Genomic DNA, 57671 nt, shown 5'->3' on the forward strand with positions numbered 1-57671 from the left:
TGTCTGCCTGGAAAATGGTACGGAACATCGCCTGACCCAGCCAAATCACCCCTGGACCAATGGTCAAGTCGAACGCATGAACCGCACCCTCAAGGAAGCAACCGTCAAACGCTATCATTATGAAAATCATCAACAGTTGCGAGAGCATCTTTACAGCTTCCTGAATGCCTACAACTTCGCCAGGCGACTCAAAACCTTACGAGGACTCACACCTTACGAATACATCATCAAATGCTGGCAAAACGAACCTGAACGTTTTATCATCAATCCATACCATCACAAAGTGGGACTAAACAGTTACTCAGTCTTTCGATGTCTCGATACCGTGAGGTTATCTGCAGCCCATGTCGGATTTTTTACAGAGATGAGGGAAATATCGTGCTGATACTTCATGTCATGAGGGAGGAAATGCAGTTACGGAAATATCTCCTGAGTCAAAATAATGACGGCTAACCAAGTATTCGAGGAACCTCAGGTAGATAAAATTTCCCTGCATATCAGATAAACAAGAAGAATCCCGGACGGGTGGACAATCCGCCCGGGATTTGGAGGGGTTGAGATTGCTCCGAGAGAGAGAAGGAGAGATAATGAGAAGCAATCTCATTTGTGATATTAATGATATGGGTGATAGAAGTCAAGCGTTTTTATATAAATTTAATCAGCCAGGTTTCCGGAAGAACCTGCCGGTGCCTTGTCATGACGCAGGCATACGGGATGACTTCATTCGGTGGTGGTACGCCGGATAGGCGTGAATGCTTACTTTTTGCCGAAAATCGGTGGTGCCTGTTTTCGTTCTAGCGCAATTCCCGGTAGATTTTTTCTGCCAGTGACCGGCTGATGCCTTCTGTCTGCTGTAATTCTTCGATGCTGGCGTTTTTTACTCCTTTGAGACCACCAAAGCGGGTGAGCAGGCTCTGACGGCGCTTCGTACCGATACCGGAGATTTGTTCGAGTGTGGAGATTTTGCGGGTTTTGGCGCGCTTTGCGCGATGCCCCTGGATGGCAAAGCGGTGTGCTTCATCGCGAATCTGCTGGATGAGGTGCAGAGCAGGGTGGTCATCCGGCAGGTGCAGTGCTTCTTCCTGCCAGGGGAGAATCAGTTGTTCCAGACCGGGTTTGCGTGTTTCTCCCTTGGCAACGCCTACCAGTGGAATGTCATTGAGCCCCAGTTCTATCATCACTTCACTGGCAACCCTGATTTGTCCCTTACCGCCATCGATCAGAATCAAATCAGGCAGTTTTCCTTCCTCCATAGCAAGTTTTGCATAGCGCCGCTGCAGCACGTCGCGCATTGCTGCATAGTCATCTCCCGGCACAATGCCGGTAATGTTGTAGCGGCGGTATTCACCATTGCGCATGGCGAAACGGTCGTACACCACGCAGGAGGCAATCGTTGCTTCTCCCATGGTGTGGCTGATATCGAAGCATTCGATGCGCGCCAGGCCAGGCAGATTCAATGCTTCCTGCAAGGCTTGCAGTCTGTCTTCCTGGCTGGCCTGCTGGATCAGCATCTGCTGCAGCGCCAGTTGCGCATTTTCGGCTGCCATATCGAGCCACTTGCGCCGTTCTCCGATCGGGTTGGTCGTCAGAGTGATTTTATGCCCGGCCTGGTCGGATAACAGCTTCTGCAGCAGTGTTACCCGGATTTTCTGACCGAGGATGATCAGCGGGGGAACACTGCGGTTCAGATAATGTTGAGTGACAAATGCTTCCAGCACCGTACTGATATCTGCTTCATACACGTTTTGCGGAAAGAAGGTTTTATCGCCCAGGTGACGCCCGCTGCGGATCATGACCAGGTTGACGGCAACCGCGTGGCTGTCCGGTTCAATTGCACACGCGATCACATCCGCATCCAGTGCCTTGCCGCTATCGACAAACTGTTTTTCCTGGATTTTGCGCAATGCCTGCATCTGGTCGCGCAATTGTGCAGCCTGTTCATAATCCTGCTGATCGGATGCTGTGAACATTTTCTGTTCGATCGTTTTCAGCACTTCATCCTGTTTGCCCTGCAGGAACATGGCCGCACTTTTTACATCCTGCTGATACGCTTCCGGTGTGATCAGCCCGACACAAGGCCCGCTGCAGCGCTTGATCTGATAAAGCAGGCAAGGTCGTGTGCGGTGATCGAATACCGAGTTCTCACAGGTACGCAGGCGAAACACTTTCTGTAGTAACTGGATACTGGATTTGACGACACCCGCATTCGGAAACGGGCCGAAATACTGATGGCGGTCATCCAGTGCACCCCGATAAAACGCAAGCCTGGGAAAAATATGCCGGGTCAGCAGCAGATAAGGATAGGATTTATCGTCCCGAAACAGGATGTTGTAGCGAGGCGCAAGGCTTTTGATCAGATTGTTTTCGAGCAGCAGTGCTTCTGCTTCGGAACGGGTGACGGTTGTTTCGATCCCCGCAATCTGCGACACCATGAGCTGAATACGCGGCGACAGGCCGGATTTCTGAAAGTAGGACGATACTCTTTTCCTGAGATCGATGGCTTTACCTACATAAATCACATCACCTGCCGCATTCAGCATGCGATATACGCCCGGCTGGGCGGGCAGTGTCAGAACGAATGCTTTACCGTCGAAATGTGCATCCGGCAAGGGCAGAGTACTCCATTATTTATCGTCACCGAGTAATTTGCCGCCAATCGCCCAGCTTTCATGCGGCAGCTCGTCAAACGCGATATAAGTGTAGGACTTGGGTTTATGCGCGATACGTTCGAGCGTATCGGTGATTTCAGTGGCGATCTGCTGTTTCTGTTCGCGGGTCAATGTACCGGCCAGCCGGATGTTGACATAAGGCATTTTATTCTCCTGTTGTTTATTGAGTTGCAGCCATATCCTGACAAATCCTGTCGAAAATCTGCTCAAACATGGTTTCGGTCAGGCGTCTGGTCTGAGTATTGTAGCGACTGCAATGGTAGCTGTCATAGAGCTTCAGTTCCTCTGTGACACGATGAATTGCACCGTGGCTGAAGGGAAAATCGGCATTGCGACATCCCAGTGCCATCAGCACGGCCTGATGAGCGATAGTTCCCAGTGCCAGCAGCGCCTGCCCGCCATTTCTCGCAAAATTATCCAGTTCGACTGCCAGAAAAGCATTACATTGCCGTATTTCTGCCGGTTGAGGCTTGTTTGCCGGTGGCAGACATTTGACGGCATTGGTGATTCGGCAGTCAGTCAAATGAAGCGGATCGTCCGCGCTGACTGATTCATCGTGGCTGGCAAAGCCGAATTTGTGTAATGTCCGGTATAAAAGTATCCCGGCATAATCACCGGTGAACGGGCGGCCAGTCCGGTTGGCACCATGCAATCCCGGTGCAAGACCCACGATCAGTAATTTTGCTGAAGAATCACCGAAAGGGGCAACCGGCCGGGCATGGTAATCAGGGTAATCGGTTTTGACTTGATCCAGATGCTGCGCGAGTCGCGGGCAATCGCGACAATCCGGCTGAAACGGGCTTGATACGGTCATGGAATCCTTTTGTTGTAAAATGGGTATCTCTTACCGGCAGGCAGTTATTTATGAATTTTGCTTCCGCAACTGAAGTCTGCACCGGTACTTCAACCAAATGGAGCCTGCATTTGCGGCATACGTTCAAATGTTATCACGACCATGTGAAATGGTCGGGCAGGGTACTCGGACGAACCTGGCACAGGTGGCCGGCTGTGCTGCTGTCATGCTGTATGCTATATCTGTTGTGGTGCGGCACTGTTCTGGCCGCTGCCGCTGATGAAAAGGAAAAAAAGCCGGATCCGGTCGACGTGACGATCACTGCGCCTGCCTCCCTCAAAAAGCTGCTGGAGAAACACATGACCTTACCGGCAAAACCGTTCAGAGATGAAATCGATCAGGCAGCGTATGCACGCAAAATCAGGCAGGAATCCATCGAGCTGCTGGCAACGGAAGGCTATTTCACCCCTGAAATCGAATTCGACGAAAAAAAAGGAAACGGCAAAGCCAAAGCCAAGGCGTACGAATTGCGCATTACACCAGGCCCGCGCACGCGCGTAGCTGCTGTAACGATCGAATTCCAGGGAGCACTGGCCGCGGATGAACCCGCATACCGTGCCCGGGCAGAGCAGCTGCGCGCTGAGTGGCCACTGACGCCAGGTAAGGTGTTCCGCAGTGCACGCTGGGAAGATGCCAAATCTGCTTTGCTTTCCAGCATCGCGAACAGGGATTTTGCCACTGCCCGCATCGTCGAGAGCCAGGCAAAAGTGGATCCGGATACCGCCCAGGCAACGTTGTCGATCACCATCGATTCCGGCCCGGCTTTCCGTTATGGTGAGCTGCAGATTACCGGACTGGAGCGTTACAAGCCGGATGTGGTTCAGAACAGTGTGCCTTTCCGCCCTGGTGACCCGTATCGTCGGGAACAGTTACTTGCTTTTCAGGCCGCACTGCAAAACAGCCAGCTGTTCAATGCGGCAGCGGTCACCGTCAAACCGGATCCCATGCAACATGAAGCTGTACCGGTCATCGTCACACTGACTGAGGCACAATCCAAACACATTGGCGCGGGTCTTGGCTACAGCTCCAATAATGGTGCGCGCGGTGAAGTCAATTATCGTGACTACAATTTTCTCGGGCGTGCCTGGAATCTGAGCAGCTTGTTGCGTCTGGAACAAAAACGCCAGACTTTCTCGACAAGAGTGGATACCCTGCCCGATGCCAATCATTTCCAGTATTCATCGGGCGTGCGCGTCGAAAGGACCGATATCAAGAATCTGCAAACATTCAATCAGCGGGTAGATTTTTCCAGAATACGGACAACCGCCAATTCCATCCTGCAGGTGGGTGTCAACTGGCAGCGCGAACAGCGGGAACCCTCTGGCGCACCGAAAACCACAAATGAAACCCTGGCGCTGGATTTATGGTATCGCTATCACGACATCGATGATCCAGTGAATGTTCGTCGCGGTTTTGTTTCGGAAGTGCGGCTGGGAGGGGGTTCCAGCTATGTCCTGTCGGATCAGGATTTCATTCGCAGCTATCTGCGACATCAGCACTGGCTGCCGATCGGCCGGCGGGATACGCTCTACTTTCGTGCCGAAGCCGGTTACACCCTGGCTTCATCGCGTCAGGGAATCCCGCAGGAATACCTGTTCCGCGCCGGGGGAATTCAATCCATCCGCGGGTACGATTTTCTGAGTCTCGGCGTGCGTGAAGGCGATGCAATCGTTGGCGGACGCGTTCTTGCGACCGGCACGGCAGAGTACGTCCATTGGCTTACGAATGACTGGGGAGCGGCAGTATTTACCGATGTGGGTGATGCAGCGGACAGCCTGAAGCAATTCGATCTGGCAATAGGGTATGGTATCGGCGCACGCTGGCGCAGTCCTGCCGGCCCTTTTGCGCTGGATCTGGCAAGACGACATGATACCGGAACATTACGACTGCATTTCTCCATTGCAGTGGCATTCTGATATGGACAATCACACAGAGAACGAGAACCCCACACCACAGCCTCCAGCAGAGCCTCCACGACGACTCAGGAAATGGCTGGCGGGGATAGCGACAGTAGTGGTGCTGGCCGTGACCAGCGGTTTCTACTGGCTGATCTTTACATCTGCCGGTTTGCACTGGTTGCTGATGATTGCTTCTCAAGCCACGGGAGGGGCACTGACATTTTCGGGGGTGAACGGCAGTCTGCATCATACCGTTCACGCCGGGATGATTGCCTATCAAAGTGATGAACTAACCGCCAGAGTCGAAGATATGACTTTCCGCTGGCAGCCCCGGCAGTTACTGACCGGAAAACTGCATATCGAAACACTGATGATCCGGTCAGTCGAGGTACATAGTGCTGCTTCTGAGCAGGAGGAGGAACCCGTTACTCTGCCGGAGAATTTGTCACTCCCTGTCGATGCGGTGATCGAGAAATTGGGTATCCGGTCATTGAAGCGCTATACACTGGGTAACGACCAGCCGGATATCGTCATGACCGATCTCGCTTTGCGGCTGGATAGTGATGGCAAGCGCCATCATCTACAAACGCTGGCACTCGGTCTGGAATGGGGAAAAATAGCAGGCAACCTGGAAATCGGGATACATCCACCCTTTGATCTGGCCTCACAACTGGTTTTTTATAATTGGGCCAACGTTGCCAATACCAGCAGTGAGCCCGCTGGTTATGCGGCTGTTCGCCTGGGCGGCAATCTGCAGCAGATACAAGCAGCGCTGACCATAGCAGACAGGAAACTGGCAGGGAAAGGTAATTTCACCATACACCCTTTTGATGCACTACCGTTGCTGGAAGCCAATCTGGTGGTGAGCGGATTGGATCTCAATGTGTTTTCTTCTGATTTGCCCAAAGCCGATCTGAGTTTCAGCAGCCAGCTGGCACAAAAGCAGGCAGAGCAACTCACCGGCCATATCACCATCAGTAATGCGATGGCACGCCCGCTGGATCAGGACGGCATACCGCTGAAAAATGCCCATATGCTGCTCGATCTGACCCACGACAAAATACAGCTCAGTGATATTGCATTGCGCTTGTCTGAACGGGAGGAAGTGCCAGGCAGCCTGACAGGGGAGGCCAACTGGCAGATCAGTACGAAAACCGGGCAGGCGGATATTCATGTCCGACGACTGAACCCGACTGATCTGCAAAGCAGCCTGCGCCCGGCAAAGCTGTCCGGCAACCTGCATTTCGATGGCAATCAGGAATCTCAGCAAGGATCGATCAAGCTCCGCGATGAGGCTTTGCGGCTGAATATGGATATGGCCCTGGTGCGCACGGCCTCGGCCATTACTATCGAGAAACTCGATCTGGTGCGAGGGGATTCGAGTATGTCCGGCCATGGCACATTGCAACTGGATGAGTCGCAACCGTTCACTTTTGAGGGGCTGCTCAGGCAATTCGATGTTTCTGCCTTTGCCGATGTACCACCCTCCAATCTGAATGCGACATTCAATCTGGCCGGCCAGCTGGCTCTACAACCTGCTGCCAATATCGATTTTATGTTTGAACCCAGTCGTTTCGCCAATCAACTTGTTTCCGGCCAGGGTAGCCTCGTACTGCAGCAGCCTGCTCACATACGCAGTGATACCCATCTGCGCCTGGGTGACAATCAGCTCGAAATAAAAGGAGCGCTGGGTAATCCCGGGGATCGTCTGGCAGTGGTGTTATCTGCTCCCAAACTGGCGCAGATCGGGTTTGGACTGCAGGGCGATATTCACTCCCGTGTTGAACTGGGGGGTGCCATCGATCATCCGGATATCACATTCGAGATCGATTCGAATCATGTCGGCTTTCGTGAGGAACATCGGCTCGCACACCTCAAGGCCAGCGGAAACCTGCGCGGAACTGCACTCCAGCTCGATCTCCAAACGGGAGAATACCAGCAGGGGTCACAAACCCATCTGCAGAAGCTGTCACTCGGGTTGAGCGGTACACAGGCTCAGCATCAGTTGTCACTGACGAGCCAGATCGATCAGGCGACAGAAGTGCAGTTTCTGGCAAGGGGATCCGGTGATACTTCGCGTAAACAGTGGGAAGGTGTGATCGAGAAGCTATCTCTGACAGGATCAGTACCACTCGATCTGGTGACGCAACCGAGTATCAAGATCAGTCCTGAGACAGTGGCACTGGGACATACCCGGATAATGGCGGCAGCAGGTGAAATCGACATCCAGGATGCACGCTGGACACCTAAACAATGGTCCACACAAGGTAATTTCACCGGGATTGCACTAAAATCGGGCGATCTCTCATCCGAACATACTGAACCATTGAAGCTGAGGGGAAACTGGCAGCTTGCAGCTGACCGGCAACTGGCCGGGCATTTGCGTATACAGCGGGAGAAAGGAGATTTCATTCTGCCGACAGAAACACCATTTGCACTGGGTCTGCAAACGCTCCTGCTCGATCTTCAGGCGGAGAACAATGGTTTGAATGGGCAATTGACCATTCGCGGAAAGCATGTGGGTGAAACGACTGCCCGGGTCAGCGTGCCACTGCAATCAACCGGTTCCACCTGGGAAATCAGAAAGAATGCACCGTTAAAGGGAGATCTGCAGTTGAATCTGCCTGATCTGGCCTGGATTGGTCCGGCACTGAACAATAATCTGCGCAGTGAAGGCCGGGTGACTGCGCAGGCGAGCCTGGCAGGGACACTCGACCAGCCGGAATTGCAGGGCAGGATGACGGGGGATGAATTGACGATTGCATTGCTGGATCAGGGATTGCAATTGAAGGAAGGCAGGCTGGCCGTGGATTTCAACCAGGATAGGTTACGGCTTGAAACGCTCAATTTTACTGCGCCTCTCGAAAAACCGTCGAAAGATCGCTTGCTCAAAAATATCAAACTATCCCGGAAATCCGGCCAATTGAATGCCCATGGCAGCCTGGATATTCATAATCAGCAAAGTCATCTGACGGTTGAACTCGATCATTTGCCCATCGCGCAGCAGGCGGATCGCTGGATCGTCGTTTCCGGCAACAGTGTCATTGGTTTCAAGGAACAGGCGCTCGATATCACCGGAAAAATCATGACCGATGTTGGATTCATCAAGCAGCCCGCAGCCGGCAGGCCGGAACTGGCCGATGATGTCGTCATCAGTGGAAAGACCGAAGCCGAGCCGGAATCACCCGCCATGCAAGTGAATCTGGATGCAATCCTTGATCTGGGAGAACGATTCTTTTTGCGTGCCTCCGGACTGGAAGGACGGCTGGCCGGACAATTGCATCTGCTCAGCAAGCCTGATCAACTGCTCAGCGCTATCGGCACCATTTCCACGCGTGATACCCGTTTTGAAGCTTACGGCCAGCGGTTGCAGGTTCGGCGCGGAATCGTCAACTTCGATGGGCCGCTCGATAATCCAGGGCTTAATATTCTCGCTGTCCGCACCAGTCAGGAATCTGATTTCGATACGGGTTCATCCGACGTGATCGATCAGCCTTCCCAGGACAGCAGCGTCAATGCGCTGGCCGTGCGGGGTGGGATGCGAGTGGAGGCCGGTGTGGAAATTACCGGTACAGTAAGGCATCCCAAAATCAAACTGGTATCGCAACCGGAAGTACCCGATTCCGAGAAATTATCCTGGATCGTGCTGGGACGCCCGGCCGATAAAAGCGGTCTGGATAATGCGTTACTGCTGAATGCAGCTGGAAGTATCTTTGGAGGTACCGATGAAAGCGTTCTGGAAAATATTACGCAAGGAATGGGGATCGATGATTTCTCGATCCGGCAGCAGGCGGGTGGATCTTTGACTAACCAGGTCGGTACCATCGGCAAGCGGTTGTCATCACGTGCCTATCTGAGTTATGAACGTGGCCTGACCTCCGCTTCTGCCGGTATTGCCAAGCTGACCTACAGTTTATTCCCCCGTGTTTCAGTCGTCACCCGGGCAGGTGATGACAGTTCGGTCGATCTGTTCTACAACTTTCAGTTCGATTAATCAGACAGGCTGTCAGATATCTGCATGACGTGCAGCTTTCTGCTCAGCTGACGTCTGGGCGCTATCAGATCAGCCAGCGTATAGTCGTCCAGCACGGCCATGAACGCGGAGAGTGCTTCCGAAATGGCTGTGCGCAGCACACAACTGCAACCGATGATGCATGAATTCTGATTACTGAAACATTCGACGATATCCATCGAAGTTTCTGTATGACGTATTACTTCACCGATATTGATTTTCTCAGGGGCGTGAGCCAGGCGGATGCCCCCATTCTTTCCTCTCAGTGTATCCACATAACCCAGTTGGCCAAGGTGATGCACGATCTTGACGACATGGTTGCGCGAAATACCGTAACAATCCGCAATTTCCGTAATGGTGGACAATTCCTCTCTTTTCAAACCGAGATAAGTGAGGATGCGTAACGCGTAATCGCTGTAATTCGTCAGTCTCATGAAGTATTACCCATTTATTGAGTGGGGGTTAACAAGTATATCCCCACTTTTTTATTTCTGCCCGACTGGTTGACAATCTGAATCGAACGGGTAAAATCCATCAAAAGATATATTAATAATATATCTTTAAGAGGAGGTGGTTAATGATCACCGAAGAAGTTAAATATGACTGTATTTAAAGGTCTTTCGTGCAGAAAAAGATGTATCTAATATACACCAAAAGGACTGTTTTTATGAAAAATTCAATCTCGTTATTTTCGTCTTACCGCTTTACCCACATCATTCTGATGCTGATCGTGCTGGCGCTGATTCCTCTGACCAGCCAGGCGGAAAAACGTGAATTCGATTTATCCATTGAAGATACACGCATCGTTCTGGTCGGCAAAAGAGATTTCCACACCTTTGCCTTCAATGGCCAGGTTCCTGCACCGCTCATCCATGTCATGGAAGGAGATGATGTCACCGTGAATGTGACCAACATGACCACGCTGCCACACACGATTCACTGGCATGGCATGCTCCAGCGCGGCACCTGGCAGAGCGATGGCGTTCCTCATGCCACTCAGCATGCGATAGAGCCCGGTGATACGTTCACCTATAAATTCAAGGCGGAACCCGCCGGTACCATGTGGTACCACTGCCATGTCAATGTCAACGAGCATGTCACCATGCGCGGCATGTGGGGCCCTCTCATCGTGGAACCCAAGAATCCTCTCCCGATCGAGAAAACGGTGACCAAGGATTACATCCTGATGCTGTCCGACTGGGTGTCATCCTGGGCGAACAAACCGGGTGAAGGCGGTATTCCGGGAGATGTTTTCGATTACTACACGATCAACGCCAAATCCTTTCCCGAAACACAGCCGATACGAGTCAAGAAAGGGGATGTCATCAGATTGCGACTCATTGGTGCAGGCGATCATGTTCACGCCATTCACACCCATGGCCACATTTCACAAATAGCGTTCAAGGATGGATTCCCGCTGGATAAACCCATCAAAGGCGATACCGTCCTCATCGGGCCTGGTGAACGTTACGACGTCATCCTCAATATGGATAACCCGGGTCTGTGGATGATTCACGACCATGTCGATACGCACACCACCAACGGAGATAAGCCCGATGGAGGAATCATGACGACGATTGAATACGAGGAAGTCGGAATCGATCATCCCTTCTATGTATGGAAAGACAAAAAGTTTGTACCGGATTTTTATTACGAAGAATCTCTGAAAAAAGATCTTGGAATGCATAACTCCAAAGTCTTCAAAGGAGAACCCATCGAGGAATGATGTGTAACACAACAAACCAAAGGAGAAAATGATGAAACCTTACTTGTTTGCAGCAATCGGTGCGAGTTTCTTCGCAACGTCACTTGCCGTTCATGCGGCAGATGTGCCAGCCGTACTTCAATCAAAGTGCGCTTCCTGCCATGCATTGACCAAGCCGGAAAGTAATTCTCTGGATCGGCTGTGGGAGCGCAAAGGGCCTGATCTCCACTACGCCGGAAATAAATTCAACAAGGAGTGGCTGGTGGAGTGGCTGCAGGACCCGGCGAAGATTCGCCCGGCCGGTGAATTCTATCGCAAGCATGTCAAACCCGGCACCAAGGAGGACGTGGTGGATGAGTCATCCCTTGCCCCTCACCCCAAACTGGCCAGGAAGGATGCCGAAGCAGCTGCCAATGCACTGATGACGTTAACCGATCCTGATGGCCTGATCGAGAAAGGCGCCTTCAAGGATCAGAAAGTTGCCATGTCGATGGGCGCCATGTACTTCAATAAACTGCGCGGTTGCGCCGCCTGCCATTCGGCCGTTCCCGGAAAAGGAGGGTTATCCGGCCCGGAAATGGCGACTGCGGGCAAGCGTCTGCAACCCGACTTCATTTACAGCTATATCAAGGATCCACAGAAAATAGACAAAGGTGTCTGGATGCCGAAACTCGATATTTCTGATGCAGATCTGCAAAAACTTACCAGCTATATCGTACAACTGAGCGCAAAGGAGGATAAAAAATGAATAGCCGTAATTCAATTTCTTTTTCATGGCTGACCAGCATTGGTCTGATTTCACTGCTTGCCTTCATGGAACCGGCCGCTGCCGCCAGTGATGATTCATTCGAGCATGCCGAGCGTCTGTATGACACTTACTGCACCCAGTGCCATGGTGTGAACCGGGATGGCAACGGTGTCAACAGCGTCTTTATGTCCGTTCAGCCGCGTGATCACAGTGATGCCAAGGGCATGGGCGACATACCCAACAGTGAAATCATCGATGTGATCAAAAAGGGAGGGCTGGCTGCAAACAAATCGGTGCTGATGCCTGCCTGGGGGGGCGTTTTCAGTGATGAAGAAGTCAATCAGCTGGCGGCTTATTTACGTCATGTCTGCAAATGTGGTTCAGATCAATAAAAAAAGAGGAATAAGAGAATGAAGTACAAGCAATTACTGAGGGGCATGTTGGCAAGCGGTTTTCTCCTGATGGGGATTCAGGCTGAAGCCAAAACAGTGCAGGTAACGTTACATGCAGTTGAAACCGATGTGGCCTACGACAATAAGGGAAGTACTTATCGTGCCTGGACGTTCGACGGTAAGGTTCCCGGTCCGGTCGTACGGGTCACTGAAGGGGATACGGTGGAATTTACCCTCATCAATGACAAAAATAGTAAGAACTCCCATTCCATGGATTTCCATGCTGCCAGGCTGGATGTGGTGGAGGATTTCGAGTCGATCAAGCCGGGTGAAACAAAAAAATACACCTTTACTGCTGATAATCCCGGTGTATTTTTTTATCACTGTGGCTCTGATCCGATGATTCAACACATCGCACGAGGTATGTACGGTGTGATCATCGTGGATCCGAAAGATGCAAATGCATTACCCAAGGCAGATCGTGAATATGTGCTGATTCAGGCTGAGCATTACGAGAATCCTGACGACAAAACAGCCATGATGCAGAACAAATGGAGTAATGTCGTATTCAATGGAGGGGTTTTCAAGTATGACCCGGTGCATGATTCTGAAGCCACCAGCTGGCTGCAGGCCAAACCAGGTGAACGGGTGCGCATTTACTTCGTCAACGCCGGACCCAATGAATTGTCATCCCTTCACCCCATAGCAGGGATCTGGGATCGGGTTTACCCCAGCGGCAACCCCAAAAACGTCCAGTATGCCCTGCAATCCTATCTGATAGGAGCGGGAGATGCGGCAACGCTGGATCTGATTTCTCCGGTTGAAGGTGCCAACGCGATCGTCGATCATTCGATGCGTCATGCACACTCCGGTGCAATCGCCGTCATTATGTTCACTAATGACGCTGATCCGGAAGCAGGTCGGGGAGAGAATATCCTGATTCGCTAAGTAACTGACTGTATAACTATAAACCCCCATAGGCTTGTGTCACAAAAAACCCGTCATCGTGATCTTATTCACTATGGCGGGCCTTATTGAATATAGTTCGTAATTTCCGGCTTGTCGAAGCCGTCTGCAAAATACCGGAGCAGTGACAGGGCCTGAACTTCTGCATGCCGGTTCAGAATGATTTCTGTCAGGCCACAGCAATGCGAGAGTGGATATATCCGAGTGCCTGTTCAACCTGATCGATCAGAATAAGGCAAAGTTCACCTGCTTCCAGATTGGTCAGCGCTGTATCGATCGCCTTGAATTCGCCGCGGATTTCACTGACCTTGCGCACACGTTTGGCATTCTCCAACCCTTCCCGCAATAACCCGAGCACCTCACCGTCAGCTCGACCGCGTTGACATTTGTCCTGAAACAGTACGACTTCATCGAACACATCTCCCAGAATCCGGGTTTGCAACCGGATATCTTCATTACGGCGATCGCCTGCCGCACTGATGACCACTGTGCGTTTCTTTGCAGGAATATGATCGATGGCGCATACCAAGGCTTCCATGGCATCCGGGTTATGGCCGTAATCCGCTATCAGAGTCGCTTCCCGGTAATTGAACAGATTGAACCGCCCTGGAACGGTCTGTGCATCGCTGACGAAATCGGCCAGTCCTGCGCAGATGGTCGTCCAATCGAGCTCGATGGCCAATCCTGCACCAATAGATGCCATGGCATTGTCTATCTGGAAGCTGATCATGCCATTTTTCGTCAAACGAATTTGGCTGAGGGAAATTCGCCGTTCAGTTCCCGCTTCTGCAACGATGATATGATGATCTTCCATGTAGATTACACGTTTGCCTTGAACACGCTGCTCCAGAATTACCGGATGACGGTGGTTGCGGGAAAAGAAGGTGACATTTCCCGGACAGTGGCTTGCCATACCGAGAACCAGTGGATCATCTGCATTCAGCACCGCAACACCGGTTTTGGGATTGACATTTTCCACGATGGTACGTTTGACGGCTGCCAGCTCTTCAGCCGTATTGATATTGGCCAGGCCGAGATGATCTCCCCGGCCGATGTTGGTGACAACGGCCACATCACAATAATCAAATCCCAGCCCCTCGCGCAGAATACCGCCACGCGCGGTTTCCAGTACTGCCGCATCGACCTCGGGATGGAACAGTATGTTTCGGGCACTTTGCGGGCCGCTGCAATCCCCCGTATCCACGCACTGGCCGTTGACGAATACGCCATCAGTGCAGGCGATACCCACCCGTAACCGGTTGTTTTCCAGCATATTGGCAATCAAACGCACCGTAGTGGTTTTTCCATTGGTGCCGGTTACTGCGATTACCGGGATACGTGCGTTCTCACCTGGTGCGAACAGATGATCGATGATGGCTTCTCCCACTGCACGCGGTTTGCCGTATGAAGGCTGCAGATGCATACGCAGACCAGGGGCGGCATTGACTTCGATGACTGCTCCCCCCTGTTCTCCCAGCGGGCGTGACAGGCTACTGCATATCACATCGATCCCGCAGATATCGATGCCTGTCATCCGGGCAGCCATCACAGCACACTCGGCAATATCGGGATGAACTTCGTCTGTTACGTCTGTTGCCGTGCCACCGGTGGAAAGATTGGCGTTATTACGCAATGTCACCAGCTTACCTTTGTCCGGAACGGAAGCTGCATTGAGCCCTTGCAATGCAAGGTGCGCCAGAGAGATTTCATCCAGATGAATTCTGGTCAGCAGATTTGCATGTCCTTCGCTGCGCAGCGGATTACTGTTGATCTGTTTCACCAGTTGAGCGATGCTGTGGATGCCATCACCCACTACCTGTGGCGGATCACGCCTTGCGGCTGCAACCAGCTTGTTGCCCACGACCAGTAACCGGTAATCATGTCCGCTGATGTAACGTTCGACCAGGACATTTCTGCTTCTTTCCGCCGCGACATGATAGGCCGCTTTTATCTGGTCACGATCGGTCAGATTGGCCGTAACACCTTTGCCCTGGTTGCCATCCTGCGGTTTGATGACGATCGGTGCACCTATTTCACAGGCTGCTGCCCAGGCATCATCGGCGCTGATCACCGGTCGCCCGGTCGGAACAGGAATACCGGCTGTATGTAAAAGCATCTTGGTGAGATCCTTGTCCTGCACAATGGATTCTGCAACGACACTGGTAAGATCACTTTCGGAAGCCAGGATACGCCGCTGCCGGCTTCCCCAGCCAAATTGAACCAGACTGCCGTCAGTCAGACGGCGGTAGGGAATTTTACGCCTGACAGCGGCCTGCACGATCGAGTTCGTACTGGGCCCGAGACGGATGTCCTCGTACAGCTCACGTAGACGGTTCACTGCCTCGCTGGTGTCAAACGGAGCGGCTTCTGCCACTGCCCGGCACAATGCGAGGGATTGCTCCAGCGCCAGTCGGCCAACGGCCTCTTCGCTATATTCCACGACGACACGCCAGGTATTTGCCTCTGCCATTTTTATCACGCGGCTGAAGCTGACGGAACAGCCCGCCCGTTCCTGAAGTTTGAGAGTAATGAATGCCAGGATGTGAGCAAGAGTCGTTTCCTGCCAGTCGACCGGCTGAAGCAGAGCGATATCCGGAAAATATTCACGCAGGCGTGTATCGAAGCCAGGAATGCTGTCAGGCAGACATTCATTCTGTTCGAAAACAAGTGTGGCTTCGATAGCGGCAAGTTTACTCCAGACGTTGGGTCCACGCAGTGCACGAATTTGTAATACCTTCATGGATATTTTCCTTAAATGATCTGACTTTAGAAAGTTTGGTAAACGATCGATTGCTTTTCCTGGTGTTGCAGGAATGTGATCAAACCGGTACGAATGAGATCGGGTGACATACCCAGTGCCCAGCCTGCTCCGACACCTGCCAGCAGGTGTGCTGTTTCCACAGGATGATTGCCGGTTTTTGCCTGCAGTTCATCCAGTCGGATCAGTATTGTTTCAGCCGTTCCATCAATCAGCAGGATTTCCCAGTTACGCACGGTGACCGCACGTTTTCCCCGGGTCGGGCCTGTTCCTTCCTGCCGGTGGACGCTGATCACGGGCAGTGTGGGATCACAACTGATGTAAATGACCTCTCCCTGACATAAATCCGCCATCTGAACCAGCATGGGATCCTGGGCATTCAGAATGGCGGCACCGGTTGGCAGTATGATTTCCGGCAAAATGTCTCCTTCTCTTTTGCCTCCGGTGGGAGAAACGACATCCACTTGCGTTCTGAGTACCTTGAAAACCTGTTCGGATGTATCGATCCACTGATGAGCAAAATGCAATGCCGGTTCTATCCGGGTGACGATCCCTACTTGACAACTGTCATACGGCAGACCTTCCTCGAGCATGGTATCGAAACCATTTTCGAAAACAGCTGCTTCAACGGTGCGGTTCATCAGAATACGGCGGGCTGATTTATGATTGGCGCAGTTGCCGTGATCGATTTTCCTGTGATCGAGATAAAGTCCGCTGCTGCATGCCAGACCGGTACGTCTGCCTGATAGCGTGAGCAGACTGGCGACGAAACGGGCAATGGTCGTCATGCCCTTGCTGCCGGTAATGCCAACGACAGGAATACGACCCTGATCCTGATTCGGAAACAGTTGATCGATGATTGCCTCGCCTACCGGTCTCGGTTTGCCGATAGCGGGTTTGATATGCATGAGTAAGCTGGGGCCGGCGTTGACCTCGACGATGGCGCCCCCTTGTTCGGCAAGCGGGCGTGAAATATCTTCTACAACCAGGTCGATTCCGGCAATATCCAGACCGATGATGCGGGCAGCCAGTACAGCCAGATCAGCCGTCGCCGGATGGACTTCATCGGTGATATCGATTGCGTGATTGCCGTTGCGCTGTATTCGTACCTTTGTTCCTGAAGGCAGAATGGAATCACCGGTGTAACCCTGGTGTGCGAGCTCCATTCGAATCGCATTATCCAGCTCGATGAAATTGAGCGGATGATTTTCAGAAGTACCCCGACGCGGATCGGAATTGATCTGATCTTCTATCAATTTTGCAATCGTGGAGACGCCATTCCCGGTAACGAAGACCGAATCTCCCCGCGCAGCGGCCACGAGCTGCCCCCCCACGATGAGCAGACGATGTTCGATTCCAGGAATATAGCGTTCAACCAGTACATCACTACCTTCCTGCAGGGCAATCGGAAAAGCGGCCTCGATTTCCTCACGGTTACTCAGCTCGATAAAAACGCCACGCCCGTGATTTCCATCCCCGGGTTTGATCACGACGGGCAGACCAATATCTTCGGCAGCCAGCCAGGCATCCGCCGGATCGGTCACGATACGTCCTTCCGGGACGGGTACACCGCAGGCACGCAACAGCGATTTGGTCAGTTCCTTGTCACGTGAAATGTTTTCAGCGATGGCCGTGGTTCGATCTGTTTCCGCTGTCCAGATATACCGACTGCGCGATCCATGTCCCAGTTGAATGAGATTGCCTTTATCCAGCAGACGAATCGATGGAATATTATGAGCGGCAGCAGCGTCGACGATGCAGGCAGTGGAAGGGCCGATCCAGTGCGAATCGATCATGTCACGCAACTGCCCGATGGCATGCTGCACATCGTAAGCGAGTTGCATCTGATTGAATCCCATTGCGGCCAGTACCAGCTCCCGGGCCAGATACAGTGCCTTGAGCGTTATTTCCTTATGCCATGCACTGACGACTACCTTGTATACCCCGGAAGTCGAGGTTTCACGTGCCCGACCGAATCCTCCCCGCATTCCGGCAAGATTCTGCAATTCAAGTGTGACATGTTCAAGAATGTGGCAGGGCCAGGTTCCTTCCTGAACACGGCGCAGAAATCCGCCTGGCTCACCATAACTGCAGCGATGCTCGATCAGTGATGGCAGCCACGATGACAATCGCTCATAAAAACCGGGAATCGTATCCGACGGATAGTTCTCGAGCTCACCAATATCGACGATTGCTTCCAGAACCGGGTGATACGTCCACATATTGGGACCGTTCAGATAACGTATTTCAAGAAACTTGAGATCTTTGGTGCTGTGAACAGAAGGGTCAGTATGAATTGCAATAGGAGTTGACATGAAGGGAGGATCTGAATGTACACCCTCCAATTAACGCGCGATATGCCAAATCGGTTTACAGCAAACCTGGATTTTTCTGGATACCTTTCATTTCTTGCTGAAAGCGAGTGCACTACATACATAATCAGATTCTTGCAATGGCAGAAAGGTTGTAATAAAGTATGATTTCCTTACAGTAAGGAATCAAGATGACTATTATTGCAAAAGTAACCTCAAAGGGACAGACCACGATACCGGCTGATATTCGTGCAGCGTTGCGTATAAAACCGGGCGATTTGATTATCTGGGAAATGTCGGATGATGGTAGTGCACGCATTCGACGTGTACAACCGCTCGATATCGAATACTTGAAAGCAGTGGAGGGAACGCTTTCCGAGTGGGCAGGCGCAGCCGATGAGGAAGCTTATCGTGAGTTATGAACGTTTCACGGTATTGAAAGTGCCTTTTCCGTTTACCGACCGTACGGCTGCCAAAAACCGTCCGGCACTCGTACTCTCGGATGCAGCCACATTCAACGATCCAATCGGCCATTCGGTGCTGGCCATGATTACCTCAGCCGCCAATCCAGCCTGGCCGCTCGATTGCCTGATCGATGATCTGGTCAGTGCCGGTCTCCCGGCTCCTTCTGTCGTACGCTTCAAGCTGTTCACGCTCGATCACCGGCTGATACGTGGTGAACTTGGACGACTTGCCGTCAGTGATAGTATTCAGGTCACACGATCTCTGTATCAGCTTTTCGGAATGGCTGCAGTGCGATAAAGAAAGTCTTAAATGTTGCTTTTGTCTCATTTCATAAAAAACGATCCAGCAGCTTATTGCTGTGGCGATCCAGCATTGACCGGTCGCGAATCAGAAAATGGATGCCGTAACTGTCAGTAATCAGTAGGGTAGCCAGTGACAGACGACGGATATCTTCCTCTCCCTTGAGGATAAAGCAGGTTTCTCCCCGATCCGTCTGTACCTGCCAGGTGCTGGGTGTGGCGAAACTCGAAACTCTGTCGATACACTTTATCTCGGGCATGAATTCACGGCTGGCGAGTTCCTGTTCGATCAGAATACGTTCTGTCTCAGATAATTCAGCCAGGCTGTCTATCCAGGTCACTTCATGACCGTGGCCATCGACCAGTGCAATACCTTCATTGATGGCCGTGATCGGGAATGAGCGCACAGGCACTACACCTTCATGGATCTGATCCTTTGTCGTGACGATCAGTTTGCCGAAGGCATTTCGGCTCAGTTTGCAGTCAGACAGATTCATACACGGTTTCCTCGGATATCCATTATTTTTTCGGATGTATCGGGTCGGTTTTCATCATCACTGCTGCGCGATTGGGATTGATAAAGCTGGTAATAATGTCCCTGGCGAGCCATTAGTTCTTCATGGTTTCCCGTTTCCACGATTCTGCCGTGATCCAGTACGACCAGCCGGCTTGCCTCCTGCAAGGTTGAGAGGCGATGGGCAATTGCAATGGTCGTTCGGCCGGAAACGAGATTATCGAGTGCTCCCTGGATTTCCTGCTCGGTTTGAGTATCGACTGACGAAGTGGCTTCATCCAGTATCAGGATGCGCGGGTCGATCAGCAATGCCCGGGCGATGGAAATACGCTGTCTTTCTCCACCTGACAATGCCTGTCCACGTTCTCCCACCAGGGAATCATAACCGTAAGGCAGGCGCAGAATAAATTCATGAGCATGGGCAGCACGTGCTGCTGCGATGATTTCCTTGCGGGAAGCACCAGGTTTGCCATAGGCGATATTCTCGGCAATGGTACCGAAGAAAAGAAAGGGCTCCTGCAGTACCAGCCCGATATGTTTTCGATACTCCGCGATAGGAAGCGCACGGATATCGACGCCGTCGATCAGAATGGAACCATCGGTGACATCATAAAAACGGCAGATCAGGTTGATGAGCGTGCTTTTGCCTGAACCACTGTGTCCGACCAGTCCGATCATCTCACCGGGCTCGATCGTGAAATCAAGATTCTGGATAACCCGGCGTGTCCCGTAACGGAAACTGACGTTACGCAGCTCGATATGGCCTTTCATCACCGGCAGATGAACAGGTTTTACCGGTTCGGGAACGCTGGAAACGTGATCGAGAATATCGAAGATCCGTTTGGTTCCTGCGGCTGCCTTTTGTGTGGCCGAGACGATCCGGCTCATCGAATCCAGTCGCAGATAAAAGCGACCGATGTAGGCCAGAAAAGCAGTCAGTACACCAACGGTGATGTGGTCCTGTGATACCTGCCAGATACCGAAAATCCAGACGACCAGCAGACCGCATTCTGTCAGCAACGTTACTGTGGGAGTGAACAGTGCCCAGACTTTGTTGACGCGATCATTGATTTCCACATTGCGCTGGTTGACTGTACGAAAGCGCTCGATTTCCCTTTCTTCCTGCGCAAATGCCTTGACGACACGGATGCCGGGCAGGGTATCTGCCAGAACGTTGTTGACTTCAGCCCAGACCCGGTTGGTTTTTTCAAAACCGACGCGCAACCGGTCGCGAACCAGATGAATCAGCCAGGCAATGATCGGCAGAGGGAGCAGGGTGATGAGTGCCAGCCATGGATTGATCGACACCAGGATGATGACGGTCAGGGTGATCATGAGCACATCCGTGGCAAAATCGAGCAGATTGAGCGAAAGAAACAGGTTGATCCGATCAGTTTCCGCGCCGATACGCGCCATCAGATCGCCGGTACGCTTGCCGCCGAAATAGGCTTGTGAAAGACTGAGCAGGTGCTCATAGGTCGTCGTTCGCAGATCTGCGCCGATACGCTCTGATACCCTGGCCAGTGTATAGGTGCGTAACCAGCCCAGTATCCATGCCAGGATGGCTGCTGCCAGCAGGCCGGACAGATAGAACGTCACCAGATCGACATCGATTGGATGACCGTTCTGATACGGAATCAGCACATTATCCATGAGCGGCATGGTCAGATAGGGCGGCACCAGTGCGGCTGCGGTGCTGCCCAGCATCAGTATGAAACCGATGAGCAACTGCCATTTGTATGGCCTGGCGAAACGCCAGAGCCGGAACAGCGTCCAGGTGGAGGGTGGAGTGGCAGTTGCTTCCTGATCGCTGGCAGGGGAGCTTTCTGAAGCTGATTCATTATCCGCAACGTTGCTTCCGGTCAGTTCTGTCGCGGCGTCATGTGCGGTAATCAGCCGGGAAAAATGAGTAATCAGTTGATCCACCGCCTGATGCCTGCCCAGCGTGCAATGCCAGCAGGCAAGCCGCGCATGGGTATCAGACAATTCGATACTGCAAACGCCGGCATGATCCTGATAAGTCAGTTTCATATCCTGCCGACAAGGCCATACCTGCCAGTTTTCATCGTTTGCCATTCTGGAGAAAATCCGGTGTGTCGTAATGACGACCAACCCTGATGAAAAATTCAACTGACCGTCGAGATCGGTTTCCAGCCAGGCATGAATCTGCTCATGCTCATTGAGTATGGGGCCGATCCATGTTTGCCAGTGTGACGGAAAATCAGGGGGAACCGTATGGGGCAGATCGCTGATGTTGGATTGCATTGATCACAAAAAAAGATAGTTTGGCGTAATGCGGAAACGGTTGTTGCTACCGTTTGAAGAAAATGACCGGATCGGATCCGGTCATTTCCCCGATAGGTTACTGCAGAAATGCATCATTCATCGATTGTGGCGGTTGAATCCTGAGTATTTTCCGTATCGTAGGAATCAATGATGTCTTCGGAGTTTTGCAAATGATCACTGATGACACCAGTATCCTCTTCAGTCACTGAATCCTGATCATAATTGGTTGTATAGGGGGCTTCAGCTGTATTTTCAGTCTCCTGAATCTCAGTAGAATCAAAGGAACGGGTGACGTCATCGGAATCTGCTGTGCCATTAGTACTACTTTCAGTTTCTGAAGTATCGGCTTCACCGCCATAATTACCATGATCAGTATCCTCACGGGAATCCGTTTCTTCAACAATATCTTCATCGGCTGCTTCATAGCCATTGGCAGTATCCTCGATTTCTTGCGACCCGATCGGTGGATCATTGGTAAGAATGACCGGAGTGAGTATGGTGTCATCGACCCTGTTATTCATTTGCCAATAACTGTGGATTGCGAGAAAAAGCAGCAGGCTTGCCGTCAGCAGCAATCTGCCGGCATGTGCAGAAAGCCAGTGATATCCGCTCTGGGCTGAAATTCCAACACCTGCATGAAGCACTTTTTCTGCCGGCTGGTAATGTTCCAGAGCAGCTCTGCGCGCTGCCTGCAGACGGTACAGGGTGCCCGGAGTAACGTCGTTCAGACTGCGATCCAACAGCCTTGCTATGATCCTTCCCGTTTCTTCCTCTTCGTTCATCGTTTGACTCCTTTACTTTCCAGCAGAGCAGCGAGTGTATGTGCGGCACGGGAACAATGTGTCTTTACGCTTCCCTCCGAGCAATCCATGATTTTCGCTGTCTCGGCTACATCCATCTCTTCCCAGTAACGCAGCAGAAAGGCTTCCCGTTGACGTGGCGGTAAAGTTTCCAGTGCTTTGCTGATCAGTTCGATGAGCTCGGATTGTTCTGCCGCAGTACCAGGATTGTTTTTATAACCAAAATCCTGTGCCACCGGTAGTGATTCGGGGATATCCGAATATCCGGTTTCTTTTTCATTCGAATCAGGCATGAACGATGAGAACAAGGTCACCCAGAGTGAACGGGATTTCTGCCGCCGGTAAAAATCACGAATGGTATTCTGTAAAATTCGCTGAAACAGGAGAGGAAGCTCGGTAAGTGATTTATGCGGGTATTTCTCGACCAGCTTCATCATGGAGTCCTGCACGATATCCAGTGCGGCATGCTCATCCTGCACGGCGAATAATGCTTGCTTGTACGCACGCAGCTCGACTTCGCTCAGGAAATCAGAAAGTTCTTGCCGAGTAGCCAGAATGATCCACCTTGAGATTGGTAATATGCTTATGAATCATTTTCAGTAGCGCTGCTACCCGATAGCGTTCGTTTTTTACGCGGATTCTTCACGTGATTTTTTACATTGCGGTGAGCTTTCATCCAGTGCGGGCAGGAGCAGCGGCGGTATTATAGCTTTAGCGGTGATGAAACAGCCATATCGAGACTGATTCATATTGTTTTCAATTTCGCAGATCTGGCTGATCGGACTTGATCACAATACCACTGGCCTGTCGGGGAGTTCACTTTTTCTTTTACCAGTGCTGGCTGGAAAAAATTGCTGCAAAACCCGGGTTGACAGATCGATTCCGGCAAGAACGCCCTGTTCGAACTGTCCGTGTCTAAAGGTGGTTTTCATGGTATCGCAGGCCGTTTCCCAGATAGTCTGATCGACTTTGGTGTGAATACCCCGATCCGCTACGATTTCTACATCATGATCTGCCATCAGCAGATAAATCAGCACACCATTGTTATGTTCAGTATCCCATACCCGCAGCAGGGAAAAGACATCGATAGCCCGTTCACGAATAATCTGGTTTTGCAGTAACAGAGGCAGATCGAGTGAGGCTTCTACCGCAAAGACGATTTCACCTCCGTGCAGAGTTTCAGAATGTGCAATGGCCTGTTCGATTACCGTCAGCGTGGCAGGTGGAAATGCCCGTTTTATAGCTGACTGGCCTGTGATGAGGTGTCGAAGAATACGCACAGGATCCATATTTTTCCCTGTTACCATCTTCCTGAAGCACCACCGCCCCCGAAACCACCTCCACCCCCACGGAATCCGCCACCGGAGAAACCTCCTCCAGGCCAGTTTCTGTATCCGGGCCCACCTCGATGTATGATTCTCCCAGTTTGTTCAAACAGGCTGATAACGAATATCGCAATGGCAATGAGCAAAGCAACCGCGATCGAGGATGAAATCAGCCAGGTGAGAGCACCTGCAATCGAACCCGTGATCGTGGCGCCTGCCATTCTTCCGAACATGGATTGAAGCGTTCTCCCCAATACCAGTGCAATGAACAGAAAGGGAATGATGTTTTCTACCGCCAGGCTTGCTCCACCAGCCGGTTCAGATTCTGGCAGGGTTTCACCTTCGATGATGCTGATGATCTGTTCGACTCCGGCCTGTAATCCACCAAAAAAATGACCCTGCCTGAATTTTGGCACGATGATTTCATCGATGATGCGCCGGGCGAGAGCATCCGGCAGAACACCTTCAAGTCCATAACCCGTTTCGATGCGCAGGGTTCTGTCATTTTTGGCAACCAGCAGCAATACGCCATCATCGATACCTTTGCGGCCGAGTTTCCACACCTCGGCTACCTGTATCGAATATTGCTCGATGGTTTCGGGTTGCGTGGTCGGGATAATCAATAAGGCGATCTGACTGCCTTTTTTTGCTTCGAAATCGGTCAGCTGCTGTTCCAGCCGGGAAATTTCCATACTGGAGAGTGTTTCCGTCAGGTCAGTGACATGTGATTTGAGCAATGGTATGGCGATTTCGGCCAGTGCACCGTTGGCCAAGGCGAGCAGCAGTACCAAGGATAGTAGATTGATGCAGCGGATCATGACCGGATACCGCATGATTTGGCGAAAATACCGGGAGGGACGATCATTGTGCGGTGGCAGGCGCCCCAAAATCGACTGCTGGTGGAGTGGAGAGCGCTTTTTCATTTTCCACCGTGAAGTTGGGTTTTACTTTGAATCCGAACATCATCGCGGTGAGATTGCCCGGAAACGAACGCACCGTCACGTTATATTCCTGAACAGCCTTGATATAACGATTGCGAGCGACCGCAATGCGGTTTTCTGTCCCCTCCAGCTGTGCCTGCAAATCGCGGAAGTTTGCATCTGATTTGAGCTGCGGATAGTTTTCCGCGATGGCCAGCAATCGCGACAATGCACCGGTCAGCTCGCCCTGAGCGTTCTGGAATCGAGCAAAGGCTTCGGGATCATCGATAAGCTCCGGCGATACCTGAATACTGCCAGCTCTGGAGCGAGCTTCGGTCACACCCAGCAGCACCTCTTTTTCCTGGGCAGCAAAACCTTTGACGGTATTGACCAGATTCGGAATCAGATCTGCCCGGCGCTGATACTGGTTGAGCACTTCCGACCAGCTCGACTGAACCTGCTCATTGGTAGACTGCAACGTGTTATAACCACAGCCCCCCAGCATCGATACTAAAACCAGTAGAGAGGCAGGTGCCAGAAAATTCGTCAGAAAATTTAACAGTTTACGCATAGTCCTTTCTCTGATTCTTCCTGAAACAATCAATACATTTGTTTATAGAAAATCATTTCTTTCCGGCTCCGGCCCGTTTTTCTGCGATCGAGCCACCCAGACAGGGCGGGGATTCGCGTGCTGTTTCATTGCGAGCCTGCCACTCTGCAGGTGTCAGTGTATGCAGTGCCAGTGCATGAATCGAACGGATGATTTCTTGTGTCAACGTGGTATTGACCAGCCGATGACGCGCCACGAGCGTTTTGCCATCAAATGCGTCGGAAACGATCGTCACCTTGAAATGAGATTCAGATCCCTCCGGTACAGCGTGTCGATAGCTTTCGTTGATTACTTCCAGAAACTGTGGCTGCAATGATTGCAGGCTGTTCTCGATCCGGTTCTTCATTGTTGTCATTTTTACTGCGATCTCCAGTCGTTATCGTTGTAAACAAAACCAGTAGCTTCCACTGAGATTTTTTTCTACAGAACAGGTTCAACCCGCCGTAGAACTGTCAGGTTGTTTTACATTCGACAAATCAGTATACAGATAAATTTTGTATCTTGTTGTTTATGAATTGTATTTTTATATGGCATGGTTCGTGCTTAATAGGGAATGGGGATATTCGGAGGTGCCGGGTATCACGCAATATTCATAAAGGAAAGGATCATGAAATCATTCTTAAAAAATAAACAATGTGGCCAAGGTATCCGGAAAGCAGCTGTTTTAACTGCTGCGATTGTTTCTTTGTCGGCTGCTTCGGTAAGCTGGGCGGCATCTATCACGATAGATAACCGTACTTTCGTAAACGGGAGTCAAAGTGGAAATATTAGCGTTGCTGGTGGAGTTTTAGCAGGCCAGTTCAATTTCAATGTAACTTCCCCTGCTACTTTGGGTAATGTTACGTGGAACAGCACCTTGCAGGCATTTTGCATTGACATCAACAATTCGATAAAAAATCCGGCTACGTATAATATCGTTGCAGCAACTGACGTGGGCGGTCTGACTAACCTGCAGCTTTCTCAGGTAGGCTGGCTGTTTGATAATCATGGATCCTCGCTGGGCAGCAGTTCACAATTTGATGCAGCATTTCAGTTGACACTATGGGAAATTTTCTTTGAAACGGGACCAACATTTAATTTAAATAATGGAAGCTTCGAGGCAGAATCTGGTTTTAGTGGGGCTCGTGCCACAGCCAATGCTTGGTTAAGCGGGGTTCCTACATCTGATGATTACACAAGTGAGAAATGGGAATTTTATACGCTGAATCCAACTAATCCACAAAATAACCAGCGTCTGATTACCTGGCGTGAAAAAGATCCTAGCCAACCTCCTCAAGAAATCAGTGAACCGGGCACGCTTCTGTTACTGTCCATCGGCCTGGGTGTCGCATTTTTCAGCATTCGCCGTCGTAACGGGATGCAGTTTGCATCACTCGCCTGAATACAAGCAGATACTGAAACAGGTTGATCAGAGTAAGGTCATCATGTGCGGGTCTTATCAAACTGACCCGCATATGACTCGTTCTGATTGATAAAGAATTAATATACGATCTGACTCGATATGAGTCAGATTTTTTTTGCCCACAAATCATGGATACCAGTGCGAGTGATGCGTACATCCACCCAGTCGCCTGGTTTGATTGAGAAATCAGGTTCGATATAGACAACACCGTCAATTTCCGGTGCATCGGCATAACTTCTGGCAATTACGCCATTTTCGTCCACTGTATCCACCAGTACTTTGAGTATCCGGCCTTTTTTCCCGGCAAGACGTTTCTTACTGATTTCTTCCTGCCATTGCATTAACCTGGCCAGACGCTCCTGTTGTATTTCAGAAGGAACCGGATCAGGTAGTGCATTGGCAGCCGCGCCTTTGACGGGTGAATAGGCAAATGCACCCACCCGGTCGAGCTGTGCTTCTTCCAGAAAAGCCAATAGTTCTTCGAATTCTTGCTCGGTTTCACCCGGAAAACCGACGATGAAGGTGCTGCGTAATGCGATATCCGGGCAGATATCGCGCCACTGGCGGATGCGCGCCAGTACATTTTCACTGTTGGCAGGGCGCTTCATCAGTTTGAGTATCCGTTTACTGCCGTGCTGAAAAGGGATATCCAGATAGGGCAGCAATTTGCCTTCGGCCATCAATGGAATCAGCTCATCGACATGTGGATAAGGATAGACATAATGCAGGCGTATCCAGATCCCCAGTTCTCCCAGTGCACGTGCCAGTTCAGTGATGCGAGAGCGGATGGGTCTGCCTTGCCAGAAACCGGTGCGGTATTTGATATCCACCCCGTAGGCACTGGTATCCTGGGAAATGATCAGCAGTTCCCTGACGCCGGCATCCACTAGATTTTGTGCTTCCTGCAACACATTTCCGACCGGCCGGCTGACCAGATCACCGCGCATGCTGGGGATGATGCAGAATGTGCAGCGATGATTGCAGCCCTCGGAAATTTTGAGATAGGCATAGTGTTTCGGCGTCAGCTTGATTCCCTGGGGGGGTACCAGATCGAGATAGGGGTCATGCGGCTTGGGCAGATGACGATGGATGGCTTGCATCACCTCTTCAGTTGCCTGCGGACCGGTCACCGCCAGTACGCTGGGATGTGCCTGCCGGATCACATCTTCTTTCGCACCCAGACAACCGGTCACGATTACCTTGCCATTTTCCGTTAGCGCTTCACCGATCGTTTCCAGTGACTCCGCCACGGCACTGTCGATAAAACCGCAGGTATTGACGACGACCAGATCAGCATCGGCGTAACTGGGTGAAATCAGGTAGCCCTCAGCCCGCAGGCAGGTCAGGATTCGTTCGGAATCCACGGTGGCTTTGGGGCACCCCAGTGAAACAAAGCCGACACGTGGAATTCTGGGTGGTTGTATTGTTGCGGATGAAGCAGATGTCATGCAAATTCCCGTTTGAAGTAATGATGATCCACCGCCCGATTATCAGGCGTCGGATAAACAGGCGATATGGTGCCAGCAGGAAATCCATTACACAAGGTTTCCGCCCATTCAATTACGTAGGGATTATTGAATGATTGCCAGTAGAAGCGTCAACAGACACGGAGCATTTCTATCTGAGGGATTTTTACAGGAGAAAAGTAACGCAGATAGTTCGGCAAGTGACGTGGAGTGAAATTTTCTGTTTGACTTGCCGAACTACCGGTGGATAACGTTACCGTATTACCTCATTTTTTTCCGGATCGATCTTTACTTTGGTTTTTTGACCTTTGGCATCGATGATTTTTATCTCAACGATCAATTTTCCATGCTCTTGATCGACTTCAACTTCGTGAATGAGCCCCGGATTTGCAGCGACCGCGGTTTGAATCGCAGTAATGACACGATCCGCCGGCAACCCTTCACTATCGGCAAATGCATTATTGAACGAAAAAAGCAGCATGACTGCAGCGAAAACGGTAGCACTACCAATTTTCTTCATGATCATCTCCTTCTGGTTGATCTGTATGGATGTCAGTTCTTCTGTAGAGCTGACTATTCAGGATATTAGTCCTGCACCTGTTCAGATGCAAATGATTCATTCAAGCCAGATCTGTGATCGAGGTGTGCTTGCATCAAATTTCAGATTTTTTCCTGTCATGATGGCAGAGAAAATTGCGCATCAAACAGGTCGATATATGACTTTTTTTCCAGTTAAAGCTGCCAGTTAAAAAGTCAGTGTGCGTTTGATGCGATATGCGCAGAACCATATCTGATTTATGGATTCTAATGCCATGATTATTAATATTTTTTTTTGATAAAAATAATTTTAAAAAATACTTGATTCTGGAAAAATCAAGCATATAATGCGTCCCTTTAGAAATTTCTGCAGCCCATAAGGAGGTCATCATGAGAAGCAAAATAAACCTGTTTATTCAGACTGACTGGGTTCAAGTTCATATCCCCGAAACGTAGCAATTTCCAGGAGAAGCTCTCATGAAAAAATCATTCGCCGCAGTACAACAGCAAACAGAAACCAGTATCGTTTTCGATACACATCCTGAAGTCAGCATCGATCTTTCCCTGGTGGAAGCCAGGTTGAAACAGGGTTACCAGAAACCCTTCCTGCTGATCGACAGCAATATCATTCGCAACAAGGCCCGACGATTCAAGACATCCATGCCACGCGTGCGCCCGCATTACGCAGCCAAAGCCAATCCAGATCCACGTGTATTGAAAACACTGATCGAGGAAGGTGTGGGTTTCGAGATTGCTTCAATCGCCGAGCTCGATCTTTTGATGAGCCTGGGTGTCCCGGCAGCCGAAATCTTTTACAGCAACCCGATGAAATCACGTGCCTATATCGAGTACGCGGCTGCGAAAGGCGTGGAATGGTATGTGCTGGACAGCATCGAGGAGTTGCGCAAGATCGTCAGTATCAAACCGGATGCTAAACTGTATTTGCGTATTGATACTCCCAATATCGGGAGTGACTGGCCGCTGGCAGGAAAATTCGGAACTCATCTGGTCGATGTGAGTGAGATCATCGATGAAGCGGTCAGACTGAAAGCTGATTTGGCGGGTGTTACTTTTCATGTGGGTTCTCAGTGTCGCAATCCGCAGAACTGGCGAGTAGGAATCGAGCGTGCCCAGACTGTGTTTGCCAGCATGCGCGAAGCCGGTCTCAAGCCACGTCTGCTGAATCTGGGAGGGGGTTATCCGGTACGCCACGTCAAGCCGATTCCTTCTATCGAGGTTATTGCAGAAGTCATCAACGAGGCTATCGCCGACTTGCCGGAAGATATTCACGTCATGGCTGAACCCGGACGTTATCTGGTCTCTGATTCAGCCTGTTTTGTATGCCGTGTGGTCGGTACAGCCACGCGTAACGGTAAACGCTGGATGTACTGGGATGCCGGAATATTCGGCGGCATCATCGAAGTGAGCGAAGGACTGCGTTACGAGATTCTGACACAGCGTAACGGCTCTTTGATTCCCTGGTCGGTTGCCGGCCCTACCTGTGATTCTGTAGACGTCCTCATGCACGATGAAATGCTGCCTGAAGATATCCAGGAAAACGATTTCATCTTTATTCCCAACGCAGGGGCTTACACAACTTCCTATGCAAGTAACTTCAATGGCTTTCCGTTACCGGATGTCGTTGTAATTTGATCACCCGGAAAATGCTATTACTGTGGAAATGGCGGCAATTCTCATACTGATCTGCCGCCATTTCTGATCAACCCAGAATGACCGTTTTAGCTGGTTTTATCGGACGAGAGCTCCAGTCGTTTTGCCTTGATTGTTTCCCTCATTTTGTATCACTGGCCATTTGATGTCAGCCAGGTGTAGTGGTGTCGCAGATGATCTTCAATGAAAGTGCTGATAAAGAAATAGCTGTGATCATACCCGGCATGGCGGCGCAGGATGACAGACTGCCCGGCTTGCTGACAGGCCGCTTCAAAATAGCCGGGGTGCAGCTGATCCTTAAGAAATGGATCGTTCAACCCCTGATCGATCAGCGGGATCGGTAATCGGCAGCCTGATTCGATCAGTGCGGTAGCATCATGTTTACGCCAGTTTGCAGGAGATTCTCCCAGATACCGGCTGAATGCTTTTTGCCCCCAGAGACATTGAGTCGGCGCTGCGATCGGCGCAAATGCCGAGACTGACCGATAATGTCCGGGGTGGCGCAGTGCCAGTGTCAACGCGCCATGTCCTCCCATGGAATGGCCGAAAATTCCAACACGTTCAGGGTCAACCGGAAATCGGTCCAGGATAATGTCATACAATTCCCTCGTTACATAGCTCTCCATGTGAAAATATCTGGACCAGGGCGATTCTGTCGCATCAAGATAGAATCCTGCTCCCGTTCCGAATTCCCAATCATCTGCTTCCCCCGGAATGCCGGTATTGCGCGGACTGGTATCCATGCTGACCAGTATCAGACCCAATTCAGCAGCGTAGCGTTGAGCGCCGGCCTTGATCATGAAAGTCTCTTCTGTACAAGTCAGTCCGGCGAGGAAGAACAATACCGGGAGTCGCTGTCCTCCAGCTTCTTGGACCTGTGGCGGTTCATACACTGAAAAGCGCATCGGCAGGCCGATAATTTCCGAATGATGCTGATAGTAGCTCTGAACGCCATCAAAACAGCGATGCTGGTTCCGGGTTTCCAGTTTGACAGTCATGGTACCGGCCACTCAGAAAACCACCACTGAACGAATCGATTCGCCTGCTTCCATCAACTTGAAGCCTTCATTGATTTCTTCCAGCTTCAATATGTGTGTGATCAACGGATCAATGCTGATTTTGCCATCCATGTACCAGTCGACGATTCGTGGCACATCCGAACGGCCGCGCGCTCCGCCAAAGGCAGAGCCTTCCCATTTTCTGCCGGTAACGAGCTGGAATGGACGGGTACTGATTTCGGCGCCGGCTTTGGCTACTCCAATGATGATGCTGCGCCCCCAGCCTTTATGTGTGCATTCCAGAGCCTGACGCATAACTGTGGTATTACCGATGCATTCAAAGCTGTAGTCTGCACCACCGTCAGTCAGTTGTATCACAGCATCCACCACGTTTTCCACCTGGCTTGGATCGATGAAATGCGTCATACCAAATTGGCGGCCCAATGCTTCCCGTTCAGGATTGAGATCAATACCGATGATTTTGTCAGCGCCCGCCATGCGTGCACCCTGAATGACGTTCAGGCCGATTCCTCCCAGTCCGAATACAGCGACATTTGCTCCGACTTCCACTTTGGCAGTAAACAGTACCGCACCAATGCCAGTAGTCACACCACAGCCGATGTAACAGGCTTTATCAAAAGGGGCATCTTCACGAATCTTTGCCAAAGCAATTTCAGGAACGACAATATAGTTGGAAAAAGTCGAAGTACCCATATAGTGCATAATGGCCTTGCCATCGAGTGAGAAGCGTGAAGTGCCATCCGGCATTAGGCCGCGTCCCTGCGTCGCACGGATGGCCTGACATAAATTGGTTTTGCGTGATAGACAGAACTTGCATTCCCGGCATTCCGGCGTGTACAGAGGAATGACATGATCCCCCGGACGGAGTGATTTGACGTCTGCACCAACTTCAACCACGATACCGGCACCCTCATGGCCAAGGATGGCGGGAAACAAACCTTCCGGATCGGCACCGGAAAGCGTGTAATAATCGGTATGGCAGATGCCCGTTGCCTTGATTTCGACCAACACCTCGCCAGTACGAGGGCCGGCGAGATCGACTTCTTCGATGGTAAGTGGCTGGCCAGCTTGCCAGGCAACTGCTGCACGTGTTTTCATTACGGGTAATCCTTTGTTGAATTTGTTGTCGAAAGCAGTCATTGTATGTAACTGATACGATCGTGCAACCTGGAGCAAAGATCCGTTTTGGATTTTCCTTCACCCTGTATGGTCCACAGCCATACGGAACAATAAAATCAGAGAAAAGAGAGAGGAACCATGAATAACCAGTCACCCATGGACAAGAAGGCGCAGATCAACTTCTGGTACGTGCTGATTGCAGTACTCAGCATTCTCTTCATCCAGAACCTTTACAATCAGTATACGCGAATAGAGCCGATTCCCTACAGCCGCTTCCAGTCTCTGTTGGAGCAGGACAAGGTGTCCGAAGTGGCCATCACTGATCAACAGATCTTCGGCAAGCTCAAGGAATCGACCAGTGAAAAATTCACCGAATTCGTCACCACCCGGGTTGAATCGGATCTGGCAGAAATGCTGGATAAGCACAATGTTACTTATACTGGTGTCGTCCAGAGTACCTGGTTGCGCGATCTGCTTTCCTGGATCGTACCGATGGCCGTTTTCGTTGGTATCTGGCTGTTTATCATCCGACGAATGAATAAAGGCATGATGGGAAGCGGCCTGATGTCGATCGGCAAAAGCCGCGCCAAGGTCTACGTGGAAAAAGAAACCAAGGTAACCTTTGCCAATGTTGCCGGGGTGGATGAGGCCAAGGAAGAGTTGGTCGAAATCGTCAATTTTCTCAAGAATCCCAAGGAATACAGCCGGCTGGGCGGACGGGCACCCAAAGGTATCTTGCTGGTTGGTCCGCCTGGTACCGGTAAAACCCTGTTGGCGCGCGCAGTGGCAGGTGAGGCAGGTGTACCGTTTTTCTCGATTTCCGGCTCTGAATTTGTCGAGATGTTCGTAGGCGTTGGTGCTGCCAGAGTGCGTGATCTGTTTGAACAGGCTCGCCAGATGGCGCCGGCAATCATTTTCATCGATGAGCTGGATTCACTCGGGCGCGCGCGCGGTGCAGGCGGATTTGGCGGCCATGATGAAAAAGAACAGACACTGAATCAATTACTGGCCGAACTCGATGGATTCGATCCTTCCAGTGGAATTGTCCTGCTTGCCGCGACTAACCGTCCGGAAATCCTGGATGCAGCCTTGCTGCGCGCCGGGCGTTTCGATCGTCAGGTACTGGTGGACCGGCCTGATAAAAAAGGTCGTCAGCAAATCCTGGGTGTTCATATTGGCAAAATCACACTGGCGCCCGATGTTGATACCGAACAGATCGCAGCACTGACACCTGGCTTCACAGGTGCTGATCTGGCTAATTTGATCAATGAGGCTGCGCTGCTGGCGACCCGGCGTGGTGGTCAGGCAGTCAGCATGGACGACTTCAATAATGCAATCGAGCGGATCGTAGCTGGCCTGGAAAAGAAAAATCGTCTGCTCAATCCGGAAGAAAGGCGTACCGTTGCTTACCATGAACTGGGCCATACCATGGTGGCACTTGCTCTGCCGGGATCGGATGAAGTACATAAAGTTTCGATCATCCCACGTGGTATTGGTGCACTTGGCTATACCATTCAGCGTCCCACCGAGGATCGCTTTCTTATGACACGCAAGGAGCTGGAAAACAAAATGGCGGTATTGCTGGGTGGGCGTGCAGCGGAAAGGTTGGTATTCGACGAGATTTCCACCGGTGCTTCCGATGATCTGGCGCGTGCTACCGATATCGCCCGTGCCATGGTTTTACGCTATGGCATGAGCGAGGCAATCGGGAATGTGGTTTATGATCGCGAACAAATGGCGTTTTTGCAACCTGGTTTTCCCATGCCCCAAAGCCGTGATTACAGTGAAGAAACTGCCAATAAAATTGACCAGACTGTACGTTCACTGCTTGATTTGGCGCTTGAACGTGCCATTAAAATTCTGGATAAAAATCGGGAACTGCTTGATCGAACTGCGCAGCAATTGCTGGAAACTGAAACACTGAATCAGCCGGAGTTACTGGAGCTGAAACGCAACTTGCGTGCGGAGGAAACCAATCCGTCAACACAGCAGAACTAAGTGGGGAATCGCGGCAGAATCTATCCAGACGATTGCATTCTGCCCGAATTCATCACCAATTTTCTTGGCGATGGAGAGGTCAATGCCCAGTGCAAGCAAACTTTCCTCGGCAGGCCATTCTCCGGAGGGATCGATACCTGTTCCCCGGTATATGTGGTTTGAATAACAGGCAAGTCTTTCATACAATCGAGCCATGGCAGACTGGTTTTCCTGGGAAGTTGCTACCTCGCTGGCCGGGTTGCAGGCAGTAACATATACTGCACTCCGATTACCGGTTGCTTGCAACAGTGCTGCCAGTGGTGCGGATTGGCAGCCAATCTGCAGGGTGACCACAGATGTATCGATCCATACCTGATACTGCGCGGCAAGATATTTACCAACTAATTCTTCCGAAAGGGTGGATGGCATTATATTTTTATGTAAATTCCTGTGTGAAAGCTTGTTGATTTACAAATCTTTCTGATTATTTTTCATTGGTTGAATGTAAATGAAGTTTATTGTGTTTATTCTGTTAGCGATAGGATCGGGCCTAGTCAGTGCGCAGGAACCGGTATTGTCTTCAGTTCCCGATACGCTGGAACAGCGTGTAAAACCCTGTACGATCTGTCATGGTGACGAAGACAAAGCAGGGCGGGACGCGTATTACCCGCGGATTGCAGGCAAACCTGCCGGTTATCTGTTTAATCAGTTACGCAATTTCCGCGATGGGCGGCGCTACTACCAGGCCATGGCAATTTTGCTGGAAAACCTTTCGGATGAATATCTGCTCGAAATTGCTCATTATTTCTCTTCCCTGAAATACCCTTATCCAGAACCGGCAGCGAATACGCTTTCACCTGAGGAGATACAGGCGGTAGAAACGCTGGTTCATTCGGGTGACCCTGAACGAGATATTCCTGCATGCGGTGCTTGCCATGGAAAAGCCCTGATGGGTGTAGAACCATTTATTCCCAGTCTGCTCGGCCTGCCTCATGCCTATGTAGCAGCACAATTCGGCGGTTGGCGTAATGGCGGGATCATGCGGGGACAAACACCGGATTGCATGTCTGAAATTGCCAAAAAACTATCCCAGGAGGAAGTCAATGCGCTGACTGTGTGGCTGCCTGCTCATCCGGTAACGGGTGAACCCGCAGAAGCAGAAACACTACCCCCGGAACTTGCTCAACGTTGTCAGACTATTTTATCCGGAGAGGGTTTTACCCGATGAAACAGCCAAGTAAATTCAGATCTGCTGAAAAAAAGCAGGTCGCAGTTTTCATAGCGAGCATGCTGCTGTCGCTATCATCTATTGCAGCAACTCAGCCTTCAGCTAATTCCGATGCGGAGCAGGTGCTGCGGGGGGAATATCTTACCCGTGCCGGTAACTGCATGGGTTGCCATACCACCCGAGGAGGGAAACCTTATGCCGGCGGGCGTGAGCTGGTAACTCCTTTCGGCAAGTTTGTCACACCGAATATCACACCAGACAATGAAACAGGTATTGGCCACTGGAGTGAAGAAGATTTTTGGCAGGCGCTTCATTATGGTAAGGGCAGGGATGGCAGCTACCTGTATCCTGTTTTCCCGTATACAGAATATACGAAAGTCACACGCCAGGATGCTGATGCAATTTTTGCTTATCTGCGTTCACTGACACCTGTAGCGCAAACCAATCCGCCACACAAAATCACATCTCCCTATGATAACCAGTTTCTCCTGTTTCTCTGGCGTACCTGGTATTTCAAGGAAGGAGTCTATGAGCCGGATGATTCCAAAAGTGAAGAATGGAATCGCGGTAATTACCTGGTGCAGGGGCTGGGGCACTGTAATGCCTGCCATACTCCCCGCAATGTATGGGGAGCAAGTCAGGATGACAAATTGGCAGGTGGCGAAATCATGGGTACTTACTGGTATGCACCTTCTCTGATTTCCCATCGGGAAGCAGGTATGGGGGAATGGCCAGTCGACGAGATTGCCAAACTGCTTTCTACCGGGGTGACTGGTCATGCAGTGACTTCCGGCCCGATGGCGACGATCGTCCGGCAGAGTCTGCAATATCTGTCAAAGGATGATATGCGTGCGGTAGCAGTTTACCTGCAATCACTGGGTGAAAAGCGTGGCGAGGAAGCACCGAGAAAAATCCCACCCATGCCTGAACGCGTAAGCAGATATCTGGCTCTGGGAGAACCCGTGTATATAAAACACTGTCAGGAATGTCATGGCAAATCAGGGGAAGGTGTACCGGGAGTCTATCCCCCCTTGGCGGGAAATCGCAGTGTTACCATGACTTCCCCCCTTAATACTATCCGCAGCGTGCTGTATGGAGGATTCTCACCTGCCACAGCCGGCAACCCTCGTCCTTACGGGATGCCACCTTTCCAGCACATCATTCGTGATCATGAAATTGCCTGGGTGGTTTCCTATATCAGAAATGCCTGGGGTAATTTTGGCAGCCTGGTCAGCCCGGAAGATGTCGATAGTAGTCGAGGAAATGAATTCTGAGCATATGCTCCAAATTTTATAATTGTCGTTCATTGACGCTGTACTGGGGGTAAGGTGCTGGCGCTTTATCGTTACGTTTTCCAGTAGAGCATTACGTGCTTCATCAGTCCATTCAGGATGCCGGTGCAGTTGAACTTCCTGACCGACATCCTTTTGTACTTTATTCCAAGCCCAGACTCTCCAGTGCTTTTTTGTGATCCCACTTTCCATGAAACAGACGACCTTTATGATCGGGTGTGCGATCACTGGTCCAGGTAATGTATTGACCATCCGGGGTAAATACCGGCAACCCGTCGAATCCTTCCTCGTCTGTTACCCGCACTGGTTCTTTCTTGCCATCGATATCGACGATATAGAGCTCGAAATTACGATGTCCATGAACGTTGGTTGCGAAAATGATGTATTGATTCGATGGATGATAAAAAGGCGCCCAGGACATTTTGTTGAGTCGGGTAATCTGTTTCTGATCCGATCCATCGGTGTTCATAGTGAATATCTCCGCTTCCTGTCCGTTTTCCGAGAAACGTCGCCAGACGATTCTTTTTCCATCCGGGCTGAAAAATGGGCCACCATCATAACTGTTGGTATGGGTTAATCTTTTTACATTGGAACCATCCGCATCCATAATGTAAATATCGATCATGGAAGAGGGGTCATTGCTGAAAAGTACAGTTTCTGCTTCGGATAGTGGTTCGCTGTAAGCTCTGCGATTGGAAGCAAAAGCAATCAGTCTACCATCAGGAGACCATGAAGCTTCTGCATCATAGCCTTTCGTATGGGTTAGATTTCTGATGTTTCCGCCCGCAAAATCCGTTTCGTAGATATCATAAAACTCATCATAGTCCCAGGCATAAGATCGGCGCTGGCCGGATTTTCTCTGCTCGATTTCAGTAGTCATTTTGGCTTTTGCTTCAGGATCTTCATGTGTCGAGGAAAATAGTACTTTCTCCTGGATAGGATGCACCCATGAGCAGGTTGTTTTACCGATACCAGGTGAAACCTGTTGTACCTCTCCGCTTGCGATATTTTTCAGATAAATCTGATAAAAAGGATTTTCACCGGCGACTTCAGCCTGATAAACCAGCCATTTGCCATCAGCACGATAGTAACCTTCACCAGATCTGACTTCCTGATCCGAAATTTGTTTGACATCGCTAATGAAACCGGCGGCACTTGCCTGTGTCATAGCAAAGAAGCAGGCAGCTGCCAGTAAATTGCGGGTAAGTGGCAAGCTGCCGGGAAAATTGATCGACTGTGTAAAATTTGTCATTTGGTTCATAATCCCTGTTAGTGAATAAAAATCATTTAAACACAGCTTCCGAAAAAAAGTAAACCGATCCTTCCGCTGGAAAATGGCTGATATCTACCAGACGCTTACAGCCACACACGATTGCACAGGCTCAATAGGATCGGATCAATAACCTTATCCATAATCTATCATGACGAAATCAGCCAGACTCTTTTCCTTATGCTGCCTCATCGCAGTCAGCCTGTTTCACAGCATCAATGTATCAGCCAATGATCAAACTTTTCATCACCGGATGGAGGTAATTCTTTCACCTGATAATTCAGAACTCCAGGTGAAAGATCAGATTCAGGTACCGAAAAATAATCTGAATCAGACTGCAGCCACTCGCCTGGAATTCAGTTTGCATGCCGGTTTGTCGATTATGGCAAACAAAGATGTGGATATCGTTGCTCAGACGGTAAATGAAGCCGATGTACACGCTGGCCCGGTACCATTGAAGCGATATATGGTAACCCTGCCTGCAGGGCAGAATACTTTTACTCTCACTTTCAGCGGGCGTATTCACCATGCTGTGCAGGACCCCAGTCTGGAATATGCACGCAGTTTCAGCTACTCGCCAGGATTGATTTCCGCAGAAGGAGTATTTCTTGCCAATTCTACCGCCTGGTACCCTCAATTTGATGAAGGTATGGTGTCATTTAATCTGGATGTTCGGCTGCCAGCCGATTGGGATGTTGTCAGTCAGGGCAGTCTGATACAGGAGCACATTACCGAAACCACTCGACGCGTTACTTGGGAAGAGAAAAAACCTCAGGATGATATTTATCTGGTAGCCGGGCGTTATCAGCGTTATCAGCAATCCACCGGGCCGGTGGCAGCTTATGTTTATCTGCGCAGTCCGGATAAAGCGCTGGCGCAGAAATATCTGGATGCAACTGGACAATACATCGCTATGTACAGCAAGCTGATCGGGCCTTACCCCTATCCGAAATTTGCATTGGTCGAAAACTTCTGGGAAACCGGTTACGGCATGCCGTCATTCACCCTGCTGGGACCAAAAGTCGTGCGTTTTCCGTTCATTCTGCACACTTCTTATCCACACGAGATTTTGCACAATTATTGGGGAAATGGCGTATTCGTCGATTACAGCAAAGGAAATTGGTCGGAAGGGTTGACAGCCTATCTGGCAGATCATCTCGTCAGCGAGCAGGGAGGTAAAGGTGAAGAATACCGCCGTGATGTGCTGCAGAAATACACGGATTTCGTGAACCAGGAAAAAGATTTTCCGATTGCCCGGTTCACTTCGCGTCACAGCCCCAGTTCAGAAGCGGTTGGCTATGGCAAAACCATGATGATGTTCCACATGCTGCGGCAGGAACTGGAAGATAAGGATTTCATCAGCGTATTGCGCAGCTTTTATAAACAATACCAGTTCAAACAGGCAACTTTTGAAGATTTGCAAACGACTTTCAATACCCTTACCGGCAGAGATTTTTCTCCGTTCTTTCAGCAGTGGATATATCAGAGCGGTGCTCCCGATATCTCACTGGAAAGTGCGCAGGCTGAGCCCTGGAATCGGGGTTATCGGCTCAAAGCAATCATCAGGCAAACTCAGCCGGGTACACCTTATCAATTGACTGTGCCGATTGCGGTTCATCTGGAAGGAGAAACCGCTGCCTGGCAAACGCAGATTAAAATCGATCAGCCGGACAATATCATTGAACTGGATTTACCGGCACGCCCGGTACGTATCGATATCGATCCGCAGTTCGATGTATTCCGGCGCCTGGACAGCCGTGAAATTCCTGCCGCCTTGTCGCAAGGTTTCGGTGCGGAAAAACCATTACTGATTCTACCGGCCAATACCGGCAACGCGCAATTGTCGCAGGCGTATCAACTACTTGCTTCCACCTGGCAAAAAACTCAATCCGGTTCGCTAAAAATCATCCGGGATGATCAATTGGAAGCGCTACCTGCAGATCGTACAGTCTGGATTCTGGGCTGGCAGAATAAATTCAGCAATCAGATAATCGATACACTGTCAGAGCACGGCGTCGCCAGAAAAGAGGGTGAATTGCAGCTGGGAGGGCAGATCTATCAACAGGATAAACATGCCATCGTATTGACGGCCCGTCAGTCGGCTAATCCTGCTTCAACGTTGCTGTGGGTGGCATCGGATCAGCCTGCAGCAATCACAGAGCTGGCCAGAAAACTGCCGCATTACCGCAAATACAGTTATCTGGTATTTGAAGATAGCGGTAAAAGTGAAGAACTGAACAACATCAATAAGGGCCAGTGGCCGGTAACTCGCTCTCCTCTGACACAACTGGTCAAACAGAAGGATGATGCTTCATTTACCTCCAGTCACACCGGCACTCTGGCACCCCGTCATGCACTGGCAGAACTGCCACCGCTATTTTCCGAAAACCGCATGCTGGAGGATATTACCTTGCTGGCCAGTGAGGTATTCAAGGGGCGCGAGCTGGGCAGCCCGGAACTGGACAAGGCAGCAGAATACATCGCGCAACAGTTTCAGCAGGCGGGATTGCAGCCGGGCGGGGAAAGCGGGAGCTATTTTCAGATCTGGCAGCAGGATGTAGGGGCGCCAAAAGGAAAAATCACCTTGCGCAACGTCATTGGAATCCTGCCCGGCACCAATCCACAACTGGCAGAGCAGAGCCTGGTGATCGGTGCGCATTACGATCATCTTGGACTGGGCTGGCCGGATGTGCGCGCAGCCAACCGTGGCAAGATTCACTATGGTGCAGATGATAATGCCAGCGGGGTAGCTGTCATGCTGGAATTGGCACGCCAGATCGCCACCCGGTGGCAACCGCAGCGCACCATCATTTTTGCTGCTTTTACCGGTGAAGAATCCGGGTTGCTGGGGTCAACCCATTATCTTGGCAATCCATCCGGTTATCCCACCGAAAAAATCATCACCATGCTGAATCTGGATACAGTCGGCCGGCTCGGTAACAACCCAGTCACCGTATTTGGTACAGGTACAGCAAGCGAGCTGGTACATGTATTCCGTGGTGCCGGTTTTGTCACGGGCATTCCTGTCAATACAGTAGCGAATGATTTTGGTTCCGGTGACCAGACTGCCTTTATCAAGGCCGGGATACCGGCAGTTCAATTCTTTGGCAGCGCACACGAGGATTATCATGCACCCGGCGATACGGCCGATAAAATCGATGCTGCCGGGTTGATCAAAGTGGCTGCCATCCTCAAGGAAGGTGCTGAGTATCTGGCCAACCGCCTTGAACCGCTGACGGTTACACTGGATGCTGGTAACCGATCATCCGACATGCCTCAGGCAACGGCCCAAACGAGAGATAAACGTAAAATCATCATCGGTACAGTCCCGGATTTTTCCTGGCAAGGAGAGGGTGTGCGTGTGGACGATATACTTCCTAATTCTCCAGCACAGCAGGCACAGTTACAGCAAGGCGACATCCTGATTCGGCTGGCAGGGCAATCCATTACCGATTTGAAGTCATACGCTGATATTCTGCGGGTGTTGAAAGCAGGAGAGAAAATCGAACTACAGTTCCGACGAGGAAAAGATATCAAATCGATTGAAATCGTACCAGTTGAGCGCTAATACCTGAGGATCTTAGGGAGTAATGACATGATCAGCAAACCTGGAAGAATAGTGGGGCTCGGAATAATCCTGTCAGGATTATCTGCCTGTGCAACCTATCAGCCTGTTTTGTACCCCAATTCGTATTATCAATCTGTTGGAAAAGTTGCTGCAGAACGAGATATCAGAGAATGCAGACAGCTGGCTGAATCAGCCGGTGCCAGGGAAGGGAGCGGAAGTACCGGCAATACAGCGAGGAGAACAGCAATTGGAGCAGGTGCTGGTGCGGCCAGTGGTGCCGTTGGCGGGGCCATTGCCGGTGCAGCTGGACGGGGCGCCATGGTTGGCGCTGCCAGTGGCGCCACCTGGGGATTATTGTCAGGTCTGCTGGGTTCAGGAAGTGCTTCGCAACCTGCACCAGCCTATATGAATTTTGTAAATCGCTGTTTGCGTGAGAAAGGTTATGAAGTTACCGGCTGGCAGTAAAATCAGATTTTTACTTCGTTTGCCGGTATTTCTCCAGCTACGAATCGTTTTATATTAGCGAATGTCGTTAGTGCAATCTGATCAAGTGCTTCTTGCGTGAAAAATCCCTGGTGTGCAGTGATCAGCACATTCGGAAAAGTCATGAGCCGTGCGATGGTGTCATCAAGAATGATCTGCTCGGAAAGATTCTGAAAAAACAGATCTGCTTCCTGCTCATAAACGTCGATACCAAGATAGCCAATCTTGCCTGATTTCAACCCGGCGATCACGGCTTTGGTATCGATCAGTCCACCCCGGCCGGTATTGATCAGCATGACACCTGTTTTCATTTGTGCAATGACGCTGCTGTCGATGAGATAGCGAGTTTCTTCATTGAGCGGACAATGCAGTGAGAGAATGTCGCACCGGGAAAAAAGCTCATTCATGGGAACATACGGAATACCCATTTTCTCGATCTCCAGCTTCTTTACCGGGTCACAGGCGAGGATGTTGCAGCCCAGACCATGCATGATCCGGCAAAAAACTTCACCGATATGACCGGTACCAATCACACCAACCGTTTTTTTGTGAAGATCGAAGCCGAGCAGCCCGTTCAGCGAAAAATTCTGTTCACGAACACGGTTATAAGCTTTGTGTGTTTTGCGGTTCAACGTCATGATCATTGCCAGCGTGTGTTCTGCCACGGCATGAGGGGAGTAGGCCGGAACGCGCACCACTCTGATATTACAGGCATGAGCTGCTTTGATATCTACATTGTTGAAGCCGGCACAGCGCAGGGCGATGAGCTGCACATTCAATTGAGAAAGTTGGTGAATAACAGCTTCATTAAGGTTGTCGTTGACGAAAACACAAATTGCCTGGCTTCCGCTGGCCAGTGACACCGTATGCTCGGTCAGTTTTTCTTCCAGAAAAACGAGTTCAAATTGCGTATCGATATGATGTTTGAGGAAGGATTCACGGTCATACGGCTGGGTGCTGAAAAAAGTGATTTTCATTGAATGTTTTCCAGAGAGAAGCAGCAACGCTCAAGGAAAATATCGGGAAATATCCGGAAAGTCAAACGAGATAAAAGAAACCATGCGTTGGGATATTTTCTGCCATGTGGTCGATAACTATGGCGACATTGGTATTTGCTGGCGCCTGGCGCGTCAACTGGTTACGGAATTTGACATTTCTGTACGCATGCTGGTAGACGATTTAGGGGCGATGCAACGCATTTGCCCGGCAATCGACCCTCGTCTGGCAGTTCAGAATATCCGGGGAGTGGAGATTCTGCACTGGGTTGAACCGTTCGCTGATCTCGTGCCGGCAGATGTGGTGATCGAGGCATTCGGGTGTGAATTACCGCCACGTTATATAGCCGCAATGGCTGCTGCTTCACCCCGGTTTTCGGAGCCTGAAGGAAAAACAGATCGGATATGGATCAATCTGGAATACTTATCAGCCGAGCAATGGGTGGAAGGTTGTCACGGACTGGCTTCGCCACATCCCAGCTTACCGCTGATCAAATATTTCTTTTTCCCGGGATTTACTGCAGCAACTGGAGGGTTGCTGCGGGAAGCGGAACTGTTTACGCTGCGCGATGCATCACGCACTGATCCGGCAGGGTTGTGGCGCGAATTGGGTATCACCAATCCTGCTGCGGATGAGGCCACCGTTTCGCTGTTTTGCTATGACAGTGCTCCGATCAGTGATTTGCTGGAAGCGTGGGCTGGCTCTATTTCACCTGTTCGATGTCTGTTACCGGAAGGCACAGCTTCAGCATCAGCAGCCAGCTGGGCAGGAATATCACGCCTTGCGGCAGGAGATAGCATCCAACGCGGTAATCTGACTTTGCATGTCATCCCTTTTATGTCGCAGGAAAACTATGACCATTTATTGTGGGCGTGTGACTGCAATTTTGTACGCGGCGAGGATTCCTTCGTGCGTGCGCAGTGGGCAGTGCGGCCGATCGTCTGGCAAATTTATCCACAACAAGAAAACGTGCATCTGATCAAACTGGAAGCTTTCCTGGATCTCTATTGTCAGGAGCTGATCGAACCGGCAGCTGATGCAGTGCGCGCTTTTCATCGAAGTTGGAATAATAACGAACAACCGGATTGGAACTGTTTCTGGAAATATCGGGATGTGCTGCAACAGCATGCCATGGCTTGGGCTGAACGGCTTGCACAAATCCCGAATCTGGCTTCCAGTCTGGTAAATTTTTGCAGGAATCGGTGATTATTTACTCGTTCTGCCGGTGAAGTCAAAGTATAATGTTCTTTTTTTTCCATGACTTATAGTAAGTAATTAGATGAAAACTGCTCAAGAACTTCGTGTAGGCAATGTGTTCATGCTCGGCAAAGACCCCATGGTCGTGCTGAAAACCGAATTTACCAAATCGGGACGCAATTCCTCAGTGGTAAAAATGAAGTACAAGAATTTGCTGACTGAATCGCCTGGTGAAGCTGTATACAAAGCGGATGATAAATTCGATATAGTAGTGCTGGATAAGAAAGAGGTGAACTATTCCTATTTTGCCAGCCCGATGTACGTATTCATGGATGCTGAATTCAATCAGTATGAGGTTGAAGAGGAAACCATGAGTGATGCACTCAGCTTTCTGGAAGATGGTATGCCCTGCGAGGTTGTGTTCTACAACGATAAACCTATCTCAGTTGAATTGCCTAATACGGTTGTACGCGAGATCATTTACACCGAGCCCGCAATCAAAGGTGATACCACAGGCAAAGTACTGAAACCCGCAAAAATTCCTACTGGTTTTGAACTGGCGGTACCCTTGTTTTGTGAAATTGGCGACAAGATCGAAATCGATACCCGGACACGTGAATACCGCAGTCGCGTCAAGTAAGTTTTAAATAATCCCAAAAACGTTTCTCCAGATCATCATGCTCCGAATGACGTCCTTATCCCGTTCGGAGCAGATTCTGATTTATCAGATTAACTCGGCTTTTGCTGCTTATTTAATTTCGTATAATGTATAAGCAATAAAATCAATGGCTTGCACAATTACAAAATTTCCAGGAGAAAAATTCAGAGGAAAATTAGCGCGTGAAAAATTTGCATTCATGATTTAAAAAATAGTTGATCGTTGAAAAAATATCCAGAAAAAGAGGCAGCAAGAATTTCACGCCAACCCCAAAAGGGGGGGCGGCGACGGATAAACGCGGCCAAGTGCTTGCCGCATCCGTCTACGCCTAAAAACCATAAACCCCGTTTTGCAGGGTGGTGGATGGGGGGCGAGCGGCAGCAATCCCGAACCGTTACGGCGTAACCCGCGACGGAAAAAGCTGCAACCCACGATTACTGATGACCCGTAATCGCGGGAGTCGCTTATTTCCTGCTGGCCACAGAAAGGGCTTAAAACGCGATTTAAGCGATTTTCATCATTCCAACGCCTTCGGGGTGCTGCTCGATCGCTCTATCGCTGCGCTCATCGCTTCTCGCCGCACCCAGAGGCACAAACCGTTCATGGTGTATCCCCCTGAATGACCTTGACCGGAACCGAAGAGATCTCCCCGCAGATCCGATCAACCATGGACGCAAGGAAATTGAGGTGGACAGGCGTAAACGCCATACCATCTGGGGAGAGCAGACGACCGTCATGACACATCCAGCCGCGCCACGCATTACCGGGTAACGCAAACGGTACCAGTGCTGTTTCCCCAGAACCGACACGACGACGGTATTCCTTATCCCACATGCGGGCTTTGTCGATCGTCCAGTTAAGCGGGTAGAGATCGCCAGGAGTAAAGGTTTTGCCTTCAGGAGAAATCAATTTGTTACGTAGTAACATCCAGTTTTTCCACTCTTTACCGGGTAGTTCATAGCCCGTCAGGATACGAAGAAGCCGGAACGCGGCATACGGCATGTGAACCAAGCCGCGTTCCCAGTACTGGACAGTACGCAGTGAAACCCGAAGCATATCGGCAACCTGTTGCCGCGTAAGACCCGCCAGCAGCCTTGTTTCACGGATGGTGTCATAGTTCACAGGCTTGTACGGCTTGCGTTTGTAGTGGCGTTTACGCATGGCCATCCCCCTTGTGAAACTTGAGGCGGAAACGATGAAAACCCGATTTACGCGGTGGTCGAATATCAAGAGACGTAATGCACCAGATGTTGTGAGAATCCTTGAATCCCTTGATCCGACCTTCAGACAGCAATCGCCGAACACGCTGGGGAGTGATTCCATGAAAATTCGCAACATCCTGAACGGTGAAATATGAAATTTGAATATGCATCTAACCCCCCGAAATCCGTTGAAAATATGCTGTTTGAATAATTTCAAGGCTAAAAACCTGAAAACCCAGTCTGGGAGCGGGTTTGGAGTGCTTTAAAACCGGAGAAAAATGGACAGAATTGGCAGTAACTTTACGTGTTACTGGCACGTAAAGTTTTTTCTCAATCGCTGTCCCGGTTAACGAAGTTCTCCAGGGAACCATACTCAAGTTTGATTTCAAGCATGGCCAGCCGACACGGCAACCACAGGAAGAAATTGATCCAAAACTGCTTGAAACCAAGTCGTTCCATAGCCTTGATGAGCCAGGATGAAAAGGAACTGTTGATAAGCGCACAGAACAGGCCGCCATAGCGGTTTTTTTGATTTGACATAATGCATTTCCTCCTTTGTTTTCGTACCGGCGGCACGAGCATTGTATTTCGTATAATGTATATTATGTTAAATAGAAGATGCAGAGAACGAAGGAAGAAATTCAGAAGGAAGGCAGATTACATCGCTGATCTAATCTATAGATTGCTGACCCCTTTCGGACCATTAAGGCTCGCGTGCTGACAGTACCAGCACTTTTTGATACCCGCCACGCGCGGGTATTTTTTTGTCCGGAGAAAAATAAAAATGGATGATCTGATATACGGTATTAGCGTTGAAGTATTACAGGAAATCACAGGTGAAGAGCTGCGAGTGATCAAACAATGGAAGAAAGGCACGAGAAAGCCATCAGAATCGGCAATAAGGCTGATAAATCTATTTGTGCATGGCAAGGCATGTGCATTATTAGGAAATAGCTGGAATGGCTTCTATTTCAGAAATGGAAAATTATTTGTTCCTGAATGGCGTAATGGATTCTCGGCCGGGGAAATACGCACCCTGTTCTTTCGGTGTCAGCTGGTTGTGTATCTGGAAAGTGAGATCAGATTATTAAAGGCAGAGCTGGAGCGCAGAAACCTTGACATCGAAGAGTTGGAAATAAAGGCAGACTTCTACAGGCGGCAAATCAGCACAGAGAGCAAGTTCGGGATGATGCTGGAAAGATGCTTCGGGGTTATGTAGGAATACGGGGGGTGTGATAGCGCGTCAGGTCAGGCGTTACGGTGAGACCCGCGACGAAAAATCTGCGTTGCGCCGGTACCCTAAAACCAACACCGGGTCCGGCGGCCTCGATATTTTCTGCTGGACAAATGAGAACCGCCAGAGGGCGAACCAACTGGCGGCTATGATCATCATTTTTGAATCGGGCAATGGAGGTACAAATCACCCGGATATGGTATCGGCGGCAATCCGCAGGACTTTAGACTTTTGTCTCTTGACCAGGCCAACCGCTCGACACTGCCTTGCGGCAGGTCTCCGGAGGGACGACAAGGCGCTCCGCGCTCTTGCCGTAGCAGATGCATTTGGCTTGCGTTGCCACGCAAGCCCCTACTTTAGACCAATCAATCTGATCAGATACAAGGGCAAGAGTAACGGGACGGGCAACAGTTGTGACGGTTGTTACTGGGGCCGATGTTAATTTTTGCTGGGATAAATGAGGGTCATCCGTCTTTTGTTCATCCTTGACAACTTTTGGAGATTCTGATGATTTTGAATCAAGGAAACGATCCTTGAAGGTGAAACCCGTATAGATAAGTGCGAAGAAAGCAATCGGTACAACGTAAGCCATGAGAGGTTTACGACGTTTCTGCGTAATATGCATGCTAGCTGATCTGTAGAGTCCGTAAGCTTCTTTCGGTAGCTCGTAACGCTGTGATACTGCCTTGAGTTTGCTACTTGTGGCCCTGACTGTTGCGCAGTATTCAGGCCATTCGTAACGCTTCCTGCCATGCCAGTCTGAAAGCATATGAATGTGCTTATCGACTACTGCCAGCACATTCTTATGTATCAACTGAGGTGCCTGAGTAATCAGGACAAATTCCAACCCGTGATGGCGATGTTTGGTTAAGTATTTGATGTCTTCTCCGGGCTCCCTGGAACCAGAGGCTGGCCAAAGATACTGAACCTCATCAATTACGATAAGTGCACCCTCAGTAATGTTCTGCAACCGCGAGGGTTTTTCATCGTCAGGAATCGGAATACCAGATGGGTTTTCAACCTCGACAAGTTCCCTGTCAGCCCATCTTTTCACCTGGCTATAACTCAGGGAAATTGCCGGGAGTTTGAGTTCAGGAATCCCGGCGGTGTAAACAACTCTATCGGCTTCAACAGCGGGCTTGATGATGTTCCAGACAGCAAAAATTGTTTTACCCGCACCCGGTGCGGCAGTAATTAAAGTAATGCTCATTTGTTGAGAACACCAAGTGTTTTACGCTGTACCTGAAAAGCAACCCGAAAAGTGATAGCGGCTGTAACGATACCAAGGCACTGACCAAGGCCAGCAAGGTTAGCAAGATTCGCAACGGAAGATGGCAACCCGAAGTATTGAGTTTGCATGTAAGTCAGTGCAGCACCTACGCTGACCGTGAGGCCCGCATAGCTGATAACCCCGATACCCAGCGATGTAAGTACACGTACAGCAAGCGGCCCGGCAGCAGCTTCGAGAAATGCGCCCAGCGGGATAAGTATGTTCATGTTGTTAATCTCATCAAAATATTAAAAGCATGTTCTTCTGCTAGTCGTAAGTGGTAGTTAAGTGCCAGCGCGAGATATGCCGGCAACAATAAACATCGCGGCAACAGATGCAAAAAGCACAAAGATCGGCCGCAACTGCACAGCTGTATCACAGGCTGGTTGCCAACTGACAGGAAAAGTCACGCCCTGAACGGTAAGTATTTCATCCGGCGGACATGTCCCCTCCCCCCAGGATTCCGGAGTCTGCAAATTAAACTCTGGTTGTTCTTCTTCAAGTTGAGCTGGCGGAACATCATCAAACGATACGGTAGTTTCATCGGTGCCAGTTTTGGGCGGCGAGTTATCAGAGGTTGAAGTCTGAGTGTTGGTGATTTCGTTGTTTTCGTTGTAAGTCGTGATCGTGGTAACTTCGGTCACGTTATAAGTAACGTTATTGGTTGTGCTGGTATCTTCGACCTTGACAGATGTGGTTGCAACTTGTGTGCCGGTGATGTTGCCCTGGGCATCTTTGGTTTGTGTGGATGTCTGGGCAATCTGCTGGATTACGGGGGCAGATTGGGTTGAGGCCAAAACCGGGACGGGGGCATCAGAGTTATAGAGGGCTTCGGCGGTTTGTTGGGGTTGGGCATTGAGCTTGGTTTCAGCGTCTGTCCAGTGCGTTTCAGTAACAGGCACGGGGGCATTGTTGTGTACGCACTCGTTGCCAACTTTGGTATATCCAGTAAAGCAATTTCCACTGTTGACTTTGACGATTGAGTAATTAGGGGGCGCTGTTTCTGTTGGCGGATTGTTAGTCTTGTCGGAGTAGATGCAATAAGAGGTACCGCCAGAGACTTCTACACGTAAGAACGTCAGATTATTCGGGGCGAAATGGACTGCCGCGCGGTAATCAAAACTTTTACAAAGAAGGTCTGCTGTAACGTGAGTCAAGCTAACATAAAACGGATGACGCCAGTAACCCGTTTCGGTGGTTACTGGGTAACCAGCCGGCATATCAGGGGCATATTCAATCTCACCCGATTGGGAATTTCGGCAGATATCAGTAAGGTCACAAACGGTATCATAGAGAGCAATTGCGGTACCAATTGCCGGTAGAGTTTTTAGAAACCGGGTTGCGGCTTTTCCGACTTTTGAGGGTTCAACCGGAAAGGTTTTTTCAACCGGGACGAGAAATTGACCTTTTGAGGTGTTGACGGGGATATCTTTGGATATGCCGGCATTGGGATATGCGAGCGAGGTTCCACCGCCGGGGCGTTGTATATGTACCTCACCATCAATGACTTTAACGTTCGGATACGGATCGTGAAATTCGTAGGCGGAGACGACGGGAACGTAGAAAACGCCGAGTATGGCGCAGACGATCAGCTTCCGAACAGTATCCATGTCGATCCCAATATAGCGAGCAAAACATAAAGAGCGTTTGGATCATCAAACATAATCAACTCCTGATAACTTCAGCGACTTTTTTAGCCATGTAAGCAACAACCCAAGCGCCCGCGATAAGCCAGGCTGCATCAATAGCATCATGCATTTGTGCGTTAGGGTCACAAGCGATCTGTTGCGGTATGTAATCAGTGCTTACTGGTACGGGTATTAAGCCAGTATTCGTACGTGTGATAACGATCTTGTCGGTAGACGGGACACACCGGATTGTGTATGCCCCGTCCGGGGAAACAGTCGGGCAATTACCGGCAATCTCTTGATGGAGGTCAAGAGTTGTGGAATAGCATTTGCCTTGGTAGTAATTGCCCATTTGATCAGCCTCTTAGAATACTCTGGTGATCCATTTCCAAACTTTGATGCCAACAACGATGGTAATTACCAAAGCGCCAGCAGCAGCAATATCAGCTTTAGCCGCTGTAATAGCCGTTGTCACATCTTCGGGCAAATCGGCACGTGCAGATGCGGCGAAAAGTACCAGCGGGGATGCGTAAGCAGCATTGGTCAGGCGCTGTTTAAAGTTTTTCATTTGTTACTCCTATTTAAAGTTAAAGAAAGGCGGCATGCGTAATACACACCCCCCAACCCCGCAGGCTGGGGGCTGGGTACTACCGGGCAGGAGATGCAGCAGCCGGGACGGGTCGAAGAGCATTGATCACCGTCTTGGGGCCTTTATTGCTGGATAAGGTCAGAAACTCGACTTCGCAAACCAGTGGGAAATCGTGATTCATTAAGGCTTTGGCTTCTTTGGATGATGCGAGCGGATAAGCTGTAGTCGAAGACCCTTTGGCAGTGCCTTTTCTGAAATCAAGCAGATGTTCGATAAACACCTTGCCTGAATCAATATGTTTTCCATCATCAAGGGTTCCGTCAAAAAACGTGATTCCGGTCACTTTTACTTTTTCAATTGCCATTTGTTTTTCCTTACGCCTGTTGAATGCCTGTTCCGGATGTGGCGGATAAACCCGGGGCAGAAAATTAACCGTAGTTCTGGATGTACCAGTCGGGAGCCGTGAGTGGCTTGAGTTCTACAACGCGAACCCTTGAGGGAAGATGGTGAACGTTGTTCGGGATGGAGATATCAACGCCGTAGGCGAGTAATTCAGTGCGGTGACGATAGCGAGTAGCCCTACTGATATCTAACGGAAGCCCTAATTTCCAACTGGCATAAGTCGATCGAAGATGCTTCGGAAGATCGTTAAAGTTTTCGTATTTCATGTCCTCTAACCTCTGAAGTTGTGTGCGGTCGGCGTATATCTGATTGAGATTGTCTTGTGTGATTGCGCCTAGATAAGCAAGGTTGTTTTGTAAAAGGAAGCGGGATTTAAGGGTGAATTCTTCCCGAAGAATGCCTTCGGTTTTGCAGTAGTCGATGACGTCATCAGAGACGTGTGAGCCGGATTTCTTGGAACGATGCTTTTCCAGTTCTTGATATTTGGCGTAGAGCTTGCCGTAGACGTATTTAGACCCCCTGCCGTATTCAACCGTCCCGGAATCAGGAGACAGTGAACCTTTTTGACGGCCAACATGCTGGCCTGCCATGTGGCAAAGGACGGCATGCATGGATTCTTTGGAGCCAGTGCTGTAATTACAGGTCAGATCGATGCGGGAGACACGAGCGCCTGACCATGACCAGCCGGTATCAGCGAATTTATAGAGCTTGCCGGATGTGAACGGCGGCAGACCCAGAAGCGACAGCAGATCGTTAATGCGGGCAATCGTTGTCGGCCAATCATATCCAAAAAGATTGTCACGACGGCCATAGCGGGAAATGTTACCGGTGAATTCAACCGTATTGCCATCGCAGCGAACCTGAACGCGGGAATCATACGAACCTTCAATGATGCAGCGCACATCGGTTGAATATTCGATCTCACCATCCGCATCAACTTTGAGAACTTTTCCATCATTCAGAACCGGCAGACCCCCGCCAAAATACTCCTGACGGATGGTCACGTAGTCGATGAAAACCGGGGAAGTTTCCATGGCTAAAATGAGCAAAAAGTCTCACCGGTGAGACTAACTTTACGTGTTACTGGCACGTAAAGTATTTTTTGCCCTTCGCTTCCCCTTCCCTCACTCCTCGCTGGCGCTCGTCGTTCGGTCTGGTTGCGCTCGGTTTGATAGTAGAAATCGAGAACGGTTAGAAGGTTGAAAATCTGGCCGGGTGGCAGCGAACTGGTGTCGTCGAGTGCGGAGAGATAGCAGCGGGCGGCGAAGTGGTTGCCGGGTTTGGTGATATTGCGGAGTAGAAAGCCAAAAATACTGTACTGCAATGACAATTGATTAAGTGCCGGATATGGCGTAATACCTGATTCTGTAAGCATTTTTCCTCCACATTGAATGACCCTGTTTGACTTGTGGAATTAAGAACCCTAGAATATTGGGGTAATTTCACGCATCAAATTTAATGCAGATATTAAGCGCATCAAAACCAATGCGTCAAGGAGAAAAAATGAACGAACTTAAAAAATATATAGAAACCGGAACAGAAAAGGCCGGAACACAGAAAGAACTAGCAAAAATTATAGGAATCGCTGACGCAAACTTGAGAACAGCTAAATCAGGAATCAGAGGATTACCAATTGAGGTTTGTATACAGCTAGCAAATTACCTCAAAGAAGACGAATTGAAAGTAATACTGGCAAGCGAAATGGTCACTGCAAAAGATGAGAAGAAGAGAAAAATATTAGAAAGCTGCATGCAAAAGTCAAAAGAAAGAATAAGCGCAATGATTGTAGGCGGCTTAGTTATTTCAATGCTAACCCTCTCCCCGCTTGAGTCTGCAGAAGCAAAAGTCGTTGAAAATCAGGATTCTATGTATATTATGTAAAATTAATTGCAAGAAATGCTATAGACGCTATAGAAAGAGGAAGGCAGATTATCTTTCTGATCTGCTTTACAGATTATTGCTGGCCCTTTTCAAATCACTTGAATCAGAACTGCGTGGATATTATTGTCTGTTGCATGGCCTTTGTGGCATTCTGCTTATATCAAATGAAACGGGGGAAAATTCGAGGAGTTGACAATGAACTATTATACTTTTCTGGAAAGTCCTGTGGATCGACTGTTACTCACGAGTGATGGTGAGTTTCTTACAGGCGTGTATATGGAAATAGAGATACAGAAACTGCTGCCTCGCATGACAGATGACTGGCGGCAGGATGCCGCCCCTTTCGCAGAGGCGATTGCTCAGTTGAATGCTTATTTCGCGGGGGAACTGATTCAGTTTGATCTGCCCATGAAAGCGACTGGCACACCATTTCAGGAAGCGGTTTGGCAATCACTTAGCACTATTCCCTATGGTGAGACTGTCAGTTATAAAAATATCGCAGAACGCCTGCACTTACCCAAGGCCGCACGTGCAGTGGGTATGGCCAATGGTCAGAATCCCATTTCGATCATTATCCCCTGTCATCGTGTTATCGGTGCCAATGGCAAGCTGACAGGTTATGGGGGGGGAATTCATCGTAAACAGTGGCTGCTGGCACATGAAGACAAGCAAACTTCTTTTGCCTGACGCCACAGCTCAGTTGGTTCGGTTATTGCCTGTCCTCATAAACCTGTCTGACAATAGCTGCATACTGCGCAAGTGATAAATTCTCGGCTCGCAATCCGGAATCGATTTCCAGCCGTTCAAAATCATCGGCTGTCAGATAATGACGCAGTGTATTGCGCAACGTTTTACGCCGCTGGGAGAATGCAGCGCTTACCAGCTCGGCAAACAGTCGTTCATGTTTCAATGGAATAGTCGGTTCTGCTTTTGGGCGCATGCATACAATGGCAGACTGAACTCGCGGAGGCGGGTCAAACGATTCCGCTGGCACAACCAGCATTTGTTCCATTTCAAACCGGTTCTGCAACATGATTGACAAACGTCCGTAATCCGGTGTGGAGGGCAGTGCAACCATTCGTTCCACCACTTCGAGCTGCAGCATGAAGTACATATCAGTAATCAGGCTGCTGAAGCGGGAAAGATGAAACAGCAGTGGCGTGGAAATGTTGTAGGGCAGATTTCCGATGATCCGTAGCCCCTCCCCCAATTCTGAGAAATCAAATTTCAGCGCATCGATATTGTGTATAACCAGCTTACCGGGATAAGTACGGGACAGGTAATCGACGATATCACGATCTATTTCAATGACTTGAAGTTCATCCAGGACGTTCAGCAGAGGCTTGGTCAGCGCACCCAGCCCCGGCCCGATTTCGATCATTCGATCGCCAGGTACCGGGTGAATGATATGAATGATTTCTGCGATGACAGAAGTATCAACCAGAAAATGCTGGCCGAAGCGTTTGCGGGGGGTATGCCGCATATCAGTTTACCGGATAGGTTTTGAGTGACTCGTCTGTCTGCTGGTCCAATTTCTTCAAATTTCCAGCTATGACAGATCGTTTCTGGCGCGGTGTGTTTTTTCGATGAGCATCAGTGCCGTTTCAATGGCGGTATTCATGCTGCCAGGATCAGCCTGCCCGGTTCCTGCCAGTTCCAGTGCCGTACCATGATCGACAGAAGTACGGATAATGGGCATTCCCAGACTGATATTCACACCATGGCCAAAGCTGGCGTGCTTGAGTACCGGCAATCCCTGATCATGGTACATGACAAAGATACAATCGTATTCCTTGAGTTTGGGGGGATTGAACAAAGTATCCGCCGGTAACGGGCCGAGCAGATTCATCCCGTCATTACGCAGTTTTTCCAGTACCGGGATAATCACGTCGATTTCTTCCCGGCCGAGGTGCCCGGATTCTCCCGCATGGGGGTTCAGCCCTGCTACGGCAATACGTGGATTTTCAATGGCAAAACGTGTTACCAGATCGCGGTGAATGATGCGCAGTTTCTGTTCCAGCCGTTCCGGTGTAATAGCGGCAGGCACATCCTTGAGAGGCAGGTGGGTAGTGGCAAGTGTCACTCGCATCCCCCCCCCTGCCAGCATCATGACCGCGTGGCTGTTCGTCAGTTCGGACAGGTACTCGGTATGCCCGGAAAAAGGGATACCTGATTCACTGATAATGCCTTTATGTACGGGTGCCGTGACCATGGCATCGGCTTCATGAGTGGTGCAGGCTTCAACCGCAAGCCGCAGTGTCGTCAGTACATAGGCGGCATTATTGACATCGAGCTGGCCTGCCACAACCGGATTGTTGACAGGTACATGCTGTACAGATAATTGACCGGCCCGGTGAGGCTGAACATTGTCAGGATCATCCTCGTGCAGTTGCAAAGGTAGCCTCAGTTTTTCAGCGCGCTGATCGAGCACATCACGATCAGCAATGACAGTCAGTCGACAGGGCAAGTTTCGTTGTGCAATCTGCACACATAAATCGGGGCCGATACCGGCAGGCTCACCCGCAGTCAATACCAGTCTGGCTATGGAAGAAAGCGTCATATCGTCGATTCGGTCAATATATTCGGCAGCTTATGAATGAAGTGCATCTGCATCAGTTATCCTCAACTTTATATTCCACGTAAGCCTGGTCTCTGAGCTGTTGCAACCATTCCTGCACAATGGCATCTGCCTTGCGCGCATGTATGGTATGGCGCGCCGCTTCCCGTTGCTGGCGTTCACTCACATCCTGTGAGCGTCGCTCGATGACCTTGATCAAATGCCAGCCAAAAGGAGTACGCACAGGCGGGCTGACTTGCCCCGGCAACAACGCATTCATCGCCTGTTCAAATTCAGGCACGGTATCTCCCGGCGAGACCCAACCTAAATCTCCTCCGGCAGATGCACTGGCATCCTCCGAATGTGCCTTGGCTACATCCATGAAATCTGCACCGTTATGAATACGTTCCATGAGCTGATTGATCAACTGATGAGCATCCTCTTCCGAAACCAGTTCGCTAACCTTGATCAGAATATGCTGTGCATGGGTCTGTTCAATGATCGTCACCTTTTGTTCCTGCTGCCGACGTTCGAGTAATTTAAGGATATGAAAACCCACCGGGCTTCGTACTACCGGGGTAACCTCTCCCGGTTGCATATTCACCAGCATTTCAGTAAATGGCGAACCCAGTTGACCCAGTGGCCGCCAGCCAAGCTCTCCTCCCTGCATCGCATCCGGTGCATCAGAAAATTCAGCAGATACCCGCACAAAATCTGCCCCCTGGCGGAGACTTTCATAAGCGGTCTCGGCACGTTTATGCCTGGCTTCGATTTGCGCCTCATCCATCTGTTCCGAAATCTGCACCAGGATATGTGCAATACGATATTCCTCATTACCGGCAGGTGAATTAGCCTGATTCTGCAGGAAATTATCGATTTCATTCTCTGTGACATTGACACGACTGTTGACTTCCTGTTCTTTCAGTCGGGACATCAGGATTTCACCGCGAATTTCCTCACGAAACCGATTCATGTCGGTTCCTTCCTGGAGAAGTACCTGCCTGAATTCATCCATGGTGAGATGGTTATCCTGGATAATCCGGCGCAAAGTCTGGTCGAGATCATTATCACTGACCGTCAATCCGATTTCCTTGGCACGCTGTAGTTGTATACGTTTTAGAATCAAACGCTCCAGCAGTTGTTTCTCCAGAATTTCCATGCGGGGTAACTGGGTATTCTGTCTCTGTAATTGTTGAACTGTATTTTGCAACACCTCGTTGATTTCCTGCTGAGTGATGACTTCTTCATTGACAACCGCTACGATGCGGTCGATCGGCTTAATATCCTCTCTCGAATAAGAACTCTGGGCAAAAACATCGGCTGCCAGCATAGTGGCAAAAACGGCATAGATCAGCCAGTATTTCCTGAATTTCAATTGCCTGTCACTGCTGAATTGGATCATTACAAATCTGTCCTCATATAACCCGGAATGGTCTGTTGCAGCACACGTACCGGATTGGTGCCGATTCTCATCAAATCGTTCAACTCCAGCT

General features: G+C 50.1%; 57 protein-coding genes (1 of these 57 running past the window's edge). 22 read left to right on the plus strand and 35 right to left on the minus strand.

Translation table 11 applies throughout. The features are described 5' to 3' along the window. On the plus strand, positions 1–385 hold a 385-nt coding region (locus tag B5D58_RS02415), incomplete at its 5' end, for an integrase core domain-containing protein (protein ID WP_234988967.1). A 409-nt stretch (positions 386–794) separates the two neighbouring features. On the opposite strand, the gene uvrC is transcribed toward B5D58_RS02415, so the two are convergent. The 3 genes from uvrC to B5D58_RS02430 are packed head-to-tail and all read right to left on the minus strand — an operon-like array spanning position 795 to position 3483. Continuing rightward, a complete protein-coding gene (uvrC, locus tag B5D58_RS02420) occupies positions 795–2609 on the minus strand; it encodes an excinuclease ABC subunit UvrC (RefSeq protein WP_011111544.1) in 1815 nt (604 codons plus the stop codon). 15 nt (positions 2610–2624) lie between these two features. After that, positions 2625–2813, minus strand: coding sequence for a tautomerase family protein (locus tag B5D58_RS02425; protein WP_011111543.1), 189 nt, complete (start codon positions 2811–2813; stop codon positions 2625–2627). Positions 2814–2829: 16 nt separating this feature from the next. Further along, positions 2830–3483 carry a uracil-DNA glycosylase gene (locus tag B5D58_RS02430; RefSeq protein WP_011111542.1) on the minus strand — a complete coding sequence of 218 codons (654 nt, stop codon included), beginning with the start codon at positions 3481–3483 and terminating at the stop codon, positions 2830–2832. Between the two features lie 50 nt (positions 3484–3533). Here B5D58_RS02430 and B5D58_RS02435 point away from each other — a divergent pair, with 50 nt between their 5' ends. Continuing rightward, positions 3534–5438 carry an autotransporter assembly complex protein TamA gene (locus B5D58_RS02435; protein WP_234988969.1) on the plus strand — a complete coding sequence of 635 codons (1905 nt, stop codon included), beginning with the start codon at positions 3534–3536 and terminating at the stop codon, positions 5436–5438. Between the two features lies 1 nt (position 5439). After that, positions 5440–9414 carry a translocation/assembly module TamB domain-containing protein gene (locus B5D58_RS02440; RefSeq protein ID WP_011111540.1) on the plus strand — a complete coding sequence of 1325 codons (3975 nt, stop codon included), beginning with the start codon at positions 5440–5442 and terminating at the stop codon, positions 9412–9414. Here the strand turns inward: B5D58_RS02440 and B5D58_RS02445 are convergent. Next, positions 9411–9866, minus strand: coding sequence for an RrF2 family transcriptional regulator (locus B5D58_RS02445; RefSeq protein ID WP_011111539.1), 456 nt, complete (start codon positions 9864–9866; stop codon positions 9411–9413). The two genes, B5D58_RS02440 and B5D58_RS02445, sit on opposite strands and share 4 nt — an antisense overlap. Positions 9867–10099: 233 nt before the next feature. Between B5D58_RS02445 and B5D58_RS02450 the strand changes: the two genes are divergently transcribed. From B5D58_RS02450 to B5D58_RS02465, 4 genes are read left to right on the plus strand one after another with little or no spacing between them, the layout of a single operon-like run. After that, positions 10100–11158, plus strand: a complete 1059-nt coding sequence (locus B5D58_RS02450; protein ID WP_078737642.1) for a multicopper oxidase domain-containing protein — start codon at positions 10100–10102, stop codon at positions 11156–11158. Positions 11159–11186: 28 nt separating this feature from the next. Then, positions 11187–11885, plus strand: a complete 699-nt coding sequence (locus tag B5D58_RS02455) for a c-type cytochrome (protein WP_143023672.1) — start codon at positions 11187–11189, stop codon at positions 11883–11885. Beyond that, positions 11882–12277, plus strand: a complete 396-nt coding sequence (locus B5D58_RS02460) for a c-type cytochrome (protein WP_011111536.1) — start codon at positions 11882–11884, stop codon at positions 12275–12277. Before B5D58_RS02455 ends, B5D58_RS02460 begins: the two co-directional genes overlap by 4 nt. A gap of 18 nt (positions 12278–12295) precedes the next feature. Then, on the plus strand, positions 12296–13225 hold the full coding sequence (locus B5D58_RS02465; protein WP_011111535.1) for a multicopper oxidase domain-containing protein: 930 nt from the start codon (positions 12296–12298) through the stop codon (positions 13223–13225). Between the two features lie 187 nt (positions 13226–13412). Here the strand turns inward: B5D58_RS02465 and cphA are convergent, their stop codons facing one another. Continuing rightward, complete coding sequence (gene cphA, locus B5D58_RS02470; protein WP_011111534.1) at positions 13413–15983, minus strand: cyanophycin synthetase; 2571 nt, start codon at positions 15981–15983, stop codon at positions 13413–13415. 26 nt (positions 15984–16009) lie between these two features. Continuing rightward, entirely contained in the window at positions 16010–18316 is a 2307-nt protein-coding gene (locus B5D58_RS02475) for a cyanophycin synthetase (protein WP_011111533.1), read from the minus strand. A gap of 188 nt (positions 18317–18504) precedes the next feature. Here B5D58_RS02475 and B5D58_RS02480 point away from each other — a divergent pair, with 188 nt between their 5' ends. Next, positions 18505–18735, plus strand: coding sequence for an AbrB/MazE/SpoVT family DNA-binding domain-containing protein (locus tag B5D58_RS02480; protein WP_041356592.1), 231 nt, complete (start codon positions 18505–18507; stop codon positions 18733–18735). Further along, positions 18725–19075, plus strand: a complete 351-nt coding sequence (locus tag B5D58_RS02485) for a type II toxin-antitoxin system PemK/MazF family toxin (protein WP_011111532.1) — start codon at positions 18725–18727, stop codon at positions 19073–19075. The genes B5D58_RS02480 and B5D58_RS02485 overlap by 11 nt, the downstream gene beginning before the upstream one ends. A gap of 31 nt (positions 19076–19106) precedes the next feature. Here B5D58_RS02485 and B5D58_RS02490 read toward each other — a convergent pair whose 3' ends face one another. The 8 genes from B5D58_RS02490 to B5D58_RS02525 all read right to left on the minus strand — a co-directional run bounded on the left by B5D58_RS02490 (position 19107) and on the right by B5D58_RS02525 (position 25887). Further along, positions 19107–19574, minus strand: a complete 468-nt coding sequence (locus B5D58_RS02490) for a cyanophycin metabolism-associated DUF1854 family protein (protein WP_011111531.1) — start codon at positions 19572–19574, stop codon at positions 19107–19109. Further along, positions 19571–21856 (minus strand): cyanophycin metabolism-associated ABC transporter, encoded by a 2286-nt coding sequence (locus B5D58_RS02495; RefSeq protein WP_011111530.1) that lies wholly within the window; start codon positions 21854–21856, stop codon positions 19571–19573. The genes B5D58_RS02490 and B5D58_RS02495 overlap by 4 nt, the downstream gene beginning before the upstream one ends. A 113-nt stretch (positions 21857–21969) precedes the next feature. Next, the gene (locus B5D58_RS02500) at positions 21970–22659 is read right to left on the minus strand and encodes a DUF3619 family protein (RefSeq protein WP_011111529.1); all 690 of its coding nucleotides are present in this window, start codon (positions 22657–22659) and stop codon (positions 21970–21972) included. Further along, on the minus strand, positions 22656–23231 hold the full coding sequence (locus B5D58_RS02505; RefSeq protein WP_041356590.1) for an RNA polymerase sigma factor: 576 nt from the start codon (positions 23229–23231) through the stop codon (positions 22656–22658). The genes B5D58_RS02500 and B5D58_RS02505 overlap by 4 nt, the downstream gene beginning before the upstream one ends. A 234-nt stretch (positions 23232–23465) precedes the next feature. Further along, a complete protein-coding gene (locus B5D58_RS02510) occupies positions 23466–23966 on the minus strand; it encodes a TPM domain-containing protein (protein WP_011111527.1) in 501 nt (166 codons plus the stop codon). A gap of 11 nt (positions 23967–23977) precedes the next feature. Then, positions 23978–24820 carry a TPM domain-containing protein gene (locus B5D58_RS02515; RefSeq protein ID WP_011111526.1) on the minus strand — a complete coding sequence of 281 codons (843 nt, stop codon included), beginning with the start codon at positions 24818–24820 and terminating at the stop codon, positions 23978–23980. 43 nt (positions 24821–24863) lie between these two features. After that, entirely contained in the window at positions 24864–25493 is a 630-nt protein-coding gene (locus B5D58_RS02520; RefSeq protein WP_011111525.1) for a LemA family protein, read from the minus strand. A 52-nt stretch (positions 25494–25545) separates the two neighbouring features. Continuing rightward, entirely contained in the window at positions 25546–25887 is a 342-nt protein-coding gene (locus B5D58_RS02525) for a BolA family protein (RefSeq protein WP_011111524.1), read from the minus strand. Between the two features lie 252 nt (positions 25888–26139). On the opposite strand from B5D58_RS02525, the gene B5D58_RS02530 reads away from it, so the two are divergent. Next, on the plus strand, positions 26140–26913 hold the full coding sequence (locus B5D58_RS02530; RefSeq protein WP_011111523.1) for a PEP-CTERM sorting domain-containing protein: 774 nt from the start codon (positions 26140–26142) through the stop codon (positions 26911–26913). Between the two features lie 125 nt (positions 26914–27038). Here B5D58_RS02530 and rimO read toward each other — a convergent pair whose 3' ends face one another. Beyond that, the gene (gene rimO, locus B5D58_RS02535) at positions 27039–28382 is read right to left on the minus strand and encodes a 30S ribosomal protein S12 methylthiotransferase RimO (protein WP_011111522.1); all 1344 of its coding nucleotides are present in this window, start codon (positions 28380–28382) and stop codon (positions 27039–27041) included. Between the two features lie 271 nt (positions 28383–28653). Beyond that, complete coding sequence (locus tag B5D58_RS02540) at positions 28654–28920, minus strand: PepSY domain-containing protein (protein ID WP_011111521.1); 267 nt, start codon at positions 28918–28920, stop codon at positions 28654–28656. Between the two features lie 25 nt (positions 28921–28945). Here B5D58_RS02540 and B5D58_RS02545 point away from each other — a divergent pair, with 25 nt between their 5' ends. Together B5D58_RS02545 and B5D58_RS02550 are read left to right on the plus strand one after the other, a co-directional pair. Beyond that, complete coding sequence (locus B5D58_RS02545) at positions 28946–29149, plus strand: hypothetical protein (RefSeq protein WP_143023671.1); 204 nt, start codon at positions 28946–28948, stop codon at positions 29147–29149. Between the two features lie 265 nt (positions 29150–29414). Beyond that, positions 29415–30590 carry a type III PLP-dependent enzyme gene (locus tag B5D58_RS02550; RefSeq protein ID WP_011111520.1) on the plus strand — a complete coding sequence of 392 codons (1176 nt, stop codon included), beginning with the start codon at positions 29415–29417 and terminating at the stop codon, positions 30588–30590. Between the two features lie 149 nt (positions 30591–30739). Here the strand turns inward: B5D58_RS02550 and fghA are convergent, their stop codons facing one another. Together fghA and B5D58_RS02560 are read right to left on the minus strand one after the other, a co-directional pair. Beyond that, on the minus strand, positions 30740–31606 hold the full coding sequence (fghA, locus tag B5D58_RS02555; RefSeq protein WP_041357102.1) for an S-formylglutathione hydrolase: 867 nt from the start codon (positions 31604–31606) through the stop codon (positions 30740–30742). A 12-nt stretch (positions 31607–31618) separates the two neighbouring features. After that, complete coding sequence (locus B5D58_RS02560; protein ID WP_011111518.1) at positions 31619–32725, minus strand: S-(hydroxymethyl)glutathione dehydrogenase/class III alcohol dehydrogenase; 1107 nt, start codon at positions 32723–32725, stop codon at positions 31619–31621. Positions 32726–32902: 177 nt separating this feature from the next. Here B5D58_RS02560 and ftsH point away from each other — a divergent pair, with 177 nt between their 5' ends. Continuing rightward, positions 32903–34744 (plus strand): ATP-dependent zinc metalloprotease FtsH, encoded by a 1842-nt coding sequence (ftsH, locus tag B5D58_RS02565; RefSeq protein WP_041357101.1) that lies wholly within the window; start codon positions 32903–32905, stop codon positions 34742–34744. Here ftsH and B5D58_RS02570 read toward each other — a convergent pair. Beyond that, positions 34727–35152 (minus strand): DUF3293 domain-containing protein, encoded by a 426-nt coding sequence (locus B5D58_RS02570; protein WP_011111516.1) that lies wholly within the window; start codon positions 35150–35152, stop codon positions 34727–34729. The two genes, ftsH and B5D58_RS02570, sit on opposite strands and share 18 nt — an antisense overlap. A 145-nt stretch (positions 35153–35297) precedes the next feature. Here B5D58_RS02570 and B5D58_RS02575 point away from each other — a divergent pair, with 145 nt between their 5' ends. Beyond that, a complete protein-coding gene (locus B5D58_RS02575) occupies positions 35298–35951 on the plus strand; it encodes a c-type cytochrome (RefSeq protein ID WP_234988971.1) in 654 nt (217 codons plus the stop codon). Then, the gene (locus B5D58_RS02580) at positions 35948–37225 is read left to right on the plus strand and encodes a cytochrome c (RefSeq protein WP_011111514.1); all 1278 of its coding nucleotides are present in this window, start codon (positions 35948–35950) and stop codon (positions 37223–37225) included. Before B5D58_RS02575 ends, B5D58_RS02580 begins: the two co-directional genes overlap by 4 nt. 160 nt (positions 37226–37385) lie before the next feature. Here the strand turns inward: B5D58_RS02580 and B5D58_RS02585 are convergent, their stop codons facing one another. Further along, a complete protein-coding gene (locus B5D58_RS02585) occupies positions 37386–38495 on the minus strand; it encodes a PD40 domain-containing protein (RefSeq protein ID WP_011111513.1) in 1110 nt (369 codons plus the stop codon). Between the two features lie 169 nt (positions 38496–38664). Here B5D58_RS02585 and B5D58_RS02590 point away from each other — a divergent pair, with 169 nt between their 5' ends. Both B5D58_RS02590 and B5D58_RS02595 read left to right on the plus strand, forming a co-directional pair. Next, positions 38665–42081, plus strand: coding sequence for a M20/M25/M40 family metallo-hydrolase (locus B5D58_RS02590; RefSeq protein ID WP_011111512.1), 3417 nt, complete (start codon positions 38665–38667; stop codon positions 42079–42081). Between the two features lie 27 nt (positions 42082–42108). Next, a complete protein-coding gene (locus tag B5D58_RS02595) occupies positions 42109–42546 on the plus strand; it encodes a glycine zipper family protein (RefSeq protein WP_011111511.1) in 438 nt (145 codons plus the stop codon). A 2-nt stretch (positions 42547–42548) separates the two neighbouring features. Here B5D58_RS02595 and B5D58_RS02600 read toward each other — a convergent pair whose 3' ends face one another. Then, entirely contained in the window at positions 42549–43541 is a 993-nt protein-coding gene (locus B5D58_RS02600; RefSeq protein WP_011111510.1) for a 2-hydroxyacid dehydrogenase, read from the minus strand. 82 nt (positions 43542–43623) lie between these two features. On the opposite strand from B5D58_RS02600, the gene earP reads away from it, so the two are divergent. Together earP and efp are read left to right on the plus strand one after the other, a co-directional pair. Continuing rightward, a complete protein-coding gene (earP, locus tag B5D58_RS02605) occupies positions 43624–44766 on the plus strand; it encodes an elongation factor P maturation arginine rhamnosyltransferase EarP (RefSeq protein WP_011111509.1) in 1143 nt (380 codons plus the stop codon). 73 nt (positions 44767–44839) lie between these two features. Continuing rightward, positions 44840–45397 carry an elongation factor P gene (gene efp, locus B5D58_RS02610; protein ID WP_011111508.1) on the plus strand — a complete coding sequence of 186 codons (558 nt, stop codon included), beginning with the start codon at positions 44840–44842 and terminating at the stop codon, positions 45395–45397. A 618-nt stretch (positions 45398–46015) separates the two neighbouring features. On the opposite strand, the gene B5D58_RS02615 is transcribed toward efp, so the two are convergent. From B5D58_RS02615 to B5D58_RS02620, 3 genes are all read right to left on the minus strand, one after another. After that, the gene (locus tag B5D58_RS02615; RefSeq protein ID WP_041356583.1) at positions 46016–46576 is read right to left on the minus strand and encodes a VC1465 family Xer recombination activation factor; all 561 of its coding nucleotides are present in this window, start codon (positions 46574–46576) and stop codon (positions 46016–46018) included. Then, entirely contained in the window at positions 46569–46787 is a 219-nt protein-coding gene (locus B5D58_RS13815; RefSeq protein ID WP_159445006.1) for a MerR family transcriptional regulator, read from the minus strand. Before B5D58_RS13815 ends, B5D58_RS02615 begins: the two co-directional genes overlap by 8 nt. Positions 46788–46947: 160 nt before the next feature. Next, complete coding sequence (locus B5D58_RS02620) at positions 46948–47157, minus strand: hypothetical protein (RefSeq protein WP_041356579.1); 210 nt, start codon at positions 47155–47157, stop codon at positions 46948–46950. A 244-nt stretch (positions 47158–47401) separates the two neighbouring features. Here B5D58_RS02620 and B5D58_RS02625 point away from each other — a divergent pair, with 244 nt between their 5' ends. Beyond that, complete coding sequence (locus B5D58_RS02625) at positions 47402–47836, plus strand: DUF3653 domain-containing protein (RefSeq protein ID WP_011111505.1); 435 nt, start codon at positions 47402–47404, stop codon at positions 47834–47836. Positions 47837–48074: 238 nt separating this feature from the next. Here the strand turns inward: B5D58_RS02625 and B5D58_RS02630 are convergent, their stop codons facing one another. From B5D58_RS02630 to B5D58_RS02665, 7 genes are all read right to left on the minus strand, one after another. Next, positions 48075–49061 (minus strand): zonular occludens toxin family protein, encoded by a 987-nt coding sequence (locus B5D58_RS02630; protein ID WP_011111504.1) that lies wholly within the window; start codon positions 49059–49061, stop codon positions 48075–48077. Further along, positions 49058–49348 (minus strand): DUF2523 domain-containing protein, encoded by a 291-nt coding sequence (locus B5D58_RS02635; RefSeq protein ID WP_011111503.1) that lies wholly within the window; start codon positions 49346–49348, stop codon positions 49058–49060. Before B5D58_RS02635 ends, B5D58_RS02630 begins: the two co-directional genes overlap by 4 nt. 57 nt (positions 49349–49405) lie before the next feature. After that, entirely contained in the window at positions 49406–50731 is a 1326-nt protein-coding gene (locus tag B5D58_RS02640; protein ID WP_011111502.1) for a virulence factor TspB C-terminal domain-related protein, read from the minus strand. A gap of 382 nt (positions 50732–51113) precedes the next feature. Further along, complete coding sequence (locus B5D58_RS02650; protein WP_011111501.1) at positions 51114–51317, minus strand: major capsid protein; 204 nt, start codon at positions 51315–51317, stop codon at positions 51114–51116. 79 nt (positions 51318–51396) lie between these two features. Then, positions 51397–51702 carry a hypothetical protein gene (locus B5D58_RS02655; RefSeq protein ID WP_011111500.1) on the minus strand — a complete coding sequence of 102 codons (306 nt, stop codon included), beginning with the start codon at positions 51700–51702 and terminating at the stop codon, positions 51397–51399. Between the two features lie 64 nt (positions 51703–51766). Then, the gene (locus B5D58_RS02660; protein WP_011111499.1) at positions 51767–52774 is read right to left on the minus strand and encodes a phage/plasmid replication domain-containing protein; all 1008 of its coding nucleotides are present in this window, start codon (positions 52772–52774) and stop codon (positions 51767–51769) included. Positions 52775–52776: 2 nt separating this feature from the next. Continuing rightward, positions 52777–53115: a hypothetical protein gene (locus B5D58_RS02665; RefSeq protein WP_011111498.1), complete on the minus strand. Its 339-nt coding sequence runs from the start codon at positions 53113–53115 to the stop codon at positions 52777–52779. A gap of 128 nt (positions 53116–53243) precedes the next feature. Between B5D58_RS02665 and B5D58_RS02670 the strand changes: the two genes are divergently transcribed. Beyond that, complete coding sequence (locus B5D58_RS02670) at positions 53244–53621, plus strand: helix-turn-helix domain-containing protein (protein ID WP_041356575.1); 378 nt, start codon at positions 53244–53246, stop codon at positions 53619–53621. A 195-nt stretch (positions 53622–53816) separates the two neighbouring features. Then, positions 53817–54308: a methylated-DNA--[protein]-cysteine S-methyltransferase gene (locus tag B5D58_RS02675; RefSeq protein WP_011111496.1), complete on the plus strand. Its 492-nt coding sequence runs from the start codon at positions 53817–53819 to the stop codon at positions 54306–54308. Positions 54309–54330: 22 nt separating this feature from the next. Here B5D58_RS02675 and rsmA read toward each other — a convergent pair whose 3' ends face one another. The 4 genes from rsmA to B5D58_RS02695 all read right to left on the minus strand — a co-directional run. Continuing rightward, on the minus strand, positions 54331–55104 hold the full coding sequence (gene rsmA, locus B5D58_RS02680) for a 16S rRNA (adenine(1518)-N(6)/adenine(1519)-N(6))-dimethyltransferase RsmA (protein ID WP_011111495.1): 774 nt from the start codon (positions 55102–55104) through the stop codon (positions 54331–54333). 66 nt (positions 55105–55170) lie between these two features. After that, positions 55171–56181: a 4-hydroxythreonine-4-phosphate dehydrogenase PdxA gene (gene pdxA / locus B5D58_RS02685; protein WP_011111494.1), complete on the minus strand. Its 1011-nt coding sequence runs from the start codon at positions 56179–56181 to the stop codon at positions 55171–55173. Between the two features lie 52 nt (positions 56182–56233). Beyond that, complete coding sequence (locus B5D58_RS02690) at positions 56234–57580, minus strand: peptidylprolyl isomerase (RefSeq protein ID WP_011111493.1); 1347 nt, start codon at positions 57578–57580, stop codon at positions 56234–56236. Then, positions 57580–57671, minus strand: partial view of an LPS-assembly protein LptD gene (locus B5D58_RS02695; protein WP_011111492.1) — the 3' end only. The gene runs 2080 nt beyond the window's last position; the window shows 92 of its 2172 coding nt (coding positions 2081–2172); its start codon lies off the right edge, out of view; the stop codon is at positions 57580–57582. Before B5D58_RS02695 ends, B5D58_RS02690 begins: the two co-directional genes overlap by 1 nt.

It is taken from the genome of Nitrosomonas europaea (assembly GCF_900167395.1).
GTDB lineage: Bacteria > Pseudomonadota > Gammaproteobacteria > Burkholderiales > Nitrosomonadaceae > Nitrosomonas > Nitrosomonas europaea.

Coding starts and splice junctions, on each gene's coding strand:
- B5D58_RS02425 (WP_011111543.1), bottom strand. CDS start 2,813: ATGCCTTATGTCAACATCCGGCTGGCCGGTACATTGACCCGCGAACAG.
- B5D58_RS02430 (WP_011111542.1), bottom strand. CDS start 3,483: ATGACCGTATCAAGCCCGTTTCAGCCGGATTGTCGCGATTGCCCGCGA.
- B5D58_RS02435 (WP_234988969.1), top strand. CDS start 3,534: ATGAATTTTGCTTCCGCAACTGAAGTCTGCACCGGTACTTCAACCAAA.
- B5D58_RS02440 (WP_011111540.1), top strand. CDS start 5,440: ATGGACAATCACACAGAGAACGAGAACCCCACACCACAGCCTCCAGCA.
- B5D58_RS02445 (WP_011111539.1), bottom strand. CDS start 9,866: ATGAGACTGACGAATTACAGCGATTACGCGTTACGCATCCTCACTTAT.
- B5D58_RS02450 (WP_078737642.1), top strand. CDS start 10,100: ATGAAAAATTCAATCTCGTTATTTTCGTCTTACCGCTTTACCCACATC.
- B5D58_RS02455 (WP_143023672.1), top strand. CDS start 11,187: ATGATGAAACCTTACTTGTTTGCAGCAATCGGTGCGAGTTTCTTCGCA.
- B5D58_RS02460 (WP_011111536.1), top strand. CDS start 11,882: ATGAATAGCCGTAATTCAATTTCTTTTTCATGGCTGACCAGCATTGGT.
- B5D58_RS02465 (WP_011111535.1), top strand. CDS start 12,296: ATGAAGTACAAGCAATTACTGAGGGGCATGTTGGCAAGCGGTTTTCTC.
- cphA (WP_011111534.1), bottom strand. CDS start 15,983: ATGAAGGTATTACAAATTCGTGCACTGCGTGGACCCAACGTCTGGAGT.
- B5D58_RS02475 (WP_011111533.1), bottom strand. CDS start 18,316: ATGTCAACTCCTATTGCAATTCATACTGACCCTTCTGTTCACAGCACC.
- B5D58_RS02480 (WP_041356592.1), top strand. CDS start 18,505: ATGACTATTATTGCAAAAGTAACCTCAAAGGGACAGACCACGATACCG.
- B5D58_RS02490 (WP_011111531.1), bottom strand. CDS start 19,574: ATGAATCTGTCTGACTGCAAACTGAGCCGAAATGCCTTCGGCAAACTG.
- B5D58_RS02495 (WP_011111530.1), bottom strand. CDS start 21,856: ATGCAATCCAACATCAGCGATCTGCCCCATACGGTTCCCCCTGATTTT.
- B5D58_RS02500 (WP_011111529.1), bottom strand. CDS start 22,659: ATGAACGAAGAGGAAGAAACGGGAAGGATCATAGCAAGGCTGTTGGAT.
- B5D58_RS02510 (WP_011111527.1), bottom strand. CDS start 23,966: ATGGATCCTGTGCGTATTCTTCGACACCTCATCACAGGCCAGTCAGCT.
- B5D58_RS02515 (WP_011111526.1), bottom strand. CDS start 24,820: ATGATCCGCTGCATCAATCTACTATCCTTGGTACTGCTGCTCGCCTTG.
- B5D58_RS02520 (WP_011111525.1), bottom strand. CDS start 25,493: ATGCGTAAACTGTTAAATTTTCTGACGAATTTTCTGGCACCTGCCTCT.
- B5D58_RS02525 (WP_011111524.1), bottom strand. CDS start 25,887: ATGACAACAATGAAGAACCGGATCGAGAACAGCCTGCAATCATTGCAG.
- B5D58_RS02530 (WP_011111523.1), top strand. CDS start 26,140: ATGAAATCATTCTTAAAAAATAAACAATGTGGCCAAGGTATCCGGAAA.
- rimO (WP_011111522.1), bottom strand. CDS start 28,382: ATGACATCTGCTTCATCCGCAACAATACAACCACCCAGAATTCCACGT.
- B5D58_RS02540 (WP_011111521.1), bottom strand. CDS start 28,920: ATGAAGAAAATTGGTAGTGCTACCGTTTTCGCTGCAGTCATGCTGCTT.
- B5D58_RS02545 (WP_143023671.1), top strand. CDS start 28,946: ATGGATGTCAGTTCTTCTGTAGAGCTGACTATTCAGGATATTAGTCCT.
- B5D58_RS02550 (WP_011111520.1), top strand. CDS start 29,415: ATGAAAAAATCATTCGCCGCAGTACAACAGCAAACAGAAACCAGTATC.
- fghA (WP_041357102.1), bottom strand. CDS start 31,606: ATGACTGTCAAACTGGAAACCCGGAACCAGCATCGCTGTTTTGATGGC.
- B5D58_RS02560 (WP_011111518.1), bottom strand. CDS start 32,725: ATGAAAACACGTGCAGCAGTTGCCTGGCAAGCTGGCCAGCCACTTACC.
- ftsH (WP_041357101.1), top strand. CDS start 32,903: ATGGACAAGAAGGCGCAGATCAACTTCTGGTACGTGCTGATTGCAGTA.
- B5D58_RS02570 (WP_011111516.1), bottom strand. CDS start 35,152: ATGCCATCCACCCTTTCGGAAGAATTAGTTGGTAAATATCTTGCCGCG.
- B5D58_RS02580 (WP_011111514.1), top strand. CDS start 35,948: ATGAAACAGCCAAGTAAATTCAGATCTGCTGAAAAAAAGCAGGTCGCA.
- B5D58_RS02585 (WP_011111513.1), bottom strand. CDS start 38,495: ATGACAAATTTTACACAGTCGATCAATTTTCCCGGCAGCTTGCCACTT.
- B5D58_RS02590 (WP_011111512.1), top strand. CDS start 38,665: ATGACGAAATCAGCCAGACTCTTTTCCTTATGCTGCCTCATCGCAGTC.
- B5D58_RS02595 (WP_011111511.1), top strand. CDS start 42,109: ATGATCAGCAAACCTGGAAGAATAGTGGGGCTCGGAATAATCCTGTCA.
- B5D58_RS02600 (WP_011111510.1), bottom strand. CDS start 43,541: ATGAAAATCACTTTTTTCAGCACCCAGCCGTATGACCGTGAATCCTTC.
- earP (WP_011111509.1), top strand. CDS start 43,624: ATGCGTTGGGATATTTTCTGCCATGTGGTCGATAACTATGGCGACATT.
- efp (WP_011111508.1), top strand. CDS start 44,840: ATGAAAACTGCTCAAGAACTTCGTGTAGGCAATGTGTTCATGCTCGGC.
- B5D58_RS02615 (WP_041356583.1), bottom strand. CDS start 46,576: ATGCGTAAACGCCACTACAAACGCAAGCCGTACAAGCCTGTGAACTAT.
- B5D58_RS13815 (WP_159445006.1), bottom strand. CDS start 46,787: ATGCATATTCAAATTTCATATTTCACCGTTCAGGATGTTGCGAATTTT.
- B5D58_RS02620 (WP_041356579.1), bottom strand. CDS start 47,157: ATGTCAAATCAAAAAAACCGCTATGGCGGCCTGTTCTGTGCGCTTATC.
- B5D58_RS02625 (WP_011111505.1), top strand. CDS start 47,402: ATGGATGATCTGATATACGGTATTAGCGTTGAAGTATTACAGGAAATC.
- B5D58_RS02630 (WP_011111504.1), bottom strand. CDS start 49,061: ATGAGCATTACTTTAATTACTGCCGCACCGGGTGCGGGTAAAACAATT.
- B5D58_RS02635 (WP_011111503.1), bottom strand. CDS start 49,348: ATGAACATACTTATCCCGCTGGGCGCATTTCTCGAAGCTGCTGCCGGG.
- B5D58_RS02640 (WP_011111502.1), bottom strand. CDS start 50,731: ATGGATACTGTTCGGAAGCTGATCGTCTGCGCCATACTCGGCGTTTTC.
- B5D58_RS02650 (WP_011111501.1), bottom strand. CDS start 51,317: ATGAAAAACTTTAAACAGCGCCTGACCAATGCTGCTTACGCATCCCCG.
- B5D58_RS02655 (WP_011111500.1), bottom strand. CDS start 51,702: ATGGCAATTGAAAAAGTAAAAGTGACCGGAATCACGTTTTTTGACGGA.
- B5D58_RS02660 (WP_011111499.1), bottom strand. CDS start 52,774: ATGGAAACTTCCCCGGTTTTCATCGACTACGTGACCATCCGTCAGGAG.
- B5D58_RS02665 (WP_011111498.1), bottom strand. CDS start 53,115: ATGCTTACAGAATCAGGTATTACGCCATATCCGGCACTTAATCAATTG.
- B5D58_RS02670 (WP_041356575.1), top strand. CDS start 53,244: ATGAACGAACTTAAAAAATATATAGAAACCGGAACAGAAAAGGCCGGA.
- B5D58_RS02675 (WP_011111496.1), top strand. CDS start 53,817: ATGAACTATTATACTTTTCTGGAAAGTCCTGTGGATCGACTGTTACTC.
- rsmA (WP_011111495.1), bottom strand. CDS start 55,104: ATGCGGCATACCCCCCGCAAACGCTTCGGCCAGCATTTTCTGGTTGAT.
- pdxA (WP_011111494.1), bottom strand. CDS start 56,181: ATGACGCTTTCTTCCATAGCCAGACTGGTATTGACTGCGGGTGAGCCT.
- B5D58_RS02690 (WP_011111493.1), bottom strand. CDS start 57,580: ATGATCCAATTCAGCAGTGACAGGCAATTGAAATTCAGGAAATACTGG.